This window comes from Mycobacterium fragae (genome assembly GCF_002102185.1).
GTDB lineage: Bacteria > Actinomycetota > Actinomycetes > Mycobacteriales > Mycobacteriaceae > Mycobacterium > Mycobacterium fragae.
This window is the reverse complement of record NZ_LQOW01000031.1, coordinates 286033-343703: the sequence shown is the minus strand read 5'-3', so window position 1 is coordinate 343703 and position 57671 is coordinate 286033. Positions and strand designations below refer to the sequence as shown.

General features: G+C 64.6%; 35 protein-coding genes, 1 tRNA gene and 4 pseudogenes (2 of these 40 only partly in view). 15 read left to right on the top strand and 25 right to left on the bottom strand.

What is annotated here, in order from left to right; genetic code table 11:
- Both AWC06_RS19945 and AWC06_RS19940 read left to right on the top strand, forming a co-directional pair.
- On the top strand, positions 1–1156 hold the 3' portion of the coding sequence (locus AWC06_RS19945; RefSeq protein WP_227371059.1) for an ATP-binding protein. The gene continues 1517 nt to the left of window position 1, outside the view; the window shows 1156 of its 2673 coding nt (coding positions 1518–2673); the start codon falls outside the window, past its left edge; its stop codon occupies positions 1154–1156.
- A 128-nt stretch (positions 1157–1284) separates the two neighbouring features.
- Positions 1285–1710, top strand: a complete 426-nt coding sequence (locus AWC06_RS19940) for a cupin domain-containing protein (protein ID WP_372458110.1) — start codon at positions 1285–1287, stop codon at positions 1708–1710.
- Here the strand turns inward: AWC06_RS19940 and AWC06_RS19935 are convergent.
- Both AWC06_RS19935 and AWC06_RS19930 read right to left on the bottom strand, forming a co-directional pair.
- Positions 1702–2853, bottom strand: coding sequence for a BTAD domain-containing putative transcriptional regulator (locus tag AWC06_RS19935; protein WP_085199708.1), 1152 nt, complete (start codon positions 2851–2853; stop codon positions 1702–1704). The genes AWC06_RS19940 and AWC06_RS19935 overlap by 9 nt on opposite strands.
- A gap of 61 nt (positions 2854–2914) precedes the next feature.
- Positions 2915–4333 (bottom strand): serine/threonine-protein kinase, encoded by a 1419-nt coding sequence (locus tag AWC06_RS19930; RefSeq protein ID WP_264480121.1) that lies wholly within the window; start codon positions 4331–4333, stop codon positions 2915–2917.
- Positions 4334–4546: 213 nt separating this feature from the next.
- Here AWC06_RS19930 and AWC06_RS19925 point away from each other — a divergent pair, with 213 nt between their 5' ends.
- From AWC06_RS19925 to AWC06_RS19915, 3 genes are all read left to right on the top strand, one after another.
- Positions 4547–5725, top strand: coding sequence for a hypothetical protein (locus AWC06_RS19925; RefSeq protein ID WP_227371060.1), 1179 nt, complete (start codon positions 4547–4549; stop codon positions 5723–5725).
- 172 nt (positions 5726–5897) lie between these two features.
- The gene (locus tag AWC06_RS23350; protein WP_169715385.1) at positions 5898–6989 is read left to right on the top strand and encodes a hypothetical protein; all 1092 of its coding nucleotides are present in this window, start codon (positions 5898–5900) and stop codon (positions 6987–6989) included.
- Positions 6990–7085: 96 nt separating this feature from the next.
- Positions 7086–22331, top strand: a complete 15246-nt coding sequence (locus AWC06_RS19915; RefSeq protein ID WP_085199705.1) for a BTAD domain-containing putative transcriptional regulator — start codon at positions 7086–7088, stop codon at positions 22329–22331.
- Positions 22332–22389: 58 nt separating this feature from the next.
- On the opposite strand, the gene AWC06_RS19910 is transcribed toward AWC06_RS19915, so the two are convergent.
- Positions 22390–23637 carry an HNH endonuclease signature motif containing protein gene (locus tag AWC06_RS19910; protein ID WP_085199704.1) on the bottom strand — a complete coding sequence of 416 codons (1248 nt, stop codon included), beginning with the start codon at positions 23635–23637 and terminating at the stop codon, positions 22390–22392.
- A 351-nt stretch (positions 23638–23988) separates the two neighbouring features.
- On the opposite strand from AWC06_RS19910, the gene AWC06_RS23140 reads away from it, so the two are divergent.
- Positions 23989–25113 carry a glycoside hydrolase 5 family protein gene (locus AWC06_RS23140; protein WP_139820145.1) on the top strand — a complete coding sequence of 375 codons (1125 nt, stop codon included), beginning with the start codon at positions 23989–23991 and terminating at the stop codon, positions 25111–25113.
- Positions 25113–25805: pseudogene (locus tag AWC06_RS19905) on the top strand (Type 1 glutamine amidotransferase-like domain-containing protein). Before AWC06_RS23140 ends, AWC06_RS19905 begins: the two are co-directional and overlap by 1 nt.
- Before the next feature lie 6 nt (positions 25806–25811).
- Here the strand turns inward: AWC06_RS19905 and AWC06_RS19900 are convergent.
- Positions 25812–26546: a DivIVA domain-containing protein gene (locus AWC06_RS19900; protein WP_085199703.1), complete on the bottom strand. Its 735-nt coding sequence runs from the start codon at positions 26544–26546 to the stop codon at positions 25812–25814.
- 641 nt (positions 26547–27187) lie between these two features.
- Here AWC06_RS19900 and AWC06_RS19890 point away from each other — a divergent pair.
- A complete protein-coding gene (locus tag AWC06_RS19890; protein WP_085199702.1) occupies positions 27188–31165 on the top strand; it encodes a Tc toxin subunit A-related protein in 3978 nt (1325 codons plus the stop codon).
- Positions 31166–31359: 194 nt separating this feature from the next.
- On the opposite strand, the pseudogene AWC06_RS19885 reads toward AWC06_RS19890, so the two are convergent.
- The 8 genes and pseudogenes from AWC06_RS19885 to AWC06_RS19860 all read right to left on the bottom strand — a co-directional run.
- Positions 31360–31608: pseudogene (locus tag AWC06_RS19885) on the bottom strand (helix-turn-helix domain-containing protein); the annotation flags it as partial.
- Positions 31609–31700: 92 nt separating this feature from the next.
- On the bottom strand, positions 31701–32018 hold the full coding sequence (locus AWC06_RS19880) for a DUF732 domain-containing protein (protein ID WP_139820144.1): 318 nt from the start codon (positions 32016–32018) through the stop codon (positions 31701–31703).
- Positions 32019–32165: 147 nt separating this feature from the next.
- Positions 32166–32402 (bottom strand): annotated as a pseudogene (locus AWC06_RS23745) (IS481 family transposase); the annotation flags it as partial.
- Between the two features lie 154 nt (positions 32403–32556).
- Positions 32557–32630 (bottom strand) — tRNA-Ile (locus AWC06_RS19875).
- Between the two features lie 56 nt (positions 32631–32686).
- Positions 32687–32863, bottom strand: a complete 177-nt coding sequence (locus tag AWC06_RS23345; protein ID WP_169715384.1) for a hypothetical protein — start codon at positions 32861–32863, stop codon at positions 32687–32689.
- Positions 32864–32955: 92 nt separating this feature from the next.
- A complete protein-coding gene (locus AWC06_RS19870) occupies positions 32956–33798 on the bottom strand; it encodes a carboxymuconolactone decarboxylase family protein (protein WP_085199700.1) in 843 nt (280 codons plus the stop codon).
- Positions 33799–33802: 4 nt separating this feature from the next.
- Complete coding sequence (locus AWC06_RS19865) at positions 33803–35173, bottom strand: TldD/PmbA family protein (RefSeq protein ID WP_085199699.1); 1371 nt, start codon at positions 35171–35173, stop codon at positions 33803–33805.
- Complete coding sequence (locus tag AWC06_RS19860) at positions 35170–36687, bottom strand: TldD/PmbA family protein (RefSeq protein WP_085199698.1); 1518 nt, start codon at positions 36685–36687, stop codon at positions 35170–35172. The genes AWC06_RS19865 and AWC06_RS19860 overlap by 4 nt, the downstream gene beginning before the upstream one ends.
- A 33-nt stretch (positions 36688–36720) precedes the next feature.
- Between AWC06_RS19860 and AWC06_RS19855 the strand changes: the two genes are divergently transcribed.
- Genes AWC06_RS19855 through AWC06_RS19845 form a run of 3 tightly spaced genes read left to right on the top strand, consistent with a single transcriptional unit; the run spans position 36721 to position 39726 of the window.
- Positions 36721–37602: a carbohydrate ABC transporter permease gene (locus tag AWC06_RS19855; RefSeq protein ID WP_085199697.1), complete on the top strand. Its 882-nt coding sequence runs from the start codon at positions 36721–36723 to the stop codon at positions 37600–37602.
- On the top strand, positions 37589–38404 hold the full coding sequence (locus AWC06_RS19850) for a carbohydrate ABC transporter permease (RefSeq protein WP_085199696.1): 816 nt from the start codon (positions 37589–37591) through the stop codon (positions 38402–38404). The genes AWC06_RS19855 and AWC06_RS19850 overlap by 14 nt, the downstream gene beginning before the upstream one ends.
- Positions 38401–39726: an ABC transporter substrate-binding protein gene (locus AWC06_RS19845; protein WP_085199695.1), complete on the top strand. Its 1326-nt coding sequence runs from the start codon at positions 38401–38403 to the stop codon at positions 39724–39726. Before AWC06_RS19850 ends, AWC06_RS19845 begins: the two co-directional genes overlap by 4 nt.
- Before the next feature lie 2 nt (positions 39727–39728).
- On the opposite strand, the gene AWC06_RS19840 is transcribed toward AWC06_RS19845, so the two are convergent.
- Together AWC06_RS19840 and AWC06_RS19835 are read right to left on the bottom strand one after the other, a co-directional pair.
- On the bottom strand, positions 39729–40571 hold the full coding sequence (locus AWC06_RS19840; protein ID WP_085199694.1) for a CbiQ family ECF transporter T component: 843 nt from the start codon (positions 40569–40571) through the stop codon (positions 39729–39731).
- On the bottom strand, positions 40568–42604 hold the full coding sequence (locus AWC06_RS19835) for an ATP-binding cassette domain-containing protein (RefSeq protein WP_085199693.1): 2037 nt from the start codon (positions 42602–42604) through the stop codon (positions 40568–40570). Before AWC06_RS19835 ends, AWC06_RS19840 begins: the two co-directional genes overlap by 4 nt.
- Positions 42605–42730: 126 nt before the next feature.
- Between AWC06_RS19835 and AWC06_RS19830 the strand changes: the two genes are divergently transcribed.
- Both AWC06_RS19830 and AWC06_RS19825 read left to right on the top strand, forming a co-directional pair.
- Positions 42731–43219 (top strand): MarR family winged helix-turn-helix transcriptional regulator, encoded by a 489-nt coding sequence (locus AWC06_RS19830; RefSeq protein WP_085199692.1) that lies wholly within the window; start codon positions 42731–42733, stop codon positions 43217–43219.
- A gap of 117 nt (positions 43220–43336) precedes the next feature.
- Positions 43337–45904 carry an ATP-binding cassette domain-containing protein gene (locus tag AWC06_RS19825; protein WP_085199691.1) on the top strand — a complete coding sequence of 856 codons (2568 nt, stop codon included), beginning with the start codon at positions 43337–43339 and terminating at the stop codon, positions 45902–45904.
- On the opposite strand, the gene AWC06_RS19820 is transcribed toward AWC06_RS19825, so the two are convergent.
- The 3 genes from AWC06_RS19820 to AWC06_RS19810 are packed head-to-tail and all read right to left on the bottom strand — an operon-like array spanning position 45890 to position 49253.
- Positions 45890–47005, bottom strand: coding sequence for an esterase-like activity of phytase family protein (locus tag AWC06_RS19820; RefSeq protein ID WP_085199690.1), 1116 nt, complete (start codon positions 47003–47005; stop codon positions 45890–45892). The genes AWC06_RS19825 and AWC06_RS19820 overlap by 15 nt on opposite strands.
- Positions 47002–47748, bottom strand: a complete 747-nt coding sequence (locus AWC06_RS19815) for a ParA family protein (protein ID WP_085199689.1) — start codon at positions 47746–47748, stop codon at positions 47002–47004. The genes AWC06_RS19820 and AWC06_RS19815 overlap by 4 nt, the downstream gene beginning before the upstream one ends.
- Complete coding sequence (locus AWC06_RS19810; RefSeq protein WP_085199688.1) at positions 47745–49253, bottom strand: CYTH and CHAD domain-containing protein; 1509 nt, start codon at positions 49251–49253, stop codon at positions 47745–47747. Before AWC06_RS19810 ends, AWC06_RS19815 begins: the two co-directional genes overlap by 4 nt.
- 108 nt (positions 49254–49361) lie before the next feature.
- Here AWC06_RS19810 and AWC06_RS19805 point away from each other — a divergent pair, with 108 nt between their 5' ends.
- Together AWC06_RS19805 and AWC06_RS23740 are read left to right on the top strand one after the other, a co-directional pair.
- On the top strand, positions 49362–51290 hold the full coding sequence (locus AWC06_RS19805; protein WP_085199687.1) for an acyl-CoA dehydrogenase family protein: 1929 nt from the start codon (positions 49362–49364) through the stop codon (positions 51288–51290).
- Positions 51291–51360: 70 nt separating this feature from the next.
- Positions 51361–51489: pseudogene (locus AWC06_RS23740) on the top strand (hypothetical protein); the annotation flags it as partial.
- Here the strand turns inward: AWC06_RS23740 and AWC06_RS19800 are convergent.
- The 8 genes in view from AWC06_RS19800 to AWC06_RS19765 are tightly spaced (at most 6 nt apart) and all read right to left on the bottom strand, a layout consistent with a single transcriptional unit that may run on beyond the window.
- Positions 51490–51843, bottom strand: coding sequence for a DUF732 domain-containing protein (locus tag AWC06_RS19800; RefSeq protein ID WP_211282006.1), 354 nt, complete (start codon positions 51841–51843; stop codon positions 51490–51492).
- A 5-nt stretch (positions 51844–51848) separates the two neighbouring features.
- Positions 51849–52328 carry a CAP domain-containing protein gene (locus AWC06_RS19795; protein ID WP_085199686.1) on the bottom strand — a complete coding sequence of 160 codons (480 nt, stop codon included), beginning with the start codon at positions 52326–52328 and terminating at the stop codon, positions 51849–51851.
- Positions 52329–52334: 6 nt separating this feature from the next.
- Positions 52335–53219, bottom strand: coding sequence for an alpha/beta hydrolase-fold protein (locus AWC06_RS19790; RefSeq protein ID WP_085199685.1), 885 nt, complete (start codon positions 53217–53219; stop codon positions 52335–52337).
- Complete coding sequence (locus AWC06_RS19785) at positions 53216–53794, bottom strand: hypothetical protein (protein ID WP_085199684.1); 579 nt, start codon at positions 53792–53794, stop codon at positions 53216–53218. The genes AWC06_RS19790 and AWC06_RS19785 overlap by 4 nt, the downstream gene beginning before the upstream one ends.
- Positions 53791–54315, bottom strand: a complete 525-nt coding sequence (locus AWC06_RS19780; protein ID WP_085199683.1) for a mammalian cell entry protein — start codon at positions 54313–54315, stop codon at positions 53791–53793. Before AWC06_RS19780 ends, AWC06_RS19785 begins: the two co-directional genes overlap by 4 nt.
- The gene (locus AWC06_RS19775) at positions 54282–55757 is read right to left on the bottom strand and encodes an MCE family protein (protein WP_085199682.1); all 1476 of its coding nucleotides are present in this window, start codon (positions 55755–55757) and stop codon (positions 54282–54284) included. Before AWC06_RS19775 ends, AWC06_RS19780 begins: the two co-directional genes overlap by 34 nt.
- Position 55758: 1 nt before the next feature.
- Positions 55759–56880, bottom strand: a complete 1122-nt coding sequence (locus tag AWC06_RS19770) for an MCE family protein (RefSeq protein WP_085199681.1) — start codon at positions 56878–56880, stop codon at positions 55759–55761.
- On the bottom strand, positions 56877–57671 hold the 3' portion of the coding sequence (locus tag AWC06_RS19765; RefSeq protein WP_085199680.1) for an MCE family protein. Its footprint extends 492 nt past the window's final position; only the last 795 of its 1287 coding nucleotides appear in the window; the start codon falls outside the window, past its right edge — the gene reads right to left on this strand; its stop codon occupies positions 56877–56879. Before AWC06_RS19765 ends, AWC06_RS19770 begins: the two co-directional genes overlap by 4 nt.

Here is a 57671-nt window from a genome sequence, read left to right as displayed (position 1 = left end):
ACTCGTCAGCCGCGGTGAGGCGAGCGATGCGCGTACGGCGCATGCCCGCTACTTCGCCGGGCGCGAGGCCGACATCATGGCGCTGTGGGATAGCCCTCGTCAGCGGGAGGCATACGACTGGTTTGCAACCGAATTGGCAAACCTGCGCATCGCGTTTCGATGGGCTGCAGACCAAAGTGACCTCGACACCGCCACCGCAATCGCGAGGCCGGCTGGTCTATTTGGTCCGCTGGTCGAGAATTTTGAGCCGATCGCGTGGGCGGAGGAGCTCATCGAGCCCGCCCGCGCGGTCGACCATCCGCGATTTGTATCACTGTGCGCAATCGCGTCCCTGTGCTACATGTTCGGGCGGGTCGACGAGGCCATTGGCTTCAGCCATGCCGGTGAGATCGCGATGCAGCGCAGCCCAGTCCAGGAGCCGCTCGGAGTCGAGCAGCTTTGGCTGGGCGCTGTTTACTCGGCCATCGAGCCCGAACGATGGGCAGCGTTTTACCGGAGCCTGATGGCGCAGGGTCGCGACGCCCATGAACTGGTCAGAGCATGCGCCGCTATAACCCTGACGAACGTTGGTCGCCCTCAGGAGGCGCTATCCGTTGCGGACGGTTTGATCGACGCCGCCGAGACAACCCACAATCCTTACGCGCTCTCGTTCGCCCTACTGGCCTATGGCATGGCGTGCAGCGCGGTAGACCCACTTCGAGCGCTTGAACCCCTGCGGAGGGGCGTGAAGGTCGCCCAGGAGAGCGGTAATCGGGCCAACGAGTCATATCTGGCGATGTCGCTGACGATGACACTGAATCGGATCGCGGGCGGCGACCCATTGGCCGCGCTTGAAAACATCGTCTTGGCGATCCGTAACTACGATGAGTCGGGCAACGTCACCCAACTCCGCGCAGCGCTTGGGATACTGGCGACATTTCTCGACCGCCACGGACATTACGAATCGGCGGCCGCTATAGCTGGTTTCGCGTGCGTCGTCCCCACCGCGGCACCTACCGTTCCGGAGTTCCGTACTACCCTCGCCCACCTTCGCGAAGTCCTCGGCGGGCACGCCTACGAGTCGTTTGTTCGCAAGGGCGAAGCGATGAGCATGGGGGCCGTCGTCGCGTACGCCTATGACCAGATCGACCAGGCCCGAACGGAACTCGAAGTTTAGGAAGGAGTCACATGTCAATAACTGACAATGCAGTGCTCACAGTGGTCCAACCGGGCGAAGGCGACAGCGTATCGATGGCGGGGTTCGGCGCGACCTTCAAGCTCACCAGTCGCACCACTGGCGGATTGGTGGCGATCGTCGAGCATCCGTTCGCGGTCGGCTTGATCACCGCAGCACACCGACACACGCGCGAAGATGAGCACTCGTTCGTGCTCGCCGGCGAGATCGGTTTCCGTTCCGACGACAGCGAAGTGGTGCTAGGCCCCGGTGGCTACATAACCAAGCCGCGCGGGCAGATGCACGCCATGTGGAATGCCGGCACCGAGCCGGGCCGCATCATCGAAGTCATCACTCCTGGCGACGGTTTCGAGAATTACTTCCGTGAATTGAGCGAATTGCTTGCATCAGACTTAGGAAACCAGCCGTCCGATAGGCCGGTTCACGAGTCATCCGAGTTCACCGACCTCGCGAAGAAGTATGGCCTCACGTATGGAACGCCTGACTGGTTCGACGACGTGATCGCGCGGTACCGATTGACGCCGCCCTCACATTGACGGCATACCTTCAGCTCCGCCGATTTCGAAAGTGAATTCATGGCCGCAGATGCCGATGTGATCGCCATCGGCCAGCGTCGCACTGGTACGAATCCGTTGGCCCGCTAGTTCGACCCCGTTGGCTGAGCGGAGATCGGTGATGACAAAGCTGCTCCCGGTGTCGACGATCACTGCGTGGTGCCGGCTGACCGTGTCGTCGTCGATAACGACGTCGTTGTCGGAAAGCCGCCCGATCCGAGTGGCCGCGCCTCGTAGCAGATAACGACGCCCGGTGGCATCCAGCAGCCGCGCGACGACAGACTCGCGTGCGAGTTCGGGACGCCGCCGTAGGGTTGCCGCGACACGCTTAGCCGTCTCGCGGGCCGCTTGTTTGGCGTCCAGTGGCTCTTGTCGAAGGATCCGCTGATGAAGCGCCTGCAGTGAAGGACCGGGGTCGATGCCCAGATCATCGGCGAGCGCGGTCTTCAACCGGCCGTACGCATTAAGTGCATCGTGTTGGCGTTCCGCTAGGTAGTAAGCGGTAATCAGCTGCGCCCATAGCGGTTCACGGTAAGGGTGCTCGGCCGCAAGCGCTTCGAGTTCACCGATTATGGAATAAGTTCGGCCGCAGGCTATCTCGGCCTCAGCCCGTACGGTAAGTGCCACCAGCCTGTCCTCCGACAGCGCGGCGGCAAAGGCATCCACGAATTGGAAATCGCGCAAATCCTCGAGGACCGGGCCGCGCCACTCTGCCAACGCGTTCGACAAGTGATCGCTGGCCTGTTGGAACCGACCGCTGGCGGCGGCCTCGATTCCTGCCTTTTGTTCGATGCCGAAGCGCCCCAGGTCGCAAGCTTCGTCGGGCACGTTGAGCCGATACCCCGGCTTGGCACTGACCAGAACGGCGGCGGGATCTGCCCCGCTGTTGCTCACCAGTCGGCGCAGTCTGGATATGTGCGCATGCAGACTAGCGCGGGCCTCAGGTGGTGGATGCTGCTGCCACGCCGCGTCAATCAACGAGTCGATCGCAACGGGGTGATTTCGATTGATCAGCAGCATGGCCAGGACCGCCCGCTGCTTTGCCGCGCCCAACGGCAAGTCAGTGCCGTTGGCGTTCAGCTGCAACGGTCCCAATAGCCCAAACCGGAGAGCACTGTGGGCCATAGCGGTCGCGATCCCTTCCGCTCAGCAGTGGTTCAGGCGCCATTGTCGTGCCCGCATGCGCTCACCACAGGTAGACGCGTGCGTTGCTGCCGCCGATGCAGGTGATCCAGTTGTCGCCCGGGTACTGGCGGCAGTTCATCAGGAAGTTCGAGCCGTTGCAAAGGGCACCGGGCACGGTCGTGCAATCGACAGCGCCCGGCGCCGAGACGGCGCGCGGCAGCGGGCTGGCATTGCCGTATTCCGCCCAGTAGGCCGTCAGCACGTTGTTGGCGAAAAGGCATGACGTTTCGGGAGTTCCACGTCCGGAATGAGTTCCAAAGCCCGTCGCGGTCGGCAAAGTAAAGCCCTGATCGCAAGACTGATGCAGCCTGCTCTGGTCGGGCCCGGTTATCAGCGGCGGCTGCGCAGCATGCGCGGGTGGGCTTTGCGGCTGCCCGGTTGGCTCGTGAACGAGCAGGCCGATGATCACACCGATGCCGGCGAGAATCAGGGACGCCGCGACTGCGATCACGGTCGGCAGCACCCATCCTCGCCTGCGTTTAGTTGAATCGTGGGTACCAAGCCCCGCCGTGGTGAGACCGTCCGTCGCGCCGCCGGAAGGAATGGCAACCGGTCGAGTCCCTTGGATGGTGGGTGACGGACCACCCACTGATGTCGCGCCCAGGGCGCGTTGCGCAGCGCGGCCCAGCCCGCCGGCGGTGCCGTATCGGTCGTCTGGCTCCTTGGCCATGCCGCGTGCGACGACCGCGTCGAGCGCTGCGGGAACGCGCGGATTCGCCACGCTCGGTTGCGGCGGCGGCGAGGCGATGTGAGCCGCCACCAAGTGCTCGAGGCTCTCGGTGGCGAATGGCACTTTTCCGGTCAGCGACTCGTACAAAACACACGCCAGCGAGTAGACATCGACAGCCGGTGTGGTCACCGAGTCGTCAAACCGTTCGGGCGCCATGTAATTCAAGGTGCCGAGCTGAGTCCCCGCCGTCGTCAGCCTGCTGTCGCCCTTGGCTTCGGCGATTCCGAAGTCGACCAAGTACACGAAATCAGCAGGGGTGACGATGATGTTCTGCGGCTTGACGTCGCGATGGATCAATCCCTCAGCGTGTGCGGCATCCAGCGCGGCGCCGACCTGACTGATGATGGCCACCGCCCGTGCCGGTTCCAGCGGGCCCTTTTCGATCAGGTCAAGAAGCGTCTGCCCCTGAACCAGGCGCATGTCGATGTAGAGATTGCCGTCGATCTCACCCCAGTCATGGATCGGAATGACGTGTGGTTCCTGCAGAATTGCCGCCGCCTGCGACTCTCGCTGAAACCTGGTCCGAAAGGTGGCGTCGTGCGAGAACTCCTCGGCAAGTATCTTCAGCGCGACAGTTCGTCCCTTGTCGGTGTCATAGGCTTCATACACCGCCCCGCCGCCGCCCTTGCCGAGCAGGCGCGTGATGTTGTACTTGCCGAACGTCGTACCGACGCGCGCGTCCACCGTCATCCCCTTGATTCCTCAGGTACCGACGCAGTATCTCGCTCGCGACCGAGCCATGGAGCCATTTGCCGCAAGGCTTACGCAAGAAATGCGCAAGGCGTCCGTCGCAGCCTCTACCCAGGAAAGCGACGAGGCGAGTCCCCGTGCCCAACTCGCTTGCCTGCCTACCTGATACATCCGAAAGGAATCGTCGTGAACCACATAGGAATTCGGAGCCGCTTGGCGCTACTTGCCGTCGCGGTCGCCGCGGTAATGGCCGCCAGCTGTTCGACTTCGACGGCGGCTGCGCAGCCGGCGGCTCACGGCGTCGAGGCACCGATCGACACCATCCCGTGGTCGCATGTCGGCCCGGGTTGGATGCTCGCTGAGTGGACCCCGGCCACCAGCCACCGCCCCGGCGAGATGCCAGCCCCGAATGAACCAACGTGGGACAAGGTCGCCACAACGCTGTACCTCGTCGACCCGGCTGGGGGCCGCTACCCGATCATCACTTTCCCGCCGGGATCCACTGCGCGGTTGGTCGACTGGTCGGGTGACCGCAGCCGTGCACTTTTCGACGTGGCCAAGCCGGGGTCCATGACCGGCGGCACGGTCATCTCGGTCGACCTCCGCAACGGCAAACAGATCGCATTCCCCGTCGGCAAGGGCGGCCCCATCGGGTACGCCCGTCCCGATGGCACCGCGGTGCTGATCAACCAGGGCCGCTACCGCGATGATCCTGGGCTGCTCGAGCGCGTCGACCTCGCCGGCAAGCCGGAGCTGACGTATCCGCTGGGAAAGGACTACACCGGCGGTGTGCTCGCGACACCCGATGGCGCGCAGCTGGTCCTGGGCACCTCCAAGGGCCTTGCCCTGATGGGTAACGACGGAACGCCCGGCAAGGAATTGCCGGTCCCCGGGAAGCTCAGCACGTGCTCACCGATCCGGTGGTGGTCGTCAACGGTGGTCCTGGCCCGGTGCCGGGATGCCACTCGCTTTTCCTCCGCCGGTCAGCTCTGGCAAGTACCCATCGACGGCACGGCGCCGACCGCTCTCACCGCAGTCAATTCGGCTCAGGGCGATGATCCAGGCTTCGCGGGCGATTATGGCGACGTGGACGCATGGCAGTTGCCGAGCGGTACGTTCCTTCAGTCCCTTGGCGCGTGCGGCACCATGTTTCTGTCCCGCCTGACCCCCGACGGGCACACCACACGGGTGAAGGTGCCGGGCGTGTCCAGCAGCGTGCATGTTAACGGCGTTAGTGGCGACAAGTTGGTGCTCGTCGCCAAAGCCGGCTGTGGCGGAGGCACTTCGCTGCTGACATACGACCCGGTGGCCAACACCCACACCGTGTTGCTTGGGCCGACTGTCAACGGCGGCAGCGTCGTTGAGGCCATCGTCTACCCCAGCCAGAAGTAGTCGGATCTGGGGCAACCTCGTGACGACCAGCGGAAATGATTAGCCGCTCGACCATATTCCCTGTGAGACAGCGAATCTAGCGGTAGCCAGGACGCTCCCGGTACGCTTAGCCCACCTCGGGGCCACCGTGCGGTACGCTCTATGCGCCACATCTCCGCGAAGGAGAGGGACCATGTGGTCTCCGAGATCGGTTATTAGTTGGCCCGATCGCCATCCATGGGCCGCGGTGACGTTCGCGGTGCCGCTGACAATCATCGGTCTTGGCGGAGTGGCCACTCACCCCCTAGTGTTCTTGCCGCTACTTGTGCTGGCCGGCGTGTTCTTAGTCGTAATGGACTATCTGGCTGAGGAACAGCGGCAGGTCGCGGCAGCCCCACAAAAGCGGCACTACCCCGCGCCAAAAAGGCGGCAATATGCCGCCCCCCAAAAGCGGCACTACCAATCCCGCGCCAGCCACGCGCCGCCCGCGCCCACCCCGAAGTCGTCGCGACCGGAGTCAGCAGCCGAGGCACGAGCACGGGCCGAAGCGGCCGAAGCCGAATCTCAGGCAGCCGAAGCCGAAGCGCAGGCCGCCGAGGCGCGGGCGCGGGCAGAAGCCGCCGAAGCCGAAGCCCTGGCCGCCCAAGCCGAAGCGCTGGCCGCCGAAGCCGAAGCCCTGGCCGCCGAAGCGCGGGCGCGAGCAGAAGCCGCCGAAGCCGAAGCTCTCGCCGCCGAACCCGACGCGTTGGCCGCCGAGGCGCGAGCGCGAGCAGAAGCCGCCGAAGCCCAGGCTCGGTCCGCCGAAGCGCGAGCCAAGGCGCGGGTGCGAGCAGAAGCCGCCGAAGCCGAAGCCCTGGCCGCCGAAGCGCGGGCGCGAGCAGACGCCGCCGAAGCCGAAGCCCTGGCCGCCGAGGCGCGGGCGCGAGCAGATGCCGCCGAAGCCCAGGTTCAGGCCGCCGAGGCGCGAGCACGGGCAGAAGCCGCCGAGCGCCAAGCTCAGGCCGCCGAGGCCCGGGCGCGGGCACAAGCCGCCGAAGCCCAAGCTCGGGCCGCCGAAACGCGGGCGCGGTCGCGGGCGCGGACAGAAGCCACCCAAGCCGAAGCCCTGGCCGCCGAAGCCCGGACGCAGGCAGAAGCCGACGAAGCCGAAGCCCTGGCCGCCGAAGCCCGGACTCAAGCAGCAGCCGCCGAAGCCCAGGCCCAGGCCGCCGAGGCGCGGGCCCGCGTGATCTGGCTGCGACTTGAGGCGGAAGCCAGCACCAAGCAGGCCAAGCAAGGGGACTAACCGGACGCGCAGCCTGCGGAAATTGCGGCTTTACTCGTTCTTGACCGCCTGTTGAAACGTCCCCCGGACGATTGCGACGTGAGTAGGCTTCCATCGGTGGAGCTGGGGGTTTTAGGTCCTCTCCAGGTCCGGCAGGACGGTACGCCCGTCACCATCCCGGGCGCCAAACCGCGCGCCATCCTCACGATGCTGGGGCTGCACAGCGGTTCGGTCGTGTCGGCCGGCACACTGATCGAATTGCTCTGGGGCGACGACCCGCCGCGCACTGCCAACAAGGCCCTGCAGACCCATATCTCCTCACTGCGGCGCACTCTGGGCGACGGCTTCGTGTTGACCGAAGGAGCGGGCTGGACCCTCGCCGCCGCCGAGGTTGATGCCTCGCGCTACAAACGGGCCGCGAGAATGGGCCGCGACGCCGGGGCGGCGGGCGACATCAGCGGAGCGGTGGCCCGTTTCGAGGAAGCCTTGGCGCTCTGGCGCGGAATCCCCGAACTCCCCGACGGCCAGCGTGGGCTATCCGAGAAGACACGCTGGATCGAGGGCCATGCCGCGCTTCTAGAAGATCGAGCCGATGCGCTGCTCGCGACGGGCCGCGCCGCCGAGATCGTCGGCGAGCTCGAGGCCGCGGTAGCCGAGGCGCCGCTGCGCGAGAGGCGTTGGGGCCAACTGATGCTCGCCCTCTACCGCGCGGGCAGGCAAGGGGAAGCCCTTGGCGCTTATCAGCGGGCCCGTTCGCTGCTGGCCGAGGAGTTGGGCGTCGACCCCGGTCCGGAGCTTCGGCGGCTCGAGGCCGCCGTCGTCGCGCAGGATGCCTCGTTGGATATTCCGGTGGCACAGAATGTTTCGGCGGTGACGCGCGCGGTGACGTTCCTGCTCACCGACATCGAGGGTTCGACTGCCGCGTGGGAGGCGGACGCCGACGCCATGGCGGTGGCGCTCGCGCGTCACGACGAGCTGGTCGAGCAGGTGGTCACGTCGCGTGGAGGACGGCTGATCAAGACTCGCGGTGAGGGCGATGCGACGTTCTCGGTCTTCGAACGGCCGTCTGCGGCCGCCGCGGCCGCGATCGAGCTGCAGGATGCGATCGGTCATGAGCCTTGGGCGTTGCAGGAGCCCATGCGTATCCGCATCGCACTGCACACCGGCGAGGTCGAGCTGCGCGACGGCGATTATTTCGGCCGCGCGGTCAACCGCGCCGCGCGCCTGCGCTCGCTGGCCGCGGGCGGGCAGATCCTCTGCTCGGGTGCGACCGCCGAACTCGTCATCGACTCACTGCCTGACGACGTCATGCTCAAGGACTTGGGGATGCGCCAGCTGCGCAACCTGGCCCGCCCGGAGCACGTGTTCGAGTTGCGCCTGGAAAGCGCCGAGGAACTGGCTCGGACGCACGAAACCGATGCACCGATGGTGCGGCCCGGCCTCCCCGCTGTGCTGTCGGGCCCCGGACCGTTCGTCGGGCGCGCGAGCGAGCTGGAGCGGCTTTTGTCGACCTGGCGTACTGCGCTCGACGGTGGCATGCGCGCGGTGCTGATCGCCGGCGAACCGGGGGTGGGCAAGACACGGTTGGCCGGCGAATGGTCCCGCCAGGCCTATGAGCTAGGAGCCGTGGTTTTGTACGGTCGTTGCGACGAGGACCTCGGCGCGCCGTATCAGCCGTTCGCGGAGGCTCTACGTTCGCTCATGCCGTGCCTCGGTGCCGAGCGGCTGCGGGGACTGCGCGGCGTCGAAGCGTTACTTCCGCTGGTTCCCGGGCTGACCGATGTCCTGCCGGACCTGGCGGCGCCGCCCCGCGCAGACCCCGAAACCGAGCGCTATGCACTGTTCGACGCCGTCGTCGCCCTGTTGGAAGTCGCCTCCACGAGCGCGCCCGTCGTACTGATTCTCGACGACCTGCACTGGGCGGCCAAGCCAACGCTGCTCTTGTTGCGGCATCTGCTGCGCTTCGGCGACCACGCCCGAGTGCAGATTGTCGGGACATATCGCAGCACCGACCTCGACCGGTCCCACCCGCTCGCGGCGATGCTCGCCGACCTTCATCGAGACGGGACCGCGAACCGCATAAGCCTGAGCGGCCTCGACGAGGACGACGTCACCACCTACGTCGCTGAAGCCGGCTACGACGACGAAGAGCTCGCCCGTGCATTGGCTTCGGTCACCGGGGGCAACCCGTTCTTCCTCATCGAGGCATTGCGCCACGTCGACGAGAGCGGCGGAGTGTGGGATCCGAGCACGCTGCCGCAGGGAGTGCGAGAAGCCGTGAGCCGCAGGCTATCTCGCCTTCCGGCGGAGACCAACAAGGCGCTTGCCGCCGCCGCGGTCGTGGGCAGCCGCTTTGCGGTAGACCTGGTGGAGCGCGTGCTCGACCAAGACCTTGTCGACGCGTTCGACGAGGCGTGCAAGGCCGGCATCGTCATCGAAGAGCACGGCGGCCGGTACCGGTTCAACCATGCAATTGTCCGACAGTCGCTGCTCGCCGAGCTGGCTTCTGTGCGACGCATGCGGTTGCACCAGCGCATCGCCGCGACTCTGGAAACCGAGGCCGGTGCCGACGATGAGCTGCTGGCCGAGCTGGCGCACCACTACTTCGAATGCGCTTGGGCGGGAAACGCCGTCAAGGCCGTCGAGTACTGCCACCGTGCCGCGGATCAGGCGATGGCACGTCTCGCCTACGAAGGGGCTGCCGATCTTTACGACCGTGCCGTACACGCGCTGGAGGAGATTGATGACGAGCTGCCCGACCGCGACGAGCAGGCCGCCGAGCTGCTGGTCGCGCGCTGCGAGGCGCTGCTGGCTGCGGGTGACGTGACTTCGGCAGCGGGTGCGGTCGCGCAATTGCAAGAAGCGACGGTCGATTCGGCGCGTCTGGCGGCGTGGGCGACGTGCTTCGACGGGCAGCTCTCGATGCTGATCCACCCTGAGCGGTTGGACGAGGTGGAGGCCGCAGTGGGCGCGGCCGCCGCCAAACTGGCCGAACTAGACGACGCGGCCGGAGAAGCCCAGGCGCACACCGTCCGCGCCGCGTGCCTTGCACGCCTGGGCAGAATCGGTGACTGCGAAATCGCGCTGGACGATGCTCTGACCGCGGCGCGACGTGCGCGTGAATACAGCCGGGTGAACGCGGTTCTGGCCGGTGCCCCGCTTGCGGCGCTCTGGGGTCCCAACCCCGTTCCGCGTGCGGGCGGGCGATGCCTCGACGTGGTACGGCTGCTGCGAATCACGACGGACTCCCCCGCTGTCGAAGCGACGTCGACGCGGTGTCAGGCCGTGCTGGAAGCGTTCCGTGGACGTGCCGCCGCGGCCCGGCGGATGATCGACTCGGCGCGGCGCACGGTCACCGAGCTCGGCTTGCGCCACGCGCTGCTCGAGGTCGAACAATTTGCCGGGATTGTCGAGCTCGTCGTCGACGATCCTGCTGCGGCTGAGCCGCATCTGCGTAAGGCGTACAACGGTTTTCGCCGCATGCGCATCGATGTCTGCACTGCCGAGACCGCCGCGTTGTTGGGTCGGGCTTGCCTTGCGCTCGACCGGGACGCCGAGGCCGACGAATTGTGTTCGGAAAGTGAGAGTCTCGCTGGCCACGCGCTGAAGGCGTCGATCGCCTGGCGCACGCTTCGTGCACTGTTGCTGGCTCGCCGGGGCGAGCACGATGAGGCCCGGCGCGTTGCCGAGGCCGCTGTCGCTATGGCGGAGCGAACCGACGCGTTGGTCGACCATGGCGACGCATGTCTCACGCTGGCAACAGTTTTGGGTGCTGCTGGCGATTCCACCGGCGCGCGGGCCGCCGCCGAACGCGCCGTCGACTTGTACGAACGGAAAGGCGCTGCGGCGCTTGCTGAGAGTGCGCGCCGCGTTCTCGGCGCCGCAGACCGTCCGCAACCACCCCAACCCGAACCCGCGCCCGTCGAACTGACCAATGCTTGCGTGCAAGTAGGCGACCGGTTGATCGATGCCGTCCATCGCGAGGCCTGGGACGAAGTAATACAGCTGTTTGTCCCATACGTGTCCTTCGAGAGCCGTCGGAAGATTGTCGGCTTCGCACGGATCGACCTCCCATCGAGCCAGTGGCCCCAGAAGATGAGGGGTTTTCTGGACAACGGCATGGTGCGCTATCAACACGCGGCCGTCGCCGTGCGTGGCGAACGTCTTGCCCTCACCCGACTGGAGATAGGCACCGCGGATGTGAGTTCCGGGGCGCCTCAAGACGAAATGCTCCAAGTAGTCGGCCTCGACGAGGAAGGCCGAATCGCGCTGGTGGTGTGGTTCGACGTCGAAGACATGGGCGCCGCGATGGCCGAACTCGACGCCACGCACGTCCGGTTCGAGAAGGAGCAGCGTACTGTTCCAGCGCAAACCGAACCGCCGAGCGCCAAGTTTGACACGGCCGCCGCCAGAGTGAGCGAACGCGTGATGGCCGCTCTTGATCGCGAGGACTGGGACGAATTCGAGCGGCTGTCCGCACCCGAGGCCTCCATCGAGAGTCGCCGGAAGATTGTTGGCTTCAAGCAGACCGACTTCCAATCGGAGGAGGTAGTACGTCAGACGAGGCGCGATCTTGAGTCCGGCGCTATGCGACTCAGCCACGTCGTTATCGCCGTGCGGGGCGAGCGCCTGGCTCTCGCTCGAGTGGTGCTGAGCACTCCCGACGTGGGCCCTGGGGCACCACAAGACGAATTTCTCCAGGTATACCGCATCGACGAGGAGGGGCGATTCGCACTGCAGGTGTGGTTCGACCTCGAAGACATGGACGCCGCGATCGCAGAACTCGACGCTATGTACAAGCGCGCCGGAGAACCGCAGCCAAAGGAACGGCGGCTCAAAAACGCAGCAAGCAAACTGAACGAGCGCTATTTGACCTATTTCATGGCCCGCGACTGGGATGCCCTAACAGAGATCCTGGCCGACAACATGTCGATCGACGACCGCCGGCATGTGGTGAATTCCGGTGTCCGACAAGGCCGCAATGTGGTACTCAACGACCTACGTCTGAGCGCCGAGTTCGACCTGCAGATAACGCCGACTGTCATTGCGACCCGCGGCGAGCGCCTCGCGCTTGTTCATGGCCGCTTCTGCGGGAAAAAGCAGCAATCCGAGGCGGACGAATCCGAGCTGCTCGACGTGGTCGAAATCGATGCCGACAACCGGATAACCGCACACATCGAGTTTGACCTAGAAGACTTCGAGGCCGCCATCGCCGAACTCGACGCTCACTACCGTGCGGGAGAAGCCGCCGCCCACGCACACACGTGGTCGCTCGTGTCGGGTGTTTATGCCGCGTTCAACCGGCGCGAGTTCCTCGCGACAACACCCGACGTGGTGAGCATTGACCACCGTCGCGGAGCAGCTTTCGCACCCGGCGACATCATCGCCTACATCGAAGCAGCCTGGAACGACTCGCCAGACACCAAGATCTACATCGAGGCTATTCATCGGCTCAGCAACACGGGCGCGGTCGTCACCCATGTGGCACAAGGGATCTCCGAAGGAGGCTTCGATGCCGAGTGGCGGGATGTCTTCCTTCTCACCGCCGAAGGCGACCTGATCAGCCGCTGTGAGCTGTTCAATGAGGCCGATCTGGACGCTGCGCTCGCGAGGCTCGATGAGCTCAGCCGGCCAGCACCCCGGCTGAAAAACGCGGCAAGCCAAGCTTTCGAGCGTTATTTCGCGCACTTCGTAGCCCGCAATTGGGATGCCCTCGCGGAGGTGATGGCCGACGACATTTGTACCGACGATCGTCGTCGTGTCTTAAACGCCGGCATCCGACATGGCCGAGATGCCGAGATCGCAAACTTGCGGGCGGCCGCCGACGTTGGGATCACATCCATGACGTCGGTCGTCATCGCGACCCGCGGCGAGCGCCTCGTCCTCGGTCGGGCCCACACCTCGGGCGGCGACAACGGGTCCGACGAGTTCACTAACCAGGTGCTGGGCATCGCCGAAGTCAACTCGCATAATCAGATCGCGGCGATCGTCGTATTCGACTTCGACGACGTTGAAGCCGCCTTCGCCGAGCTCGACGTCCGATATCTCGCCGGCGAAGCAGCCGCCCATGCGCACACGTGGTCGGTCGTCACGGGTGCATACGCCGCGCTCAATCGACGTGAGATTCCTGAAGTGACACCGGACTTCGCGAGCATCGACCATCGCCGGGGGACAAAGTTTGCGCCCGGTGACCTGATCGCATATGTCGTTGCCACCTGGGATCTCGTACAAGACGGCGGTATCTACATCGAGGCTGTGCATCGGCTGAACAATCTCGGAGCGGTCGTAACCCATGTGACGCGTGGAAGCTCGCAAGAGGGCTTCGACGCCGAGTGGCGGGAAGTCTTCCTTATCACGGTCGAAGGCGACCTACTCAGCCGCTGTGAGCTGTTCGATGAGTCAGACCTGAATGCTGCGCTCGCGAGGTTTGATGAGCTCAGCCGCCCAGGACCCCGGCTGGAGAACGCTGCAAGCCAAGCCGCCGAGCGCTACGTGACGCACTTCGTCGCCCGCGGCTGGAATGCGCTCGCGAAGATATTGGCCGACGATATCGTGACCGACGATCGCCGGCACGTCGTGAGCGCAGGAATGCGACGCGGCCGAGAAGCGGAGCTCGCGGCGTCGCGCGCGGCCACGGACGCGGGGTTGGCTGGGGAGGTGACGTCCGTCGTCATCGCAACCCGTGGGGAGCGCCTCGCTCTTGTGCGCGTCTCGACCCGCGAGCCAGGGCCTGAAAAGTTCCGCACGGGCGTGCTGGGCATCGCCGAAGTCAACTCGCGCAATCAGATCGCAGCGATCGTCACCTTCGACGCCGACGATATCGACGCTGCCTTCGCTGAGCTCGACGCCCGATACATCGCCGGCGAAGCAGCTGCCTACGCACACACATTTGCGGCCATCGTGCGCACCTACGCCGCGTTCAACAGTCACGAACTCCCGGCTATGACACCTGATTTAGTGAGTATCGACCATCGCCGAGCCAGAGGGTTCGCGCCCGGCGACTTGATCCCATACATCCACGCCACTTGGGACCTCACGCCGCAAGCCCGTATCGAAGCGGTGCATCGGCTGAACGACATCGGCGCCGTCATCATGCAAACGGTGCATGGAAGCTCGCAAGACGGCTTCGACGCCGAGTGGCGAGAAGTCGCTTTTGTGACGGTCGAAGGCGACATGCTCAGCCGTTGCGAGCTATTCGACGAGGCAGATCTTGACACCGCGCTCGCGAGGTTCGACGAACTGAGCAGACCGGCACCACGTCTGGAAAACGCCGCAAGCCGAGTGGACGACCGCTACGGCGCGTGTTTGCGTGCCTGCGACTGGGACGCCATGGCGGAGATACTGGCCGACGACACCTTCCTGGACGATCGCCGTCGAGTTGTCGGCATAGGGGTCCGGCAGGGTCGAGATCTCCAAATTGCTGACATGCGGGCCGCCGCCGACCGCGACATCCCACCCGCTACGCAATCTGTCATTGCGACCCGCGGAGAGCGGCTGGCCCTCCACCGTGTGCGCCTTCCGGGCGGAAACCAAAGGCCCGAGTCGTTTCATAGCGAGTTGCTCAACATCGTCGAGATCGACACCGATGAAAAGATCGTGGCGCGCTTCATGTTTGAGTTCGATGACATCGACGCCGCCTTCGCCGAACTCGACGCCCGGTATCTCGCTGGCGAAGCGGCCGCCCACGCGCGAACGTGGTCGGTCATCGCATCCTCCTTCGCCGCGTTCAACAGGCACGAAGTCCTTGCGGCGGACTGGGTCACTATCGACCACCGACGAGGTTCACCGTTCGAGCCCAGCAACATTGCCCCGGGCATCCGCACGATTTGGGACCTGACGCCAGACCTCAGCATCCACATCGAGGCGGTGCACCGGCTTACCGATTCCGGAGTGGTGATCACCCATAACGGCAAGGGGTCCTCGCAAGAGGGCTTCGACGCCGAGTGGCGGGCGATTGACCTCTTGATGGTCGAGGGCGACCGGATCAGTCGCTGTGAGGTCTTTGATGAGGCGGACCTCGACGCCGCGCTCGCGCGCTTCGACGAACTGAGCAGAACCGCACCGCGACTGGAAAACGCGGCAAGCCAAGTGGCCGAGCGCTTCCAGGCGCAATTTGCGGCGCGCAACTGGAAAGCCATGGCGGAGATGCTGGCCGACGACTATTTCGGTGACGATCGGCGTCCGGTGGTGGGCGCTGGAGCCCAACACGGTCGAAACGTCGCGGTGGCGGACATGCAGGCCATCGCCGACGTCAGAGGCAGCAACATCACATCGACCGCCATTGCGACCCGCGGCGCGCGGCTCGTCCTCATGCGCATGGGATTCTTTGGTCCCGACCAAGAGTCCGCGGCGTTCGTCACGGAGGTACTCGGTGTCGCAGAAATCAACGCCCGCGACCAGCTAGTGGCGGGCGTCACGTTCGACCTCGACAATCTCGACGCAGCCTTCGAGGAACTCGACGCGCGGTATCTGGCCGGTGAAGCGGCCGCCCACGCGCACACGTGGTCCCTCGTCAAGGACGGCTACGCCGCGCTCAACCGGCGCGAACTTCCCCCGGCGACGCCGGACTGCGTCAACATCGACCATCGGAAACTCGTGGCAATTGAAGCGAGCGACTTCGTGCCTTCCCTTCGCGCCGCGTGGGATCTGACATCGCAGGTCAGGTTTTTCATCGAACGCGTCCATCGGCTGAGCAACCTCGGCGCGGTGGTAACCCAAGCGGTTTCTGCCACCTCGCAAGAAGACTTCGCCGGCGAATGGCGGGAGATCGCCTTGCTGGCGTTCGATGGCGACCTGATCAAGCGCAGCGAACTCTTCGACGAGGCAGATCTCGACGCCGCGCTCGCCCGCTTCGACGAATTAAGCAGGCCCGCACCGCGATTGGAAAACGCCGCAAGCCAAGTGGCCGCGCGCTTCTTTGCATACTTCGGAGCCCGCGACTGGGACGCTATCGCAGCAATACTGGCCGAGAACGTTTCTCACGATGATCGCCGGCATGTGGTGAATGCTGGGGTCCTACGCGGTCGAGATGCCCAAATGGCGAACCTTCGAGCGATCGCCCAAGTGGGGGTCGCGACTTTCTCGTCGACAGTCATTGCCACCCGCGGCACACGCCTCGCCCTCGTTCGCACCCGTTCCTCGGGCCAAGACCAGCGGCCCGAGGCGATCCTCACGGAGGAACTCGGCGTCGTCGAGATCAACTCCGACAACCGGATGGCGGCTTACGTCGCGTTCGACACCGACAACATCGACGCCGCATTCGAAGAACTCGAGGCACGATATCTGGAGGGCGAAGCGGCCGCCCACTCGCGAACGTGGTCCGCGATTGCACGGGCATACGCCCGGTTCAACAAGCACGAGGTTCCCGCGACGACACCGGGTTCGGTTGCCATCGAACATCGACCGCTTCTAACGACGGATGCTGCTGATCTGGCCGGTGCTATTCGTGCCGTCTGGGACCTCACCCCGGATGCCAGCATCTACATCGAGGCCGTGCATCGACTGTGCGAATTTGGAGCCGTCGTCACGCATTCGCTAAAAGGGACCTCGCCAGAGGGCGTCGACGCCGAGTGGCGGATGGTCGATATTTTCATGGTCAAAGGTGACCTGATCAGTGACTGCGAAGTCTTCGACGAGGCACATATCGACACCGCGCTGGCTAGGTTCGACGAACTGCACCTGCGGGCGCGGAAATTGGAGAATGCGGCAAGCCGGGTGGCCGAGCGCTTCCAGGCGCAATTCGCGGCGCGCAACTGGGAAGCCATGGCGGAGATGCTGGCCGATGACTTTTCCAGTGACGACCGTCGTCGCGTGGTGGGCGCCGGTGTTCGACACGGTCGGGATGCCGACATCGAAAATCTGCGGGCTTGGGCCGACGTTGGCGTTGAGAACATCACGTCTGACGTCATTGCCATCCGCGGCGGGCGCTTGGTGCTCGCGCGTGCCCAATGGTCGGGCGCAGACCAGCGCCCCGAGGCATTCCACACAGAGGCGCTCGGCATCGTCGAGATCAATGCCGACAACCAAATCGTGGCGCGCGTCATGTTCGACCATGACGACATCGACGCTGCCTTCCAGGAACTCGACGCCCGGTACCTCGCCGGCGAAGCCGCTGCTTACGCGCGGACGTGGTCACTCATTGCGGGTACCTCCGCCGCCTTCAACCGGCGCGAAATGCTTCCAACAACGCCGGACTGGGTGAACATCGACCACCGACGCGCGGCAGCGTTCGCGCCCGGTGAAATGTCCGCGTACACCCGTGCCATATGGGACGACGCGCCTGACAGCAGGGTCTACATCGAGGCTGTACATCGGCTGAATAGCCTCGGCGCAGTCGTCACCGAGGCGGCACACGGAACTTCGCAGCAAGGGTTCGATGCGGAGTGGCGGTTGGTCGGTTTGGCGACCGTCGACCACGGCCTGATCAACCGCGCCGAGATGTTCGACGAAGCAGACCTGGACGCTGCGCTTGCCCGCTTCGACGAACTCAGCAGGCCCGCAACGCGATTGGAAAACGCGGCAAGCCGAACGTACGCGCGCATGTGGAAGCACTTCATGCGCCGCGACTGGACCGCCGTGGCCGAGACAATAGCCCACGACATCGTCGACGAGAGCGGACGTCGTCTCGTGGGCCATGGGATCCGCCGCGGCCGCGATGCCGAGATGGAAAATCTGCGGGTGACAGCCGAACTCGGGCTCACGAATGTCACGCCGACTGTCATCGCTACCCGCGGCGAGCGCCTCGCGCTGCATCGTGTCCGGTTATCGGGCCCCGACCAGCAGCCTGGGGCGTTCTTCAACCCGGTACTCCGCGTCGTCGGGACCGACGCCGACGAGCGCATTGTGGTTGCGGTGCTGTTTGATATCGACGACCTCGACGCCGCTTTCGAGGAACTCGACGCTCGGTATCTCGCTGGCGAAGCCGCCGCCCATGCGCACACGTGGTCGGTCATCACCCGCGCCTACGCCGCAGCCAACCGCAACGAGCTTCCCGCGTCGACGCCGGATCGGGTGAACATCGACCACCGGCGAGGGAGCGCGTTCGGGCCGGGTGAACTCGAGGAATATCTCCGTGCCACCTGGGACGTCGTCCCGGACACCAAGATTTACGTCGAGTCCGTGCATCGGCTGAGCAATCTCGGAGCGGTGATAACGCATGCGATGCAGGGGACCTCGCGAGATGGCTTTGACGCCGAGTGGCGAACGATCCATGTCCTCACGGTCGAAGGCGATCTGATCAATCGGTCGGAGATGTTCGACGAAACAGACGTCGAGGCCGCGCTCGCCCACTTCGAGGAACTCCATCCGCAAGCGCGGCGGCTGGAAAACGCGGCAAGCCGACTGTACGAGAGCTTCTTTGCGTATTTCGCGGCCCGCGACTGGGCGGCAATCGAGAAGATCCTGGCCGACGACAGTTACCTCGACGATCGCCGTCGTGCGGTTAATGCCGGGCTCTGGGATGGCCGCGATGTCTTCATCGAAAACCTGCACGCCACTGCTAACTTCGGGCTCGAGAACTTGGGGCTGATCGCGACCCGAGGACGGCGCCTCTTCCTCGGTCGTTTCCGGTGGTCGCCGAGTGACCAGGCGCCTGAGATGTTCCACACCGAGGCACTCTGCCTCGTCGAGATCGATACCGGCGAGCTGATACAAGCGTTCGTTACGTTCGACCTCGATGACATCGACGCCGCCTTCGCCGAACTCGACGCCCGATACCTCGCCGGCGAAGCGGCCGCCCATGCGCACACATGGTCCGTTATCTCGGGCATCTGCGCCTCGGTCAACCGACACCGACTTCCGGCAACAACGCCTGACCTTAACTACGTCGACCATCGGCCGCTCGTAACGATCGAGTCGACCGATCTGCCTGCATCCATACGTGCTGTTTGGGAGCTGACGCCGGAAATCGGCATTTACTGGGAGGCCGTGCACCGGCTGAGCGACCTGGGAGCGGTGGTCACTCACACTGCGCGTGGCGTTTCGCCCGAGGACTTCGACGCCGAGTGGCGCTTGATCGATCTGTTCATGGTCGAAGGCGAGTTGGTCAGCCGCTGCGAGATGTTCGACGAGTCCGACCTCGACGCTGCCCTCGCCCGCTTCGACGAGCTCCAACGACAGACGCGTCGGCTGGAGAATGCAGCAAGCCGGGCACATGACCGCTACTTTGCCTACTTCGGAGCCCGCGACTGGACGGCGCTAGCCGAGATCCTGTCGGACAACAGTTTTGTCGACGATCGCTGTCGCATGGTGAGTGTCGGGTTCTGGGACGGTCGCGAGGCCGTGATAGCGATGTTGCGAGCCCTGGAGGCCGGGGCGGACATAACGTTGGCCGTGATTGCCACCCGCGGCGAGCGCCTCGCCCTCACTCGTATCTGTTCCGTGAACCGCGATCCGGGGCACGGGGACTTCACCAGCGAGAAACTCATCGTGGCTGAAATCGACGGCGATGAGCAGATCGCGGCGCAAATCGCGTTCGACCCCAATGACCTCGATGCTGCCTTCGCGGAGCTCGACGCGCGGTACCTCGCCGGCGAAGCGGCCGCATATTCACAAACATGGTCGGTCCTCACACGGGAATGCGCCGCGTTCAACCGGCACGAACTCCCGACGGCGGACTGGGCCACCATCGATCACCGGCGGCTCGCCGTGATCGACGCGACTGATCCGCCAACAGCCATGCGCGCCATTTGGGACGTCACACCAAATCTCAGCATCTACATCGAGGCGGTGCATCGGCTCAGCAGTCTCGGAGCGCTCGCCACCTATACGGCGTGTGGGAGCTCGCCAGAAGGCTTCGATGCAGAATGGCGAATGATCCTGCTTCTGACTCTCGACGGCGATCGGATCGACCGCTGCGAAATCTTCGACGAGACAGATCTCGACGCCGCGCTCGGCCGATTTGACGAACTGCAACGACAGACGCGGCGGCTGGAAAACGCGGCAAGCCAAGCAGAGGACCGCTTCTTTGCCTATTTCGGGACCCGCAACTGGCCAGCAATAGCCGAGATCCTGGCTGATGCCAGTTTTATCGACGATCGCCGTCGCGTAGTGAATGCCGGGTTCTGGGACGGTCGCGACGTCGTCATAGAAAACATGCGAGCCCTGGACGAGGGGCGGTCGATAACGTCGACCGTGATTGCGACCCGTGGCGAGCGGCTCGCCCTCTCCCGCATCTGTTCTGCGAGCCGCGACCTCCGGCACGGGGAGTTCGACGTCGAGATGCTAGGCATCGCCGAAATCGACATCGAGGGGCGGATCACAGCGCACGTCCTGTTCGACCCCAACGAAATCGACGCTGCCTTCGAGGAACTCGACGCCCGCTATCTCGCCGACGAAGCGGCCGCCCACTCGCACACATGGTCGGTTATCGCCCAGAGCTGCGATGCATTCAACCGGCACGAACTCCCCCCGGCGGACTTGGTCTTCATCGACCACAGACCGCTCGTCACGATCGGCGAGACTGATCTGCCCGAAACTCTCCGCGTCATTTTAGATCTCACTCCTGACGCCAGCATCAAGATCGAAGCGGTGCATCGGCTCAGCGGTTTTGGCGCAGTCGCCACCTATACCGTGTTTGGGAGCTCGCTAGAAGGCCTCGACGCCGAGTGGCGAGTGATCCAACTTCTGACTGTCGAGGGCGACCTGCTAACCCGCTGCGAAGTCTTCGATGAGACAGATCTCGACACCGCGCTCGGCCGATTTGACGAACTGCACACACAGACACGACGGCTACGAAACAGGGCAAGTCAAGTCGCCGAGCGCTTCCTGGCACACTTCGCGGCCCGCGACTGGGACGCGATCACCGAGGTCCTGGCCGACGGCTACTACAACGACGACCGCCGTCGCGCGGTAGGTGCTGGGCTCCGACGCGGTCGCGAATCCAACATCGCGGAAATGCGGACCACCGCCGACCTCGGGGTCGAGGTATTAACGTCAGAGGACATCGCGATCCGCGGGGAGCGCCTCCTCCTCAGTCGTGTCCGATGGTCGGCCAGCGACGAGGTGGCTGGGGGGTTCCACACTGAAGCGCTCAGCAGCGTCGAGCTCGACGCCGACGAGCGGATCGCTGCGATCGTCACGTTCGATCCCGACGACATCGACGCCGCCTTCGAGGAACTCGGCGCCCGCTACCTCGCCGGCGAAGCCGCCGCGCACGCGCGCACGTGGTCGGTCATCGCCAGCGGGTACGCCGCGCTCAACCGGCACGAAGTACCCCCGACGACGCCGGATTGGGTGACCATCGACCACCGGCGCGGCATAGCTTTTGCGCCCGCCGAGATGGCCGAGTACATCCGTGCCACCGTTGACGTCGCGTCGGATATCAAGGGCCACATCGAGGTTGTGCATCGGCTGAGCAACCTTGGAGCGGTCGTCACGCACACAATGCGTGGAACCTCGCAAGAGGGCTTCGACGCCAGGTGGCGAGAGATCGTCCTTCTGACCGTCGACGGCGATCTGGTCAACCGGTGCGAGATGTTTGACGAAGCAGACCTCGACGCCGCGCTCGCACGGTTCGACGAGCTTGATCGGCCAGCTCCTCTACTAGAGAATGCCGCCACCCGGGCTCGCGAGCGCCAAGCCGATGCCATCAATTTGCGCGACGTGGATAGCCTTCTGGCCCTTACCGCTGCCGACGCGCGATATGAGGATAGGCGGAAGGGGCTGCGTGATGAACGCGCGGTCCGACCGGAAGTTGTACGCGCGATTTTCGAACTAGCTCCGAGAGGATGGCGTTTGGAGATAACTCCCTTTGCCATCAGGGGATCTCGCATCGCCCTGACCCGCGACAAGTATCGCGACACGGAGGATGTCGATCGGCCGATCACGGCCGAGCATTTGATGCTCACCGAAGTCATGGCCGATGGCCGCGTGTGCAATGCGGTGCTCTTCGACCCCGACGACATCGATGCCGCGTTCGCTGAACTCACGGCCCGCTGGATCGCATCAGGAGAGGTGGCGCATCCCGAGGTCATCGAGGCTGCCCAGCGGGTCAATGAAATCTCCAACAGCCACGACTGGGATGCGATCGCCGCCAGCCTCGGTGGCGCTGCCTACGTCAGCCACCGCCAGCTCGCTCATGCACGCGCCGAGACGATCGATGACTACATGTCCTCGATCCGGACGTTAGCGTCACTTGTACCCGATTATCGGTCCGAGTTCGCCGAGATCCTTGCCCATTCGGCCTCAGGGGTATTGGTCGACGTGGTCGTGAAGGGAACCTCGACCGAAGGTGCGGCAGTCGAAATTCCCCTTATCCAGCTCGGTCTTCTCGACGGTGACCGTGTCACCCGTGTGGAGTTCTTTGATCCCGACCAGCGCGATTTAGCCCTCGCCCGGTTCGAAGAACTCAACGTCAGGCCTTGATTATCAAGATCCGATAGCAGCGGGTATCGCGAACGAATTTCTCTATGCCGCAAGCAACCTAGTTGTTTGTTGGTGGCGGCTGCGGCTGGAAGGGTTCGTACCACCACCAGTCGGCGCGTTCGCCGGTGGGCCCGGGCCACGGTGGGACAGTGGGCGGGGGACGGTTGGGAGGACGCGCGAGCGATCCTGCGCTGAGCCGTCGACCGGAGCTGTCGGTGACGATGAGATGGTCGGCGGGTCCGGCGATGGCGATGACGCCACGGTGGTGCAACCGATGGTGATACGGGCATACCAACACCAGGTTGCTCAACTCGGTGGCACCGCCGTCTTCCCAGTGCCGGATGTGGTGTGCGTGCAGACCGCGGGTGGCCCCGCAGCCGGGAACCGCGCACGTCGGATGGCGGTGCTCGAGCGCGCGGCGAAGCCGCCGGTTGATCAGGCGGGTCGCTCGGCCGGCGCCGATGACCTCGCCGTCACGTTCGAACCAGACCTCACAGGTGGCATCACAGGTCAGGTATTGGCGTTCGGCGTCGGACAGCAGCGGACCCAGATGCAGTGCGGCGGCGCGCTGCTCAACATCGACGTGGGCCACCACAGTGGTGTGATGCCCGTGCGGGCGGCGAGCCACCTCGGCGTCCCACCCGGTCTCGACCAGGCGCATAAACGCCTCGATTGTGGTAGGCAACGGGGGACGATTCTCTGATGTGCGGTCGCCATCGCCGTGATCCTGCTTCCACTCGGCGACTAGCGCATCAAGGTGAGACGCCAGTGCCGCGTCGAACTTCGCCGCCTCGTCGTGGGGAAGTTTGATCCGCCAAAAACTGAACGCCTCGTCGGAGGTCTTGGTGATCGAGGGCTGCTGCTCAGGCCGAGAGTCGGGTTCGGGTCGCGGTTCCAGTTTGACCGCCGTGCGCAGCTGGTTGACCGTGGCGCAGCGCGCCAGCTCCGCATAGTGCTCATCGGAACCTTCGCCCGCCCGTGCGGCGATGACGCCGAGCTGATCCAGCGAAAGCCGACCCTCCCGCATGCCCGCGGCGCAGCGGGGAAACTCCTCCAACCGGCGCGCCACCGTGGCGATCGTGTGGGCATTTCCCGATGACGAGCCGAGCTTCCAGGCCACCAACGCCGCCACCGACCGCGCACCCGTCGCACCCCACAGCTCGTCGCGATCCAACTCGGCGACGATCTCCACAATGCGCCCATCAATCGCATTACGCTGACCGGCCAACTCCGCCAACTCCTCGAACAACACCTCAACACGCTCGGCAGAGCTCACCGGCGCGGGAGGCGATGCGGTCGAGGACATAACGTCATCATTGCAGCCGGGTACGACAAGTTTCGGCTGCCGACTCTCTTGCGCGGCATGCGTGAGAAGTTGGGCTTGCCAGTTATCGAACCCAATGTCGCCGCACCGAACATGCCAATCGTTCGCGGCGTCGACGATCGAGGCGTCGGCGCAGGCCGAACCGTATGCCAGCCACTTTGCTCCTTACGCTTACGCATTCAGGCATAAACGGCATCGGACACCAAAGGGAATCCATGTCAAGTGCCTATGCGTGCATTGTCATGCTTAAGCACGCACTGCTTGCGGCCGAAGCAAGGACCCTCTCCGAAGGTTTCCCGCGTGCAATCTCGCTCGCGGAACTATGGTCACTTCGTGCGGCGTCGAACGGTGTTGAAGCTACCGGTGCTGCTGGCGGCCGGCACTCCGCTGATCCACACGCCCCGCGCCGCAGCAGACCAAAGCCCCTGGTCGCCGGACCGAGCCAACCGCTGGTATCAGGCGCAGGGTTGGCTCGTCGGCGCCAACTACATCACCTCGAACGCCATCAATCAGCTCGAGATGTTTCAGGCTGACACCTTCGACCCCCGGCGCATCGATGTCGAGCTCGGCTGGGCCGAGTCGCACGGACTCAACGCTGTGCGGGTTTTCCTCCACGATCTGCTGTGGGCCCAAGACCATAGGGGCTTCCTAAAACGTCTTGCGCAGTTTGTCGCCATTGCGGCGCGTCACCGCATCAAACCACTCTTTGTCTTCTTCGACTCATGTTGGGATCCGTTCCCGAAACCGGGACGGCAGCGCGCACCGAAGCCCGGCGTCCACAACTCCGGTTGGGTGCAAAGCCCAGGCGCTGAACACCTCGATGACCTCGACTACCGTCGCACTCTGCGCGACTATGTCACGGGTGTGTTGAACCAATTCCGCACGGATGACCGCGTTTTGGGTTGGGACATCTGGAATGAGCCCGACAATCCCGCCCGCGTCTACCGCAAGGTCGAAAGGAAAGACAAGCTCGACCGCGCCGCCGACCTGCTCTCGCTGGCGTTCGGGTGGGCACGTTCGGTTGATCCGAGTCAACCGCTAACAAGTGCCGTGTGGGACGGCGTGTGGGGAGATCCCCTAGGGCGTAGCGAAATCGCTGACATCCAATTGGATAACTCCGACGTGGTCACCTTCCACTGCTACGACAAACCAGCGGGCTTCGAAGCCCGGATCGCCGAGCTGTCGCCGTTGGGGCGGCCGATCCTTTGCACCGAGTACCTGGCCCGGTCCCTGGGCAGTACCGTTGAGGGGATCCTGCCAGTTGCCAAGCGGCACAACGTTGGTGCGATCAATTGGGGGCTGGTCGCCGGCAAGACCCAAACGTACTTTCCATGGGATTCCTGGGATCACCCGTACAAGACAATGCCGAGGCCCTGGTTTGCAGACCTGCTCGAACCCGATGGACGGCCCTACCGCGACAGCGAAATTCAGACCATCAGCAAACTGAGCAGACTCTAGTGGCACTTCAACCGCTCTATCTGCTGGCCGATAGCCAGCTGCTGTTCTGGAAACGGCAGGACCGACTGCTCCTCGAGGTTGCCATCGAGGGATTGGATCGGGACGCACCGCTCAGTGCGGCCTAAATCGGTGCCTCGAATGGGGATCGTCCGGAGTTCTATGACATCTTCGAGGCGGCCATCGACCCAATTGGAGTCGACGACCGTCGCATGATCGATTCGTCATTCGGCCCAGATGACCGCGCCTTTCTGGAACGTACCCAGTTGATCGTCCTCGCGGGCGGCGATGTGCGTCGCGGCTGGAAAACGTTCGAGAAGACCGGCATGAAGCATGTGATCCTGGACCGGTACGCCGAAGGGGCGGTCCTGGTGGGCATTTCGGCCGGCGCGGTCCAGCTCGGACGATATGGAATCGTCGAGACACCGCAATCCCCCGCGCCCGAGCTGCTAGATGTTTTCAAGCTCGTCCCCGTGGTCATCGACACGCACGACGATCCCGCCGAGTGGGCGCGGCTGTCACGCGCGATTCATTCGCTGAAGGGAGCGGCGACCGGGCTGGGAATCCCCGTCGGTGGCGGAGTCATCGCGCATCCGGATATGACCATCGAGCCTTTGCGACGTCCTGTCCACGAATTCCGTTTCGAGGATGAGCGGGTCACGCACTCACTCTTGTACGCCGAAGAGGGCAACTGACACGGGTCAGCCCGTGCCGATTTTCTGGTCCAACGGCACCACGACGCCGGCCTCAGGCCGATTCTTTAGTTCTTGGTATGCCGACTCGAGGGTGGCCGGAACTGCTTCCAGGTCGCGGTAGACGCCCATCAGGCGCTCCAGGATCTCGACCCGTTGTCGGCTCGCCTCGTCCACCGCTCGTCGGGCCTGCTCACGATAGTGATCAGCCTCCTGCTTCGCGTCGGCGAGCAGCTGCTCACGCTCCTGCTGCGCGTCCTGCCACGCCTCCTCGATTGCCGATTGGGTTTCAGCGCGCATCCTGGCCAGTTCGGCGTCGAGCTTCTTCTTGGTTTCCTCGTACTCGGCTTCCAGGGCTTTTCGCTGCGTGGCCATCTCCGCCAACTCCTCTTTGTACTTTCGTTGTGCAGCCTCGGCCTCAGCCTCAGCCGCCGCGATCAGCGCCTCTGATTCCTCCCGCGCCTCGGCCTGCATCGCGGTAACCTCGTCGACCGCGTCCCGCAGCATCTTCGCCATCCGATGCTGCATCGCGTGCGGCGTGGGTGAGGTATCCCTGAGAACCGCGACCTCCTCCCGCAACGCCGCGACTTCATCGCCGGATTCCTTCAGCCGGGCCCTTAAGCTCTCGATATCGTCGAGCAGCAACTGCTGCTTGCTGATCAACACCTCGATGTAGGCATCGACCGCAGCCGGATCGTAGCCCCTGAACATACGAGAGAACGTCTTTGCCGGTTCGGTTATCACTGCAATCCCCCTTCTGGAAACGCCTGGTAGACCCCGTGCGACCGGCCCCAGAGTCATTTCACGGTCATGCATCGGCCGGGCTGCGCGGTCGTCAGCTGCGGCGCCGGGACCACACGGCGCCGAGGATACCGATCGTTTCGGCTGCCTTCAGCGGCCAGCGTTAGCCACCGGCTCCCGCAGCCAGGAGCGTCAAGGATCAGCCGAAGTAACTGTCATGCATCAGCCGAAACACTGTCACACATCAGCCGAGGTCACACACCTTTGATGGTGCGGGCGGGACTCGAACCCGCGACCAACGGATTATGAGTCCCTAGACAGCACGCCGACGACCAGCGGGAACAGTTAGCTGATTCGCCTCATATCGCCTGCAAGACAGGAAATCTGCGCGTTGCAGGTACAGTTCCGGTGCGCCATCGGTACGCCTACAAACCGCCCTCGGTCGCCGGGGTGATGCCGGGGTGGGAAGCGGCCACGGCAGGTCAGCTATCCAACGTTCCCCTGAGACGACACGGTCAGGGAGAAATTCAGCGCCCGTGCGGGCACAAAGTCGAGTACCGCACTACTCATGTCGTCCCCCGCATATTGAGTGAGTATGAATCGGTCACCCACATAACTCCGCAACTTGACGAGGAGAACAGGCCATGACCATCACTGAACCCCTCGCCGTGAAAACAATCGCGCCAGACCAGCTGATCGGTTACCGCGACTACCTGCTAGGCGTGTGGGCAGACATCGGCAAATTTGATCCGCCGGCGTCGCCGACACCGCTCACACCCGAGCAGACGCGCCAACAGCTGACGAACCGTTTCCACCAGGATTTCACTACAACCGATGTCAGCGGGGCGCCGGCGAACGAATTACTTATTCCGATCCTTGAACGAGTCTTGACCGATCCCACTCCTACTGGCTTTGGACTGCCCGCTTCAGCCCTGCCGACCAGACTGCCAGATGAAAGTGCACGCGACTACCTTGATGCGCTGATCGCGACCAGCGGCAAAACGCCGACCGAGCTCGGGCTTCGGTGCCGTGTCGATTTGACTCGCCCTGACGCAGCCATTAGTTCATCGGTGCAGGAGAACATCGCGACGCTGCTGGGATTTTTTCGCGACAGCTTTCAGTCCAAGCCCGATCCGTTCCACACCGCCCCCGACATACGCCACGACACGATAATCCCGTTCTGGCTCCACGGCGTAGCCCCGTTTTTCCTCGAATACGAGGAGTGGGTCCAACATTCCGCAACCTTCTTTCCGGAGAACGCGTTCTCGATGCTGCGCAGCCTGCGCGCAGACCACCTCGCCGCCTACGCGCGCATGAGGCCACCCTCCGATCACTGGTACGCGTGGTTTCAGAAGGCCGCGGCGCTCTTCGACGACATTCAAAAGGCGGTCGAGCAGATTTCTCAGGGCGAGTACCCAAGCGCCCTCAACCTCTTGGATGACACCAAACGCGGAGCGGACGAGTTGATCGAGGAGCGGACGTCCGACAACCTCGTCGTTCCGTACGACGTGACGACGCCGATGAAAGCCCGTAAAGCCTTCGTCGTCACCGACAAACCGTCGCTGCTGAAATTTGAACTCTACCTTAGCTTTGCGGACAGCGATGACAATCCCACTCCCTATCATTTCCCCGGCCATGACGACTACTTCACCGCAGCGATGGTCCTTTACGCCGGCTACTTTTACTATCTATGGCGCTCGGACGTCCAGCTAGCACTCGGTCGTTTCACCGAAGCTGTCAGACCGCTATTGCCGTTCGTCGGTGAGCGTCTCGGATCCGCAGAACTCGACGACCCTTCCGGCTACGTCGTGGACCCCATCAGCATCTTCATATACCAATACCAGACCTTTCCCTACACTTTGTGGCGGCCCGACAAACCGTTGGACCCGAGCAACTTTGAAGGCTGGATCAACCCTCCGGGGATCGCGGCGCTGCTGCACAATGTCGATGTCAATTTTATGCGACTGCGACTGGGCAACGCGCTACTCGAATGGGCCGACACACTGTACCGGGCCGACGACGAATCGAGTGCTCGCGCTCGTGAGCTCTATAAGGCGGTGCTATGGCTTCACCGCGATGACCCGAACATTAGTCCGAGTTGGGACGCGTTGTCTCCGCCGCCTGCCCCGCCGCTCAATTCTGCTGTCGCGAGTCAGATCTCGCGGGCTCGCGCGGGATTCATCAAGATGGAGGCCGGTCTCAACTACTTTGGGTTAACCACCGACATGGTGCCGGTGCAGCGTTACCGCGCTTTGAAGGATCAAGCCGATCGGTATGCAGCATTGGCGGTGGCCGCCGAGCGCGACTTCCTCGTCGCGATGGCAAATCTGGAGCAATTGTCGATCGACAAGATACGCACGTCAAACATATTGGCCAAGGCGCAAGCCCAGCAGAGTATCGCTGGCGAGCAACGGCAAATCGCTGAATACAACGTCGCCGTTGCGAGCCAGCAAGTCGACGCGGTACAGAAACAGATCGACGCCAAGAAGGCCGAAATCGCCAACCACGACAGTTTTTTCGGCCAGTGGAGCGACTTCATCAGCGGTGCGGCCAGCACCGTTACGTCAGTTTTCAAGACCGCCAAAGGCAGCCCCACCGGCGACGTCTCAGGGCAAATCACCTCCGGCATCGCGGCCGAAATGGGCTCTGGTTCCGCCGATTCAGCTGGCCTACTAGGACTCGGGGCCGGTGCGTCGGTGCTTGCCGGCTACGGGCTGTTCCTGTACGTCGGCTACAGCACCCTCTCAAGCATGGCATCCGCTGACATGACCCGCACCAGTGAACTGAAACGGCTCCAAGAAGTCACTATGCCGTTGGCGCAAGGCAATGTCACCGCTCGCGAACGCGAAGTCGTCATCGCACAGTTGCAGGAAACCGTCGCCGGCGCCGACATCGAACTCGCGCGGGGCCTCATATCCTTCAACGAGCAACGACTGCTTAACACCGAGTTTTGGGCATCGGTAGCCGGCATATTGCAGCGGGTTCTGCGCCGCTATCTCGACCTTGGTGCTTGGTCGGCGTGGTTAGCCGAACGCGCACTGGCCTTCGAGCAGAACCGTGAGTTGCACATCGTTCGCATGGACTACCACATCTCCTCCCTTCAAGACGTCACCAGCGGTGATCTCTTGCAAGCAGACCTGGCCGAACTGGAGGCCGCTCGAATATCGGGGGAGCGAGCCCTAGTCCCGTTCACTTGCTCAATCTCAATGGTTGAAGAGTTCCCCTTGGCCTTCGGGGCGTTGAAAGCCCAGGGATCATGCACGTTCTCAACCACCGAGGCCGCATTGCGGAGCTTCTTTCCCGGCACTTATGGGCATCGCATACGCGACGTGCGGGTAGTGGCCCGGACCGCGCCCGCCGGCGCACGGGTACGTGGCACCCTCGCAAACCACGGGATATCGCTGGCCAGTGTGGACGAATCCCTCACCAGCCGAGCGATGCTGCGATTCCCCGACGCGACCGCGGTGTCGGAGACCAACCTCGGCGGACCGCCTGACCCGCGGCTGACGGAGGTCCTTGGACCCTTTGAGGGCACCGGTCTTGACACCACATGGACGCTCGACCTCGACTCCGCTGCAAGCGGCGGCAGCTGGGATGCAGTCACCGATGTAGTCATCGAGATTGAAGGGTTGGCCCGCTACGCGGAGTCATTGCGGGTGACGCACAACACCGCGCGAGCCGCGCAGCCGCCGGCCTATCGATTCATCATGATGTCGGCGAGGGCATTCGCTGGAGATGATCTCGCCGCTCTGAAGAAAACAGGCAGCGGCAGTGTCACGCTCGATTTCCGCGAGTTCCCCTTCCCCATCGGGGAAAAGAACCGCACCGTGTCAAATGTGGCGGTCCTGCTGCCCGGCGCGAAAGGCAAGCCCGTCAACGCGCACCTGCACCTGTCTGCGCCACAACCCGTTGATATCGACTTCCCGATTGGGGACAACATCGCGCTGTCTAATGGTCGTCCGCTTCGGCTGCCGGGCAGCACCACGCCCGCCGCGCCGCTCAATGCCGGCATCGGCGCGCCTGTTGAGCAGTCGTGGTCAATTCAAATCGACGGCTCGCCCGACGCCGACCTGACCAACGTCGTCGATCTGGTGGTCGGTATCGACTACGCGGCTAACCTCCCAAACCTGCCGACCTTGTCGGAGGGTTCCGCGGGAGCCGATGTCCGCTGGGCGCAATACCTGCTGGTGCGCCGCACGATGACATACGACGAGGTTGACGGCAAATTCGGGGCGGTGACAAAACGTGCGGTCCAGAAGTTCCAACGCAATTGCGGACTGCTGGATGACGGCATCGTCGGCCCCCTCACCTGGTTCGCTCTTGACGGCGAACGAGCGCGGCCGCCGAAACTCGAGCGCGGCGCGCAGGGCGAGGTCGTGCGCAAGCTTCAAAGCGCATTGAATCAAGGGAGAGGAAAGTTCGCGCCCAGCGCCAATCCAATTCTGAAGGTCGATGGCATATTCGGCAGCGTCACCGAAAGTGCGGTCAAGGGCGCACAAGACTACAACCACATCACCAAGGACGGCATCGTTTGGCTTCAGACCTGGGCCATCCCAACGCGCGCCGCCGATCAGGTGCTCGCCGAATTGTGCGGAGTGCCCGGCCCTGGCCCCGGCGGTTAGATGGAGTCGAGACGGGTTGCCGGCAAGTCCGTCGATGTGAAAGTGCAGCCCTAACAGTCGACCCAGCAGGAGACGTCATAAATTTCGGTCGCGCTTCGGCGCTAATCATAAAGCTCGTGACATGTTGTGTGGAACTTGAGACGTCGCAGGTAGCGCCGGTAACTACGTTTGTAGTGCGCTTCGGAGCGGAAGGCCGGTTGGAGCTGTAGCAACTCCAACCATACGGCCTCCACACCCGCCGGCATCCTGATGCGAGACACCTCCGCGGCCGATCCGAACAATCGGTTAGCCCTTCAAGGCCCTCTGCCTCATAGCGCGCCAACCACGCATGCAGTGTCCGCCGCGACACGCCGACCTTCTCGCGACCTGCGACACCGACAACCCTCGCTGATCACCGCCAATACGGCCTGATACCTCTGCTCAGCCACGCTCAACTCCCTCACCAGGGAGTGTCGATCATTCAATTGACATCCCAGCGCAGCTGCAGAATCACAGGTTAGGCGTGAGATCATAGTGACGAAGTTCTAATGATCCCTTATCCCGCTGCGTCAGGGCACAGCTCTTGGTGGGCTGCGTCGACAAACGCCTGAGCCTGAGCAGGCGTGGGTTCGGTAGGGAATTCCTTGTCACGGAACCGATCTACCTCGTCCGGTATTGAAACCCCATTCGCCAGATCGGCGCAGATCCCTCGTCCGAAGTTCACCAATACACCTGGATCGCGGACGGTGAAAATGCCATGCTGACTCAGGTTGGCAAGGAAGCTGTTTTCGTCCGCCTTCGCATGCGGAGCCAACGCGATTACATTGGCCGCCACGACGAGACCGATGGCGACCTTCCCCATGAGTTGCGCCACTCCGCCTGCCTTTTTCAATTCGACGCGCCTCCTGCGGCTAGTTCCCGAATGGGATGTTCGACCTCCTCGGTGGGGCTGGTCGGTGGGGCTGTTCAGTGTCGGTTGATGGTTGACGGATCTGTTTCGGTTGAGCCTTGACACTTTGGGTTATGGATCGGCCCCGGCGCGGATGGTGGAGGCCCGCCTTTTTCTTACCGCGCCGGTGCTGGTGCGTGCGGCGGTCTTGACAAGTTCGTTGCCGATCGAAAACGGTAGGACGTCGCCGTCGATGTGGACATCGCAGCGGCCACCGGCACGGTGTCTGCCGACGCTGACTTGCTGCCGGCCACATACGATGCCATTGGCGCAGACTTTGCGGCTGACCCGATCATCACTGGCGCGGTCACGGCCTGATACCGCTGCTCTGCCACGCTCAACTCCCTCATTCCGGGAGTGTCAAGGATCAGCCGAAGTAACTGTCAACAATCAGCCGAAACACTGTCAGGCATCAGCCGAAGACGCAAAGTCAAGCATCACCCGAGGTCATACACGCCTTTAGTGGGGCGGGCGGGACTCGAACCCGCGACCAACGGATTATGAGTCCGCGGCTCTAACCAACTGAGCTACCGCCCCCTGGGGCAACTCTCTACACGACCTTGACATTAGCCTCGGCCGGTTGGCCCATGGACCTACCCCAGTCGTCCCTGCTCGGGGACGCTCGTCGACACCGCCGCATACGCTCGGGCCAGCTGCTCCAGAATCTCCGCGTTCAGGGTGTGCTCATGCTCGTGCTTGTCCAGCACCGCGATGATGGCCCCGAACAGTGACTCGGCGGCGTCATGCTGAGCTTCCTTTGCTGTTGTCATGGCTTCTTCCTGGCTCCAGCCTTCGGTCGAGGGGTCACATCATTGCAACCCGCGCGCCAGCAATCGTCGCACGCAGGACCAGGTTCCGCATTTCAGCCGAACACCGTCTGACCGTCGGCGTCGAGCAGATACCGCTCGGTGCCGTGCTCGACTCGCGGGGCATCGCCGCCCAACGCCACGGCGATCTTGTTGCTGGCGTTGCGCATCACGTCGAAGGTCAGCTCGACCGCCTCGGCGTCGGAGAAGTGCTCGCGCACCCCTGCGGCAACGCCGCGCTCGATATGACTGGGTGACCAGATCAGCGCGTCGACATAGCGCAGCGCCGCCTTCTGCCGGTCGGTCAGCAGGGCCGACGCCTCGAAGTGTTCGATGTCGCCGTAGAGCGTCTCCGACCCGCCGGCGTCCAGTGCCGTCGTCTCGCGCAGCGACTTGCACAACCGGCAGTTGTGCTGCGCCGCTCCGCGAAGCCGCACCAGCTCCGACGTCAGCGCATCCAGCCCGCGCAGCCGCGCCACCGCCGGCAGGAAGCCGTTGAACACCGCCTCGGACGCATCGGTGGTGTGATCCCATGTGATCGGCTCGGACACCCATCCCAGATACTCCTGGCCCACCCCGAGAGCCTCCAACCCGGCACGCACCCGCGGGACGAAGTCGGCGATATACATCTGCACGACGGTGTCAAAAGTGCTGCCTTCCAACGCAGACCACAGCTTTGACCGCTGCTCATCGCCGATCATCGACACGTCGGCGCTGAGCTGCTCGGCGAATTCGGCGGCGATGGCTTCTGCCTCTGATCCCGGCTCGGTCACCGAGACCTCCGCCGGCAGCGGCGTCAGCCCTAGCGTCTCCGCGCAGACGCGCCGCACCAGCGCCGCAACGCGGCCGTCGCCGGGTGATAAGGCGACCAGCCGCGTCAGATCGATTTGACGCACCACGCCATTATTGCGCTGGGCTCACCGACGACATGTGGAAGTCCGGTATCCGCAGCGACGGCATCGCCGCCCGGGTCGCCCAATCGCCCCACTCCCGCGGCAATGTCACCTCGCTGACGCCGGCCTGGCTGGCCCGTCGCAACAGATCCAGCGGGCTCTCGTTGAACCGGAAGTTGTTGACCGCCGCCGTCACCTCCCCGTCCTCGACAAGGTAGACGCCGTCACGGGTCAGTCCGGTCAACAGCAAGACCGTGGGATCGACCTCGCGGATGTACCAGAAGGTGGTCAGCAGCAGCCCACGCTCGGTCTGCGCGATCATCTCGGCGAGATCGGCGCTGCCGCCGGTCATCAGCAGATTCTCGGCGGCGACCGCGACCGGGACATCGAATTCGGCCGCTGTGGCCCGAGGGTAGGCCAGCGCGTTGATCACCCCGTCGCGGATCCAGTCCACCCGCTCGATGTTCATCCCGTTGTCGAAGATCGACACGGTCTCCGAGGAACTGGTGGCAGCGACGAACGGCCCGCACTCAAGCCCGGGCGCCGCAGGATCGGAGTAGAGCGTCAACGGCAGCTCGGTCAGCCGCTCCCCCACCCGAGTTCCGCCGCCGGGCACCGCCAGCGCGGTGCGGCCCTCCTGCGCGCCGCGGCCGGCCATCATCCAGGCCAGATAGATCATCATGTCGGCCACCGCCGGCGGCGGAAGAATGGCCTCGTAACGACCGGCGGGAAGCTCAACGGTGCGCTGCGCCCAGCCCAGCCTGGTGGATAGCTGCTCGAGCAGCAGATCCATTGGTACACGGGTGAAATCGGGCGAACCTATGCCCGCCCACGCGCTCGCGTCGCCACGTTTGGCGTTGAGCTCCACCGAGCCGGTGGGCTGCGTGAATCGGCGCCGCACTCCCGTGGACGTCGCCAAAAACGTCGTCTCCAACGCGTGATGGGCAAAGCCGTACAACTGATCCGAACCCCGGAACCCGTGGCCCAAAACCCCAGCGACGTCCGTGAACACCTCGGCCCCGGTGGCGGGCACCGGATCGTCCCAGTCGGCAGGCACGCCGCTACCACCCAACAGCGGCATGGCATCGCAGGACTCCCGCGCCGAGGCAGCGGCCTCCTGCGACGCCGCGACCAGCCCGGCGATCGTCGACAGGTCAGCCTCCGCGGTACACAGTGAGCCAACCCGCGCGCTATCCCCTTGGCGCACAATCGAAATCACTGCAGTAGTGCGTCTGGTCGACATCCCATTGGTGGTCATCGAGTTGTTCGCCCAGCGCAGGGAAGCCTCTGTGCGGTCGGTGACCAACACGATCGTATCGTCGGCTCGCCCGGATCGCGCTGCATCCAATGCGATCTCAATGGCGAGCTGAGCGCTGATCATCGCCCCCCCTCGGCGCGCGCGTTGAGCACGAGGATGCGACGGAACAACGCCGAGGGGCAGCCGTGGCTGACCGAGGCCACCTGGCCGGGCTGGGCTTTCCCGCAGTTGAACGCGCCGCCCAACCGCCATGTCGACGGCCCGCCGACGGCTTCCATCGAATTCCAGAAATCGGTCGTGTTGGCCTGATAGGCGACGTCGCGCATCTGCCCGTACAGGCGCCCGCCGCGGATGCGATAAAACCGCTGCCCGGTGAATTGGAAGTTGTAGCGCTGCATATCGATTGACCAGGACTTGTCACCGACGATGTAGATGCCGTCGTCGACCCGGTCGATCAAGTCAGCGGTGCTGATGGGCTCGGGGCTCGGCTGCAGCGAGACGTTGGCCATCCGCTGGATGGGCACGTGATGCGGCGAATCGGCGTACGAGCACCCGTTGGAGCGTGGCTGGCCGAGCCGCGGCGCGAAGACCCGGTCGAGCTGATAGCCGACGAAAATCCCGTCGCGAACCAGATCCCAGCTCTGCGCGGCCACTCCCTCATCGTCGTAACCGATGCTGGCCAAGCCGAATTCGGTAGTGCGATCGGCGGTTACGTTCATCACCGGCGAACCGTATCGCAGGGAGCCGAGCTTGTCGGGGGTGGCGAAAGACGTGCCGGCGTAGGCGGCTTCGTAGCCTATGGCACGGTCATATTCTGTTGCGTGCCCGATAGATTCGTGGATCGTCAACCAAAGGTTGGTCGGGTCTATCACCAGATCTTTGGGTCCGGGCGTCACGCTGGGTGCCTTGACCTTCTCCGTCAGCAACGACGGCAGCTCGGCGAGCTCGTCGGTCCAGTTCCACACCTCGTCGCCGGCCACGACCTCCCAGCCACGTGCCATAGGTGGCGCCAGCGTGCGCATCGAGTCGAACCCGCCAGCCGCCACGTCCACGTCGACCGCCTCCAAGACGGGCATCACCCGCACCCGCTGCTGGGTGTTCGTCGAACCGAAGGTGTCGGCGTAGAAGGTCTGCTCCTTGACGGCGCTCAGGCCCGCCGACACGTGATCGATTCCCTCGGCCCCCAACAGCCGAGCCGAGTAATCCTCCAACACGGCGACCTTGTCGGCGGCGGGGACGCTGAACGGGTCGATCTCGTAGCTGGACACCCACGTGGCGTCGGCGTACACCGGCTCGGGCGCCAGCTCGATGCGCTCGGCGTTGAGGCCGGCCAGCGTGCTGGCCACCGAGACGGCTCGCTTCGCGGTGTCCGCCGCGACGGGCGGCGCCAGCTCGGCGTGCGAGGCAAAACCCCAGGTGCCGTCGACGATCACCCGGACCGCCATGCCGAGTTCGCGGCTGAGCACCGCGGTCTCCAGCTCGCCGTCACGCAGCTGGATGTGCTCGGTGGTGATTCGCTGAATGCGCAGGTCGGCGTGGCTGGCCCCGGCCGCCGTGGCCGTCGACAGCGCGGCGTCGGCCAGCTCGCGGCGCGGCAGGTCGAGAAAGTCGGCATCGATCCCCCGGTTCGGTGTCACGGCTCCACCGTAACGAGCGGCTTTAATACACCCATGGCCGCTGGGCTGGGAAAGCCACGCCGATCGATGGCGCTGGGCTACGCGCTGCTCGCTCCGAGCCTGTTCGGCGTGGTCGCCTTCCTACTGCTTCCGATGCTGGTCGTGGTGTGGCTGAGCCTGCATCGTTGGGATCTGTTGGGGCCGATCGAGTATGTCGGCGGCGACAATTGGCGTTTGGTGCTCAGCGATTCGACGTTCGGCAATTCGCTGCTGGTAACACTGATTTTCGTGGCGATCGTGGTGCCGGCGCAGACGGTGATCGGACTAGCGGTCGCGGCGTTGCTGGCGCCCGGGCTGCCCGGCAGCGGGGTGTTCCGAACGATCTACGTGCTGCCGTGGATCTGCGCCCCGCTGGCGATCGCGGTGTTGTGGCGATGGATCCTGGCACCGACCGACGGCGCGGTCAGCACCCTGTTGGGGCATCGCATCGAATGGCTCACCGATCCCGGGCTGGCGCTGCCGGTGGTTTCGGCCGTGGTGGTGTGGACGAATGTCGGCTATGTCGCGCTGTTTTTCCTCGCCGGCATCCTGGCCATCCCCACCGATATCCACTCCGCGGCACGCATCGACGGGGCCGGCGCCTGGCAGCGGTTCTGGCGCATCACCTTGCCGATGCTGCGGCCCACCATGTTCTTCGTACTGGTTACCGGCGTCGTCAGCGCTGCCCAGGTTTTCGACACCGTCTACGCGCTGACCGGCGGCGGACCCGCCGGCCACACCGACCTGGTTGCTCACCGCATCTACGCCGAAGCGTTCGGGGCGGCGGCGATCGGGCGCGCCGCCGTGATGGCGGCCGTGTTGTTCCTGATCCTGGTCGGCGTCACCGTCGTCCAGCATCTGTATTTCCGCCGGCGGATCAGCTATGAGCTGGTTTAGGGCTGCCGCGGTTTACGCCGGGCTGGGCCTCGGCGCGCTGATCACGTTGGCGCCGTTCGCACTTGGCTTGCTGACCTCGTTCACCCCGGCCCATCAGTTCGCGACGGGTACACCGCTGGCGTGGCCGCGGCCGCCGACGCTGGCCAACTACGTTGACCTGGGCGGCGCCGGGTTTGGCCGGGCGCTGCTGGTCACTGCAGTGATGACGGCGGTGATTCTGGTTGGGCAGCTGAGCTTTTCGGTGCTCGCGGCCTACGCCTTCGCTCGGCTGCGCTTTCCGGGCCGCGATGCGCTGTTCTGGGTCTATATCGCGACACTGATGGTGCCGGCCACCGTGACGGTCGTGCCGCTGTATTTGATGATGGCGCAGCTAGGGCTGCGTAACACATTTTGGGCGTTGGTGTTGCCGTTCATGTTCGGCTCGCCGTACGCGATTTTCCTGCTACGTCAGTACTTTCGCACAATTCCCGATGACCTCGTCAACGCCGCGCATCTCGACGGGGCCAACACGCTGGACGTCATCGTGCACGTGGTAGTACCGTCGAGCAGGCCGGTGCTGGTCACACTGATGCTGATCACCGTCGTGTCGCAATGGAACAACTTCATGTGGCCGTTGGTGATAACGAGTGGCAGCAAATGGCGGGTGCTGACCGTGGCTACAGCCGCGCTGCAGTCCCGGTACAACGCTCAGTGGACGCTGGTGATGGCCGCGACGACGGTGGCCATCGTGCCGCTGTTGCTGCTGTTTTTGGCATTTCAGCGCCACATCGTGCGGTCGATTGTCGTGACGGGCTTGAAATGAGTTTGCGGCCCCGGTTTTCCACGCTGGTCGCGGTCGCTGTCGTCCTCGTGGCCGCATTGCTGGCCGCGACGGCGGTGCTGCTGGACGTCTCGGCCAGACCGCATGGCGGCAAAACCGTGGTGACCGTGCGAATCTGGGACGAGCAGGTCGCCCCGACGTATCGCGAATCGTTTGCGGCGTTCACCCGAACGCACCCCGATATCGAGGTCCACGTCAACGTCGTGGCGTACTCCACCTATTTCGACACGCTGCGCACCGATGTGGCCGGCGGTAGCGCCGACGACATCTTCTGGCTCTCCAACGCCTATCTCGCCGGATACGCCGACAGCGGACGGCTCATCAAGGTCGACGACCTCAGATCGGCGTGGGAACCCGCGGTGGTCGACCAGTTCACCCGAGGCGGTGCGCTATGGGCTGTGCCTCAGCTGACTGACGCGGGCATCGCGATGTACTACAACGCCGATCTGCTAGCCGCCGCCGGTGTGGACCCTGCCCGACTGGACAGCATGCGGTGGAGCCCGAATGGCGGCGATACCCTGCGGCCGCTGCTCGCTCGGCTCACCGTCGACGCCGACGGACACACCGCAGCGACACCGGGTTTCGACGCCAGCCGAGTCCGGCAGTGGGGGTACAACGCGGCCAACGACCCGCAGGGCATCTATCTCAACTACATCGGGTCCTCGGGCGGGGTGTTTCAGCACGGTGACCGGTTTGCGTTCGACAATCCCTCGGCGATTGAGGCCTTCCGCTACCTCGTCGGCTTGATCAACGTTGACCACGTCGCGCCCCCGGCCTCGGACACCAACAACAATGGCGATTTCTCCCGCAACCAGTTTCTGGCCGGCCGCATGGCGCTATTTCAATCCGGTACCTACAATTTGGCTGCCATTGCTGAGCAGGCCCACTTCAGATGGGGTGTGGCGATGCTGCCGAGCGGGCCGAAAGACCGAGTCAGTGTCACCAACGGCATTGCCGCAGCTGGTAATTCGGCGTCTCTACACCCCGATGCTGTACGCCAGGTACTGGCCTGGATGGGCAGCGAGCAGGGCAACGTTTACCTCGGCCGGCACGGTACCGCGATCCCCGCGGTGCGCTCGGCGCAGCGTCAGTACCTTCGCTACTGGGCCACTAAAGGTGTAGACGTAAAACCTTTTTTCATCGTGCTGGACGGCCCGCGTATCGCGGCGCCGGGTGGTGCCGGGTTCGCCGCCGGATATCAGGCGCTCAAGCCGTACTTCGATGAGATGTTTCTCGGCCGCGGCGATGTGGCGGCAACACTGCATCAGGCGCAGGAAGCGGCCAACGCCGCCGCACGGCGGTGATGCTATGCGCCCAGTGCGACCTCGATAGCTACCGCAGCCCCGCACAACGCCGAGATGATCGCGAGTGTCAGCCAGTCGGCCAGTTTCGGCCGGGACGGGACCGCCGAGATCTGGCCGGTGCCGCCGCGCGCGGTGATCGCATCACCCATCTCGTCCGCGCGCCGCAGCGTCACCGCGATGGCAGTAGCCAGCAAGTCGATCAGCTCCAAGGCGTGGCGCTTGCGGCGAGCACGACGGGTTCGCGGAACTATTTTGGGCCGCGATCGGCGTGCAGCGTAGAGCACCCTGAACTCGTCGATCAGCATCGGGAAGGCCCGTAGCGCGATCGCGAGGGTGACGGCCCACTCGTCGACCGGGATCCGCAAGAGCCGCAGTGGGCGGCCCAAAGTGGCTACAGCTGGCGCGATTTCAGCGACGTTGGTGGTCCACGAGATCATCGCCCCAAGGCCGAGCAGCACGATCGACAGAGCGGTGATACGCAGGAAGTTCAGCAACCCACCCAAGCCGAGCGAGACCCCACCCACGTCGATCAGCGGGCTGCCGCCGGCCAAGGCCGCGGTAATCCCACCGATGGCGACCAGGATCCACAGCCAGGGCGGTACCGAGGGCAAGGCACCGCGCGGTATGTGGGCGATCCGAGCCCCCGTCAGCACCACTGCCGCCACCAGCCCGATTGGCACCCATCCCGGGTAGAACGTCAGTAGCACCGAGATACCGAAAACCACAATCAGTTTGGTGCCGGCCCACAATTCGTGGACTGCCGAGGTACCGGGCACCGGGCGCAGCAGCACGACCGGGCGTGGTGGGCGCCGGACTGGGCGATCGGTCGCGGGAGCTGTAGTCACGACACTCCTCCCGCGGCCGCCGACACCGGTTCCAGCACACCGTCATTCAAGTGGAGGATGCGCGGACACAAATCCTCCAGACCGACAAAGTCGTGCGAAAGGACCACCACCGTGAGGCCCCGCTCGCGGCGCAGATCCTCCAGCAGCCGGAGCAGACCCCGCTGACTGCCGACGTCCAACCCGGCCAGCGGCTCGTCGAGGATCAACGCCCGCGGCGACCGCGCCAACAAGCCCGCCAGCACGACGCGGCGCATTTGGCCGCCGCTGAGCTGGTCGATACCCCGCCGCGCCAAGGCAGCATCCAGCCCCACCGCGGCCAGTGCGGTCGCTACCCGCTGTTTGTCGTCGGGCGAAAAACCGGCAGCCGACGCCACTTCCAGATCCACCCGTGGGCGCATCAGCTGCAGCCGGGATGCCTGGAACGACAGGGCGACCGACCCGACCTGCTCATAGGTGGGCCGCCCGTCAAGCAGACAACTGCCGGTGGTCGGCACCGTCAGCCCGGCCATGACCCAGGCCAGGGTCGACTTGCCCGACCCGTTGCCGCCGTGGATCAGCAGCCCGTCGCCTTGGTGCACAACGAAGCTGACGTCACGCAGTGCGCTCTTCGCCCAGGGGGTGCCGCTGCCGTATTCGTGCCCGATACCCGCCAGTTCGAGCAATGGCACGTCTTCCCGCTGATCAACGGCCTCTGTCACGACCGGCGCGGCTGATGTCTCGACGACGTCGGTGTTGTCCGGTGAATCGCTGAGATTGATTGCACGGTCGGCGGATTCGGCCTCGTTGTTGTAGTGGGTGATGTGTACCAGTGCTGTTCGGTGGCGTTTGGTCAGGCCGGACATGATGCGCAGCAGCGCGTCGCGGCCTTGCTGGTCGACCATGCTGGTGACCTCGTCGGCGATGAGGAGCGCGGGCTCTCGGGCTAGTGCCGCTGCCATTGCGAGGCGCTGCAGTTCACCGCCCGAAAGACTTCCGGTGTCGCGCTCGGCGAGGCCGTCGAGCCCGACTTCGCTCAGCAGCCGCGCGACATCGATCGTGGTTCCGGGCGGCAGGCCCCACACCACTTCGTCGGCGACCCTCGTTCCCAGCACTTGGCTTTCCGGGTGCTGCATGACTACTGCCGTCCCGCCCAGTTGACCAAGTCCCACTGCTCCGGGCCGCTCGATGGTGCCCGACGTCGGTTCGCGGCCGGCTAATAGCAGCATCAGCGTGGTTTTCCCGGAGCCGTTGGCGCCGGTGATCGCGAGGTGTTCGCCGGCTTGCACCTCCAGGCTGACCGTGCGCAGGGCGTCGCGGTCGCTGCGCGGGTAGCGAAAACGCACCTGCTCCAACCGAACTGGGACCGGGTCGACCGGTGCGCTCTCGACCGGTGCGTCGAGTTTGTGCACATCGGGGATGCCGCGCATCCGCTCCAGCACACGCGACAGCGCCCACCACCCGATCAGTGACACGATCGTGATCGAGCCGATCGCATAGGCGAGGAACAGCCACGGCCAATAGTGCATCGCTACCGCGAAGAACCGCTTGAGCCCGTCGGCGGCTACGTCCAAACCCACCCGCGACAGCATCGCGCCCAGGCCGTTCACGTTGGCGGTGACCGCGGCGAAGATCAGGTGCCGCAATCGCGCCAGCGCGGTCAGTGCCAGCACCCCGGCGCCGCCGAAAGCCGCGCCCGCGACAACGGAAGCGACGATCACCGTCGCCGTGCCGCGGCCTTTGCGCTTGATGACTCCGACCAACCCGCCGACGTAGGCGCTGTGGACAACCGTCATGAACCCGCCGACACCGGCGATCAGAAACGCGATCACGCTCGCGGCGACCGTCGCGGCGATCAGCACCCGGATGCGATACCGGTAGGCCAGCAGGCCCATCGGAACCGTGCCCAGCAGCGCCAAGCCGCCCGCGAACGGCACAACCACCGCGGTGATCGCCGTCGCAGCACACAGCGCTGCCATGACCGAAGACTGCGCGAGCTCGCCGGGTCGCAACGACCGAGCCCGTTGGGGCGTGGTCGCTGGGCGGGTCGCGCTCATTTCACTGATTGTGCCAGCTTTCGCCGAGTGTTCCCGGTTTGCACGCGGCGGCAGGTCACGGAGAGTTTGCCCGCTGAATTTGCCAGACTTTTGGGTCTAATAGTCTAGCTATGCAATTATGGAGGCATGACGTCATCCGCTACCGCTAGTCGAGCCGCGGCCACGGACGTTGGCTCCGGTCTGGGGGCGGATCTGCTTGCCGTGGTCGCCCGGCTCAACCGCTATGCCACCCAGCGTGTGCAGATGCAGTTGCCCGCAGCGCAAGCCCGGCTGCTGGCGACCATCGAGGCCCATGGCGAAGCACGAATCTGTGATCTGGCCGCTGTTGACCACTGCTCGCAACCGACGATGACGACACAGGTGCGACGGCTGGAAGATGCCGGCCTGGTGGCCCGGACCGTCGACCCCGGCGACGCCCGCGCCGTCCGTATCCGGATCACCCCGGAAGGTGTGCGCACGCTTAACCGGGTGCGGGCCGACCGGGCCGCTGCGATCGAGCCGCAATTGGCGCGGCTGGAGCCCGCGGACCGCCGGTTGTTGGCGGATGCCGTCACCGTGCTGCGCCGTCTACTCGAGGATTCCGCACCCACGCCACGGCCGGGCGCTTCTCGATAGCAGCCGCAAACCCCCTTGTGGTGCGGCGAACTCGTCGCCCCCGGTTGCCCGGTGCATGATCACGGGTAGACAAGCGGCGCTCGACCCAAGAAAGATGAGGCGCGGAAGGGGGTAGGTATGCCGACGGAAGCGTTCGCTTCCCCCTTGATTGTCTGGCTCGGGTCGAAGCGGTACGCCTTTCCGCCTGGTCGAGATGTGATCGTCGGCCATGATCGACGGGCAGACATCCGGATCGAGCGCCGCGACGAATTCACCCCGCCCACTGCCGTGGTGCTCCATTACGACGGCAGGCAGTGGGTGGCCATCGACCGCAGCCGCCATGGGATCTACGTCGACGGCGCACGGATGTCAACCGTGTTCATCCATGACGGCCAGGTCATCATGATCGGCCATCCGCAGTACGGAAGCCGGTTGGTCTTTCAGGTCGGCGCCCCGGCGCACCCGCCACCGAGGCCGGGCCCGGGAATGCCGCCCCCGCCGCCACGACCGGTCCCGCCGCGGCGCATCCCCGGGCAGCCGGAACCGACACCGGCGCCGTCACGATTTCCCACTCAACGATTTCAGGCACGTCGGCCGCAGCCAGAACCGCCGCGGCGCACCGCGCCCGAGCTTCCCTCTCAGCTTCAGACGCAGCGAATGCGATGGGCTCAATCCCAGCGGGCCGAAGCGCCGGCCCGGCCGGCCCAGCCGAAACCGCCTCCGTCGCACCCAGAACCGCCGCCAGCCCCGCCGCATGAGCCGCCACACCCGCCGCTCGAGCCGCCGCAGCCACCACCTGGCCCCCCGCAGCCACCGCCCGGCCCACCGCAACCGGCGCCGCAATCTTGGGCGCCGCCAACGCATCCGGCGCCAGAAGCACATCCGGCGCCCGAAGCGCATCCGACGCCGGCCTGGCCCCCGGTTGATCAGCGCAAGCGACCGTCGCTCGTCGCGCGGCTGACCGCTGCTTTGCAAAGCGGCAGGCAAAAACTGGTCCAGCGTCGCGGCAAGCGCCGGCCGGATACGGCGACGGCTGCCGCTCCGTCACCGCGACCGACGGCCAAAACCGGTGCGCTGCAAGCACATCAGCTGCAACTCACCAGCGATGGTCGCCAGGTGCTGGCAGATGTGTCCTTCACCGCCGAGCCGGGGACGCTCACCGCGGTCATCGGCCCTTCGGTGGTGAGCAAAACCGCATTGATCGACGTACTGGGTGGCGCGGTGCGACCCAGCGTCGGCGCAGTCACCTTCGAAGGCCACGACGTGCAGGCCGAGCACATGCGCGCCAGCATCGGCATGGTGCCGCGATACGACCTCATACATCCACAGCTGACCATCGAACAAGCCTTGGGTTACGCGGCCGAATTACGGCTGCCGCCAGGCACTTCGGCCGATCACCGACGTCAGATCGTGCACTGGGCGCTGAACGAACTGAACTTGAACTCGTTGCGCACCATCCAGGTGCGCAACCTGTCCGCCGAACATCGCAAGCGCGCGTCAATCGCCATGGAACTGCTGACCGGTCCGTCGCTGCTGGTCCTTGACGAGCCGTCTGAGGGAATCGCGATGCTGCGGCGGTTCGCCGACGAGGGACGTGTGGTTGTGGTGGCAACCCGCGAATTGACCGACCTCGACATGTGCGATCAAGTGTTGGTGCTCACCGCGACCGGCACTCCCGCTTTCGCCGGACCGCCCGATCAGATCGGTGACGCGCTGGAGACCACCGACTGGCAGGAGATCTTCGCGAAGATCACCGCGGATCCCGATGGCGCACACACCGCGTTCCTGGCCCGCCAACAGGAGGCATCACCCGCCGAAGGGCCGACCGAAGAACCGACGGAAGCGGTCGTCGAGCCCGCTGCCGGCACACCGCAACTGCGCCCGCGGCGGCAAATCGCAATCGCCGCCCGTCGACAGGCCTGGGTCATGCTCGGCGATCAGCGCTACTTCATCTTCCTCACCATCCTGCCGGTGCTATTCGGGGCGCTAGCCCTAGTTGTGCCCGGCCATGCCGGCCTGGGCCCGGCGGATTCTTTCGGCAACAGTCCCGACGAAGCCGTCGAGATCCTTGGCGTGCTCAACATCGCTGCCGTCGTCATGGGCACGGCGCTGGCCATCCGCGACCTCTCCGCTGAAAAGCGCATCTTCCGCCGCGAACAAGCCAACGGGCTGTCGGCGTCTGCTTATCTGGCGGCCAAAGTCATCGTCTACAGCGCCGTCGCGATGGTGCAGACCGCGATCATCACGACGGTCGCCGTCGCAGGCAAGGGCGCGCCGACGCACGGTGCCGCGCTGCTGGGCAGCGCCGCTTTCGAACTGTTTCTGGCGCTTGCCGTCACCGCCATCGTCACCGCGATCGTCACGATGGCGTTGGCATCGCTGGCCGACTACGTCCAGCAGCTGCTGCTGATCGCCGTGCTGATCACGCTGGTCTCGCTGATGTTCGCCGGCGCGCTGTTCCCGGTTGCGGGTCGGTTCGGCCTGGAGCAGATTTCCTGGTTGGTGCCGGCCCGATGGGGCTTCGCGGCCTCGGCGTCGACTGTCGACGTGCCCGCGGTCAATCTGCTGGCAAGCTCCGACAAGTCCTGGACCCATTCAGCGGGCTGGTGGGTGTTGGACATGGCGATCCTGATCGGCTTCGGCGTGGTGGCGACCGCCTTCCTGCGGTGGCGGCTACGGCCTGACCAATCGCTACAACGCGAATAGCAGAAACTGGGTCACCTGGTCGGGTGAAAAGTTGTTGTCGCTGACGAGCACCACCGATCGGCGGCCGTCGGCCAAGGCCGGTCCGAGCGTGATGCCTTCGACGTTGTCCAGTGGTGACAGACCGGGTGTCGCCGACAGGTCGCAGGCCAGCGATTTGGTCATCGCGGTCAGGCGCGTGCCCACCAGCGAGGGGAACGTGAGCACGTTCGTCGCTTCGCCGATCTCGGCGCGGAACACCCGCACCGTCGGGTGGGGGCCGTCGGCGCGTTCGATCACCAGAAATGCGGTATCGGACAGCGCCACCAGGTCGGTTAGCCCGTTGGACGGCGCGGGCGCGGTGGCCGGCTGCAACGGATACGCATACTGCGCCACCGGTTTTCCTCTGCCGACGTCGAACTTGGTGACTCGCGTCAGCGCGCCGTGCACGCGGTCGGGCGGATCACCGTCGTTGTAACCCGGATCTTCCATCGCGGCATACACAAACTTTCCGTCGGGCGTCAGCGCCAACCCCTCCAGCGCCTTGTTTCGGCGCGGCCCGGCGTGCTGTGTCGACATCGCCAGAGCCGGCGGCAGGCTGAACTGGCCCCGATAGCTGCCGTCGAGGCCCGCGATGCGGATCCACGGGTCCAGCAGCACCGGCCCGTCGTTGGTGAGTCGCTCGCCCTCCGAGGACCAATACAGCCGCTGCCGAGCCCCGTCGACGGCAATCCCCTCCGGGTCGGGCGGAATCACCGGTGGCCGCGCGTCGAGCGACAGCGATGGAAATGGCTGCTCGGACGTGTCCAGCAGCGGATGGGTGCCGGTGAACCTGATGTCGCGAACACCCTTGTCCGACAAAGACAATTGCACCGTGTAGAAGCGAGCGGGGTTCTTCTCGGAACGATCGTCGCTGATCACGTAATACTGCTGGCTGTGTGCGTCGTAACTGATCGCGGACAGGCCGCCGATCACCGTGTCGTGGAACCTCGCGGCAAACGGAACACGCTTCTGGCCGAGGTATTGCAAGTACGGAGCACTGGTCGGGTTGCCGACCCGGCAGCATGCGGCTACGCATAGACAGCACACCGCCAGTAGTCGCACCGATGTTCCGCTGCCAGTCAAGCGGTTTCGCTTCCGTTGAGTTCACTCCAAAGCGCCTCGTAGCACTTGGTGGCGACGCTGTTCGGCGCGAACGCCGTTACCGGCGCTCGGTATTCGGCCATCTGCTCGATGATCGACAGCGCCGGAATGGCCGTGCTCAGCATTCCGGGTCTTTCGACTGCGAGGCGCTCGACGAGATCGCGGTGCAACCTTTTGCGCCGGTCCACCATCGAGAAGAACGAACATATCCTCGGCCGCCGACCGTCGAAATCGCCGACAAAGCTGACCAATTGGTCAAACGTACGCACCGACAGCGTCGCCGGGATCATTGGCACCAGCAGGGTATCGACCGCATGCAATACGTTCTCCGAGAGCAACGAAATGCTCGGCGGGCAATCCAGGAATACCACGTCATATTCGGCGTCGAGCCGTTTCAGTAGCTGGCGGATCCGGCGGGTCGGCCGCTTGGCACGGTCCAACTGCAAATCCATCTTGCGGTAGCTGAAATCCGCTGGCAGCAGGTCAAGCCCGTCGAAATCGGTGGCCTTGATCGCATTGTCGAGCGGTCGTATGCCCCGCACCAACGCGCGGCTGCCGCCCTTGACCTTCGGCTTCACCCGGAACAGGTAGGTCGCCGCGCCCTGCGGGTCGAGATCCCACAGCAGCGTGTTGTATCCACCGCGCGCGGCCAGATGAGCAAGGTTGACAGCGGCTGAGGTTTTGCCGACGCCACCCTTGATGTTGTACGTCGCGTAGATCTTCACCGGCGCACCAATGCTTTTATGCGCGCGCGATTCTTCTCCGCCAAAAATGGCCGCAGCCGGCCCACCAATGCCGCCCGCGCACGCAGCTGGTGCGCATCGAGCTGGGCCGCCAGTTCCCCCATCGCCAGCACGGTTTCCGGCGGCGCGGCACGCTCGTCCATCATCGCCGCGGCGAATTCGCGGACCGCCTCGCGCTGCACCTCACCATCCTGGAAGTCGCCGAGGGTGTCTTGCAGCGCCTTGAGTTCTTTGACCAGCAACCGCTGCGGCGCCTCGGCGCACACCGGCTGGAAGACCTCGAGCAGATACCGCAGTTCCTTGCACCGCTTGCGTAGGTCGTGCACCTGTTGGCTCGGTGACTTCGCGGAGATTCGTTCGCCGCGCCGCACGACCCGCCGGAATGCCAGCTCGACCTGCCGACGGGCCAGCGTCGCGATGGCCGGCCCGCCGTCGGCGTCGGCAGTCACCCGCGCCAGCGCGGAGGGCCACTCCTGCATCAGCTGCTCGAAGCGGCGCGACCGCAAGCCGCTCACCAGGCGCCGGCGTTCGACAGCCCGATGGCGGACCAAAAACGACCGGAACGGCTTGAGGTCACGTGGGTCGGCCGACGCCAACCGGGCAGCCATGCCGTCGAGCCCGAGCAGGTAAACGTCCAGGTCGCGCACCGGCGTCGTCAGATCACCGAGCCACTTGAATTCCGGCTCGAACCGGGCGGCCAGATCGCCGGGCAGCACGTCACCGGCGAGCTTGAGGATGGAGCGGGTGCGCCGCACCGCGACCCGCAGATCGTGAAGGAACTCGGTGTCGATCGCGGCGATCGTGCCGGCCACGTTGTCGTCAATCACGGCGGCGAAGCGTTGCAGCATGCTCGCAATCGCCTGCGCTGCAGGCGTTTCCGGTCGCAGCGGCACAGCTGACCCGCTGTTATAGGCGCCCGGAGTGCGGCTCGCATAGGCCAGCGCGTCGTCGTATGGCGTCGTCGTCAGTGCGCTCAGCCCGTCAAGTCCGGCCAGCAGCCGCGCGATCCGATCGCCGGCCGTGGCGTACCCCCGTAGCGGCTGCACCCGCAGCCGAGTGGTGCCGTCATCCGTGCCTTCGGCCAGTAGCCGGGCGACGGTTTTTTCGTCCGCGTTCAGCACCCTGCTCTCCCGCGCAGTGTGGCGCACGGTGACGACCGGCAACAGCGCCCGCGGCCCGATGATCGGGGCGAGCGCCTCGCGCAGCGGGCCGGGCGGCAGATCGTCGGCCTGCGCCGGCCAGTTGCCCGCGGGCAGTGGGCCCGCTATCCGGGTGCCTTCCGGCAGGTGAGCGGTCAGCGGCCCGTCGTCGAGGTACTCGAGGGAGATCCCCGCAGCGTGCAGGCGCCAATCGAAGGTATCGAGCCAGGTGTGTGCGACGGTCCGTTCGGGCCCTGCGTCCAACGCAAACCTGGGACGCAGGGCCGCTGCCACAGCCTCAACCTCAACCGCGCCCTGCTTGCTGAACGCGCGGGAAACCTTGCCCATGCCGTTCCTCCCGGTAGGCGGCGGCGAGCGCCGTACAGATAGTAATGCTCGGCCTGCGGGTTGGGTCGACACTTGCCCGGCAGCGGGGACGGCGCGTTACCGTCGGGTATGACCACCACTGCCGAGCACCTGCGCAACACGCTGGACGGGCGTTGGCGCGACGTGAAGAACCAGATGCGGGCCAGGTTGACCGACGAGATCTTCCGCCCTCACTACACACCGAACACGGTCATCGCACGCACCAAGGTGGTGGAACAGATGAAGATCATGGCCGCCGCCGGCGCAGCCGACGACGGCTTCCGCAAAGAGCACGGCGGCAACGGCAACGTCGGCGCGGCTATCACGATGATCGAGATGCTGGCGATGTCGGACCTGTCCCTGATGGTCAAGGCCGGTGTGCAGTGGGGTTTGTTCGGCGGGGCCATCGAGAACCTGGGCACCGAGCGCCACCACGAGGCGTACGTGAAAAAGATCATCAATCTCGACCTGCGCGGCTGTTTCGCGATGACCGAAACCGGCCACGGCAGCGACGTCCAGTCGCTGGAGACGACCGCTACCTATGACGCCTCTACCGAGGAGTTCGTGATCGACTCGGCCACCCCGACCGCCCGCAAGGACTACATCGGCGGAGCCGCCGAAACTGCAACCGTAGCAGCGGTATTCGCGCAGCTCATCACCAACCAGGACGGCGAGCCGGTGAACCACGGCGTCCACTGCTTCGTCGTGCCGATCCGCGACGCTGACGGCAACGACCTGCCTGGGGTGACGACATCGGACAACCACTACAAGGGCGGGCTGCCCGGCGTCGACAACGGCCGCATCACGTTCGACCACGTGCGTGTTCCGCGGGTGAACCTGCTGAACAAGTACGGCGACGTCGCACCCGACGGCACCTACAGCTCGCCCATCGAGAACCCCAACCGCCGGTTCTTCACCATGATCGGCACATTGATCCGCGGGCGGGTCAGCGTGGGCGGGAGCGCGGGCAACGCCGCCCGCGTCGCGTTGGACATCGCCACCCGGTATGCGTTGCAGCGCAGGCAATTCAGTGCACCTGACGACGAGGCCGAGGTGCTGATCATGGACTACCTGGTGCACCAGCGGCGGCTGTTCCCGCTGATCGCGAAGTCCTACGCGCTGCAATTCGCGCAGAACGAGCTGGTGTCCAAGTGCCACGATCTGCAGACGTCGGATGCTCCGGACGCGGAGGAGCAGCGTGAGCTGGAGTCGCGGGCGGCCGGGCTGAAGGCGGCCAACACGTGGCACGCCAGCCGGGCCATCCAGGAAGCGCGCGAGGCCTGCGGCGGCGCGGGCTACATGGCCGAGAACCGGCTGATCGCGCTGCGGGCCGACACCGACGTGTTCACCACCTTCGAAGGTGACAACCACGTGCTGACTCAATTGGTGGCCAAGGAATTGCTGACCGCCTACGCCGACGACATCCGCAGCATGAGTCCCGTCGAATGGGTTCGCTTCGCCGCCAACGCCGTCAGCGACCGGGTGATCAAACGTACTGCGGCCGAGGCGATTATGCAGCGGATCATCGACGCCCGCCAGGACAGCGAGGAAGAGGGCAGCCTGTTCAACCGCGGCACCCAGGTCAAGATGTTCGAGGACCGCGAGGAGTATCTGCTGTCTTCGGTGGCGCGCCGGCTGCAGGCCAAATCCAATGAGATGTCAGCGTTCGACGCGTTCAACGCGGTGCAGGACCACGTGCTGCACGCGGCGACCGCGCATATCGACCGGGTGGTGCTGGAGGCGTTCGTCGCCGGGATCGACTCGTGTGAGGATGACGAGGCCCGCGAGGTGCTGGAGATGGTGTGTGACCTCTACGCATTGTCGGTGATCGAAGACGACAAGGCGTGGTATATCGAGCACCGGTATCTGTCCACCGAACGCGCCAAGGCGGTCACCCGCGGCATCAACGACCGGTGCCGGTTACTGCGGCCGTACGCCGAGACCCTGGTCGACGGGTTCGGGATCCCCGAGCAGCTGCGCTACGCCGAGATGCTGCACCCCGAGCATCTGCCCGAGTAGCGGTGTTGCTTTTGCGTCTGCTTGCGCAAAAGGCTTCCAAAGTCGCCGGGCCTGATGAAGGGTTAGGCACATGAATCCAAACCCGGACTACGATGCCAGCGACGAGCTGGAATACGGCATCGCCGCGTACGCATGGCTGCTCAGGGGCGTCTACCCGCCGCCCTCGTATGCGCCGGACTTGGGAAACGCCGGCGGGTAACTACTGCGGCGGTGGCACATAGTTGGCCGCGGAGTTGCGCAGCTGCCACAGCTGGTCAGGACAAAAGAGATTAACGGCGTACGAGACGAGGTAATTGGCCGCAAACTCGTCGTTGGGCCGTACGTCATTCTTCACATCGCCCATGACTTGCGCGTAGCCGGCGCCGTGGCGGACCTTGTCGCAGATTCCGTAGCCGTAGTTCACGGCATCGGCCGGAGTCGCGAAACTGTAGTGGCGCCGCACCGTCACGTCGTAGACGTACTCCACCTCGGGCGCCGGAGCGGCATGCGCCCGCGGCGCCAGCGGAATCGTCGCCGCAATAACCAATGCGCCGAACCACATACCGAACTTCATGATGATCACACCGGCTTTCCGTACACGGCGACGACGACACTGCGGTCCAGGCTGTTCTCCGACCACACCCCGATCTGGGTGTTGGCGCAGTTCGACATGATCGCGTAGTAGTCGGGGCGGTAATACCAATTGCCCATGATGTCAAGGCCATTGATGGCCAGCGACTGGTTGATGGCCACCGTCTCGGCGACGGTCCCGTTGTAGCCCGCGCCACGGGCTCGGTCCTGCACCGTCGACCCGTCCGAGCCGATATCGCCGTCGAGGTCACGATTGTTGAGCAGATCGACCGTGTGCCACTGCGCGGCCAGCTGCAGCTGCGGGTTGATCCGCAGGTCGGTGGTGCAACCGGCGTGCTTTTTGATCGTGTCGACGTTGGTGACCACACCGTTGTTGAGCCGCGAGTTGTCCGCTGTGGCCACCGGTGGGGCTAGTAACGCAGCGCCGACCGCGATGAACGAAGCGACTATTAGGAACGGGATCCTCATGATGCCCTACCGAATGTTTGCGGCGAGATCGCCGGACATTGCTCCAAGCTGTTGGCCCCACGTCGACCAGTCGTTGTCTCCGCCGCGGCCGAGGTCGAAGTGGCCGTTGCGGCCGCCGACGTCTCGGTAGTGGGAGTAGAACGTCGCGTTGGTGCCCTGCGCGATATCGGGGTAGCCGATCATCGCGGCCTGATCGCTCGGCGCCCCGCTGCCCGGGCTGTAGACCCACAGCCGGGTGTTGTTGTCCACCAGCTGCTGAATGTTCTGGTTCGGGGAATGCCACTTCCACCGGCCCAATTGCGGTGCGCCCCACATGTTGTCGGTGTCGACGCCACCGCCTTGCTTCAGGCCCGCGGTGATGGCTCCGTCCACGCCGGTCCTTTCGGGCGCCAGGAATCCCGACAGCGATCCGGCGTAACGGAATCGGTCGGGGTGGAACGTGGCCAGCACCGCGGCCGCGTATCCGCCTTGCGCGGCGCCGACCACGCCGTGCCCACCTGGGGCCAGTCCCTTGTTGGCAGCCAACCAGTCCGGTAGCTCGCGGGACAGGAACGTGTCCCATTGCCTGCTGCCGTCCCGCTCCCAATCGGTGTACATGCTGTAGGCGCCGCCGGCCGGTGCGGCCACCGAAATCCCCTTACCGGCAAGCGTGTTCATCGCATTACCCGCGGTCACCCAGTTGCTGACGTCCGGCGCCGCATTGAACGCATCCAGTAGAAACACCGCGTGCGGCCCACCGGCCAAAAAGGCCACCGGGATATCGCGGCCCATCGAAGCGGACGGCACCATCAGGCCCTCAAAATTGGCCGCACGGGCGGTGGCACTTGACAATCCGGCTGCCAGCACGATCGCGCTGAGCACCCGGAGCATCGACGTGGCCCTCACGTTCATACCGGATCGAACTGCGAGATGAGCCATCGATCACGGACCTTGTCGAGGGTGATGCGCACGCTTGAGGTCGTCTGGGTGGGCGCATCGCTGCCTATGGTGGTGGTCTGGTTGATGAAAACCAACACCACTGCGTGGTTTTCGGTTGCGGAGACCGAAGCCGCCGCCGGCACCGTCGCTACCGCCGAAATGTGTTGCTGCTTGGCGCCGGGAGCAACGACATCGCTGACGAGCTGAGTGTATTGCTGACGGAATCCGCCGGTGAGACGGTCAGCAGCGCCGTTGAGGTCACGTTCGACGGTGTCCGGGCGGTAAGACAGGATCGCGATCGTGTCATCGGTGGCGGCTCGAACCGACTGCTCGGCCGCCGTTTGTGATTCGCGCGACGAACCGTCGAGCCATTTCAGGTAACCGTCGCCCACGGCGACGCCCAACGCCAGCGCGGGCAGCACACCGCAAGCCAAAAGGCGAGTCCAGGAGGATCCAGTGCCTGGTTCGGCCGGTGCTTCATCGATGTCGACGACATCCGCGTCGGCGACATCCTCCTCCGGTGGTGCGATGGCGGTCAGGTTGCTCATGGCACGAACTCCACGTTCGAGATCTTGGCGCTGTCGCCCGCTTTCTCGACGCTGATCCGCAGCCGCCATCTGCGCGGCTCCTGTTCCGGCGCAGCGGCAATCGAGGTCTTCACCGATACTGCGACGAGTACCTGCGCGTGATCGCCGTTCTCGGATAGCACACCGGCTTCGGCCACGGTGCCTTCCGATTTCGACTGCACTTTCTTGACGACGTCGACGAACGGCTGCGATCTGTTCTGGAAATCATCGTGAAAGGTGCCGGTCGCCGAGTCCAGGATCCGCTTGATGTCAGTCTCGACCTCGGTGTAGTTGATCGTGGTGAGATTGACCGCAGCCTGACGCGCGACTTGCACGTATAGATTGCGTTGTGCTTGCGCCGCGCGGTCTTGGTGGACGCGGTATCCCAGCCAGCCGCCGACCCCGGCCAAGGCGACGAGGATGGCAATGCCCAACGTGATCAAAGCCCGGGTGCCCGAGAGCCCTTGCCCTACTTGTTCGGTGGTATCAGCATGTTCTGCCATGTTTTGCCTTTCGTGGTCTCGGCGAGGTCGGATTGGGTGTAGGTGCGGCCGTCTGGACCGACGTATTTTCCGGTGGCCGGGTCGTAGGGGACGACGGCGACCGGTGGAGGGGGCGCGGGCGCGCCGGCTGACGGTGGCGGTCGCCTCGGATCGGTGCCGGGCGGATACTGCGGCACGCCTTGACCGGTCAGAGTCGCATTGGGGTCGCCCTTCCAGTTGAAACCGTCGTTGAGCGGGACGTATTGCTCGTCGCTCTCGCACAGCTCGACCGTCGGCGCACGCTTGCCCGGCTTCCCCTCGCACGGGGTGTTGCGCACGCCACGGACATTCATGCTGGAGTCCTGCGGGATCCGGCAGTACAACTCGCCGGCGGGCCGGTCGGGGTAGTCCTGCATTGCGGGCGCCCGCTGTTGTTGGACGGGCAGGAATCCGGTGTTGCAGGGCGGTGGCAGGTTGAGGTTCAGGTTGAAGTCGAGGTAGACGCCCTTGTAAGCCTGCTTGCTGTCCGAGTCCGGCAACGCTATCGCCGACATTACGGCGGTTCCCTGCGGAAAGAGCACCAGCAGCTGCTCGAGATCGTTTCGGTAGGTCACCCCGATCTTGCCGAGGCTCACCAGGTTGGCCAGCAGCACCGGCAACGCGGGCGCCAGCCGGTCGAACAGCGCCGTGCCTTCATCGAGCGCCGGGCCGCCTACGTCGAGTAGATCTGCGACGGCCACATCCTGGGCCTTGAGTTGACGGGTGATCGAGTTCATCCGGCGTGCCCATGCTGCGATCGAATCCGACGTGCGCACTTGGGAGTTGAGCACCGGTGGGGACTGGTCGATCAGCTTGGCAAGCGGATCGACGGTCTTGCCGCCCTCGATCGCCAGCGCGGTCGACCCGTCGACGATACGGGATAGTTCGGGTCCCAGTCCGGCGACGGCCTTGGCGGATTCGTCGACGACGGTGTGCAGGTTTTCCTGCGGGATCGCTTGCAGCGCCCTGTTGGTGGCGTCGAGCAGGAAGCCGATATCGACGGGAACCGCTACCCTGCCGACCGGGATGACATCGCCGTCGCGCAGTTTCCGATCAGCGTCCGCTGCCGTTCCGGCATGCGGTGTCAGTTCGAGGAACTGTTCGCCGACGGCCGAACGGCTGTGTACTGCGGCGGTCACATCAGACGGAATCGCGATATCCGAGTCCAGCGTCAGAACGGCCCGAACACCGTCGCGGGTGACGTTGATCGATTTGACGCTGCCGACTTCGCTGCCGCGGTAGTTCACCACCGAGGTGGGATACAGGCCGCCGGAGGCGCGCAGTTCGACCGTCACCGTGTATCGCCCAAATCCCAACATCGCTGGCACTTTCACGAAGCCGAACGCCATCACGCTGACGGCGGTGATGGTGATCGTCGCGAGAATCGCCAACTGTGTCCAGATCCGACGGGACAACCGCAGCATGCTAGTACCCCCCGAAGTGGTAGGGCACAATCAGCGGATTGGCCGCGGTGTAGGGGCTGGGCATCTGGCCGATGGTGCGGCCCCACTGCAGTTCGAGTTCGGTGAGGTTTCCCTCCCATCTGGTGCCGGTGAAAAAACCGCTGTCGATTCGGCTCAAGGTGAGGTCGATGACCAGCGTGATGTTGGCGAAGTCGCCCCGAAACCAGTTGGCGACGTTGCTTTTAACCCACGGGTAGGTCGACAGGAAGTCCAGCCCCTTGGTCAGGGCGGGCCCGGCGTTGGCCAGTTCTCGCAGCGCTGGCGCGATGTTGCGCAGGTTGTTTGTGAGCGATTCCTTGGTCTGGTTGACCGTCGAGGCGGCAATGGCGCTGAATTTGCCCACCGCATCGATCGCGTCGGCCAATTTAGTTCGCGAATCCGACAGCACGGCCAGCGCCTGCGGAATCGTGGTGAGCGCCTTGTCGACGGTCTGGTCCTTCGCCGCGACCTGGCCGGCCAACGAGTTGAGACTCTCGGTGGCCGCAATGATGTCGTCGGTCTGGGCATGCAGCTGTGAGATGAAGGTATCCAGCTGGGTCAGCAGACTGCGCATGTCTTTCTCGCGGCCTGCCAACGCCGTCGCGAACGCCTGGTTGATTTCCTGAAGATGACCCAGCCCGCCGCCGTTGAGCAGAATCGACACCGACGCGAGCGTCTGCTCGGTGGTCGGGTAGGTGGCTGCTTTCGACAGCGGGATCACCGAACCGTCCGTGAGCTCACCGTTCGGTGGCTCGGCGGTCGGCGGCGCCAATTCGATGTGCATGGAACCCAACAGGCTGGTCTGCCCGACTTTGGCGGTGCTGTTGGCCGGCAGGTGGACATCGCCGTTGATACGCATGGTCACCAGGGCATGCCAGTCCTGTACCTCGATCTTGGTGACGTTCCCGACGTTGACATCCGCCACGCGTACCCGGGTGTTGGGCTGAATGACAACGACATCGGGCAGCTGCGCCGCAATGGTGTACGAGCTCTTGCCGGTACCTTCCGTTCCGGGCAGCTTGAGTGAATTGAGACCTCGCCATTCACACCCCGTCGACGCATACAGACACGAAACGATAAGCGCCGCGGCCACTCCGCGTCTCATGGTGTGCCTCCCGGTGGCGCCGGTGCGGCGGCGGCAGGAACCATCAAGCCCTGCAGCCCTTGGCTGGGGTCCGCGGACCGAGTCGAGGCTGCCGGCGGCGGTGGCCTGTGCGGATTGAGCCAGTCCTCGCTGTAGGTGATCTCGTTGGGACGTGCCGCCGCTCCCACGAACGGGTTGATCCCGATCGGCGGGAAGTTGTACTGGCGGTTTTTGATGATCGGACTCAGATACTGCACACACAGTTTCGCCGATTGTTGCGATCCCACTCGGGCGGCAGCCTGGATTGCACCGCAGAGGAATTGAACGGTGTCGGCGAAGTTGACCGGGGCGAGGATACCGGTGACCGCGCTCTGTGCGGGCTGGTAGATGTTCATGAAGTTCTGGAACACCGTCGGCGCCACGTGCAGGGTCTGCTTGATGTCGCCGCGGCTGTCGTTCATGGCCGTGGTGATCGCGTTGAGGTGGTCGAAGGTGGTGCCGAGAGCCTCTCGGTTGTCGGCGACGAAGCCGCGCAGGTCGTTCACCGCCCCGTCCAAGCCCTGCATCGCCTGGGCCCACTCGTTGGGCGTATTGGACAACACGGTGCTGACGTCGGCCAGATTCCTGTTGAACGCAGCCAGCAGGTCACTGCTCGAGGACAGCGCGGACACCAACAGCTGCAGGTTGCGCACCGTGCTGAAGATGTCTGTGCTGTGGTCGCCGAGCGCCGAAACCGCCTGTGAGAGTTTGATGACGGTGTCGCGTGCGGTATCCCCCTCGCCGCGCAGGTTGGCTGCGGTGGTGTCGATGAA

Excerpts from the sequence above, each read along its gene's own strand:
- AWC06_RS19805 (WP_085199687.1), top strand. The coding sequence starts at position 49,362 with ATGACCACCACTGCCGAGCACCTGCGCAACACGCTGGACGGGCGTTGG.
- AWC06_RS23345 (WP_169715384.1), bottom strand. The coding sequence starts at position 32,863 with ATGACAACAGCAAAGGAAGCTCAGCATGACGCCGCCGAGTCACTGTTC.
- AWC06_RS19810 (WP_085199688.1), bottom strand. The coding sequence starts at position 49,253 with ATGGGCAAGGTTTCCCGCGCGTTCAGCAAGCAGGGCGCGGTTGAGGTT.
- AWC06_RS19785 (WP_085199684.1), bottom strand. The coding sequence starts at position 53,794 with ATGAGCAACCTGACCGCCATCGCACCACCGGAGGAGGATGTCGCCGAC.
- AWC06_RS19780 (WP_085199683.1), bottom strand. The coding sequence starts at position 54,315 with ATGGCAGAACATGCTGATACCACCGAACAAGTAGGGCAAGGGCTCTCG.
- AWC06_RS19770 (WP_085199681.1), bottom strand. The coding sequence starts at position 56,880 with ATGAGACGCGGAGTGGCCGCGGCGCTTATCGTTTCGTGTCTGTATGCG.
- AWC06_RS19835 (WP_085199693.1), bottom strand. The coding sequence starts at position 42,604 with ATGAGCGCGACCCGCCCAGCGACCACGCCCCAACGGGCTCGGTCGTTG.
- AWC06_RS19930 (WP_264480121.1), bottom strand. The coding sequence starts at position 4,333 with ATGACGGTGGACGCGCGCGTCGGTACGACGTTCGGCAAGTACAACATC.
- AWC06_RS19845 (WP_085199695.1), top strand. The coding sequence starts at position 38,401 with ATGAGTTTGCGGCCCCGGTTTTCCACGCTGGTCGCGGTCGCTGTCGTC.
- AWC06_RS19830 (WP_085199692.1), top strand. The coding sequence starts at position 42,731 with ATGACGTCATCCGCTACCGCTAGTCGAGCCGCGGCCACGGACGTTGGC.
- AWC06_RS19855 (WP_085199697.1), top strand. The coding sequence starts at position 36,721 with ATGGCCGCTGGGCTGGGAAAGCCACGCCGATCGATGGCGCTGGGCTAC.
- AWC06_RS19850 (WP_085199696.1), top strand. The coding sequence starts at position 37,589 with ATGAGCTGGTTTAGGGCTGCCGCGGTTTACGCCGGGCTGGGCCTCGGC.
- AWC06_RS23350 (WP_169715385.1), top strand. The coding sequence starts at position 5,898 with ATGTGGTCTCCGAGATCGGTTATTAGTTGGCCCGATCGCCATCCATGG.
- AWC06_RS19865 (WP_085199699.1), bottom strand. The coding sequence starts at position 35,173 with ATGATCAGCGCTCAGCTCGCCATTGAGATCGCATTGGATGCAGCGCGA.
- AWC06_RS19935 (WP_085199708.1), bottom strand. The coding sequence starts at position 2,853 with ATGGCCCACAGTGCTCTCCGGTTTGGGCTATTGGGACCGTTGCAGCTG.
- AWC06_RS19890 (WP_085199702.1), top strand. The coding sequence starts at position 27,188 with ATGACCATCACTGAACCCCTCGCCGTGAAAACAATCGCGCCAGACCAG.
- AWC06_RS19910 (WP_085199704.1), bottom strand. The coding sequence starts at position 23,637 with ATGTCCTCGACCGCATCGCCTCCCGCGCCGGTGAGCTCTGCCGAGCGT.
- AWC06_RS19775 (WP_085199682.1), bottom strand. The coding sequence starts at position 55,757 with ATGCTGCGGTTGTCCCGTCGGATCTGGACACAGTTGGCGATTCTCGCG.
- AWC06_RS19825 (WP_085199691.1), top strand. The coding sequence starts at position 43,337 with ATGCCGACGGAAGCGTTCGCTTCCCCCTTGATTGTCTGGCTCGGGTCG.
- AWC06_RS19795 (WP_085199686.1), bottom strand. The coding sequence starts at position 52,328 with ATGAGGATCCCGTTCCTAATAGTCGCTTCGTTCATCGCGGTCGGCGCT.
- AWC06_RS19800 (WP_211282006.1), bottom strand. The coding sequence starts at position 51,843 with ATGAAGTTCGGTATGTGGTTCGGCGCATTGGTTATTGCGGCGACGATT.
- AWC06_RS19790 (WP_085199685.1), bottom strand. The coding sequence starts at position 53,219 with ATGAACGTGAGGGCCACGTCGATGCTCCGGGTGCTCAGCGCGATCGTG.